Origin of the sequence: Pseudoalteromonas luteoviolacea, from assembly GCF_001696455.1 — a bacterium.
Taxonomy (GTDB): Bacteria; Pseudomonadota; Gammaproteobacteria; order Enterobacterales; family Alteromonadaceae; genus Pseudoalteromonas; species Pseudoalteromonas luteoviolacea_C.
This window is the reverse complement of sequence record NZ_MAUJ01000010.1, coordinates 57,672-115,342: the sequence shown is the minus strand read 5'-3', so window position 1 is coordinate 115,342 and position 57,671 is coordinate 57,672. Positions and strand designations below refer to the sequence as shown.

The window sequence follows — 57,671 nt, the reverse complement described above, 5'->3', positions numbered from 1 at the left end:
GATGATGGCGTCATACTGATATGACTTTGTAGGAGTGTCTGTTGGTTTGTCTTTAGATTTTGTCACGGCCTCGCCTTACTTGCTATTGGGAGGCGTCGGTACAGCATGGGGCTAACTTGCCGCGCCTTTTAACAGCCTCGAGTTAAGTGCTAACCACGCCTGTTTTTGTGTATGCCAAGCTTGTTCTAACTCCAAATACTGTTTGTGCAGAGCTGATTGTTCGCATTGTTCTAACACGGCATGTTTTTTCGCTTCCAGTACTTGCTTTTGTATCGCACAGAAGTGCTGAAGCTTTTTCAGAAGCAAATCATATTCTTGTTGTAACAATGTAAGCTTATCTTGGGCTAAAGGCAATTTTGCGAGCGTAACTTTTGTTTTGTTCAAAAGCGTTTCTGCTTTGGCTTTTTCAATGCGTTCAACAGGTGTACGCTTGAGTTTGCTGGCTAAGCCCAAATAGGCCAGCGCGCGGATCATCCATTTGGTTGGATCGTAATGATACCAGCGAATGCCGTTGCGATAGTCACTGGCAAAAATATGATGGAAGTTGTGGTATCCCTCACCGTAAGTCAGCAATGCCAAGAAGCCGTTGTCTCTTGCTGTATTTTTTTCAGTGTATGGACGACTGCCCCATATGTGCGCCAAAGAGTTAATAAAAAAGGTGAAGTGTTGACTTAATACTAAGCGTAGTACACCGGCCAGCAGTAGCATGCCAAAGATATCGCCAAGGGCCAAACCCAGCAGCAGCGGAATACCAATATTGGTGAGCAGTACCAATTTTAAATAGTGTTTGTGCTGCCACATCACGATTTTGTTACGCTGTAAATCTCGTGCATTACTATAATCACCGTAGCCGTCGCCTTGGTAGTCTCTTAACATCCAACCTATGTGGCTATACCAAAAACCACGGGTTGCGGCATACGGATCTTTAACTGGATCATCAACCTGACCGTGGTGCACTCGATGATCACTGCTCCAATGTAAAATACTATTTTGCAGCGCAAATGCGCCGCCCAAAGCAAAAAATACCTGGATTATTGGGTGGGTTTCATAGGCTTTATGTGCCCAGAGACGGTGGTAACCCGCAGTAATCGACATGCCTGCATAAAACATACAGGCGATAAATGCGACCCAGTGGGTCAGGGTATAACCATACTCATACCCATACCAAGGGACGAGGGTGACGGCGGCTAAAAACGACAGACTAAAAAATATTACATTAGTCCAAATAATCGGCGGTTTTTTCATTTTTTAAAATCTCAGCGTACACTTGTACGCTAAAATAGTATTTCATTCTTGCGCCGTCAAGTATTAGACTGCCCAAAGAGCACAATATAGTGAATTTAGAAGGGGTCATTCATGTCGGGTGTGCGTGCACAACAAAAACAAAAAACGCGACAGGCGCTGATTGAGGCGGCATTTAACCAGTTAAGCGCCGAGCACAGCTTTTCGAACCTGAGCTTACGTGAAGTCGCTCGAGAAGCGGGTATTGCGCCAACTTCTTTTTATCGCCACTTCAAAGATATGAATGAATTAGGCCTTACCTTAGTCGATGAAGCCGGCTTGACGCTGCGCCAATTAATGCGTCAGGCTAGGCGTCGTATTGCGAGTGGAGGCAGCGTGATTAACACCTCTGTACTGACCTTCATGGAATTCATCGAAACGTCTAGCAACCAATTTCGTCTGCTTCTAAGAGAACGCTCAGGTACTTCTCCTGCATTTCGCGCCGCGGTAGCACGCGAAATTAAACACTTTATTCTGGAATTAGCGCATTACTTGGAATCAGAAACTAAAGTCGAAGCACATCATGCTTACATGCAAGCGGAAGCCATGGTGACCATCGTATTCAGTTCTGGTGCTGAAGCGCTCGATCTGGATCCACAACAACGAGAAGAATTAACTGAGCGTTTAATATGGCAACTACGTTATATCGCTAAAGGGGCATCTGGATATCAAAAAGAGCCCGATAAGAGCTTATAGCAGACCCCGCGTTTGAAAAGAAATCCGCCAATTGGCGGTTTTTTTTCGTCCACAATTTTTAACCACATGAAGTGGGTTATTAACCTATTTAAAATCTAAAACTAGGTGAGTATGTGGATGTAAAATCTTAAAATCTTGCACTTTGTGGATTTTTATTTCTTTAATGTCCGCTTTTTCATGTGTTTTGTGAAAAAATTATGCTTGATCTGTTGTTTTTGCACGTGTTAAAACATAGTCAATTCATCAACAGGTACGATTGCTCAAATGAAAAATATCACGCTACTGTCAATTTTGCTTAACCTCTTACTGCTTACTTTAAGTAAGGGCGGGGCTTAGTTGCGTGTCGTGAGCAACCAAATAGCAAACCCCGCCATAGAGCGGGGTTTTTTATTTTGCGCGAGGAAATAGGAATGCAGGACAAGGTCTGGATTTTTGATACAACATTAAGAGATGGCGAGCAGGCTTTAAAAGCCAGCTTAACCGAAGAAGATAAGATTCAATTAGCGCACACCATTAGTCGACTCAATGTAGATGTGATGGAAGTTGGGTTTCCAGTATCAAGCCCTGCGGACTTTAGAGCGGTGCAGCGTATTGCGAATGAGGTTAAAGGCCCTGCTATTTGCGGGCTAGCTCGCGCGATGCCAAAAGATATTGAGGCCTGTGGTCTGGCGTTAAAGGGCGCTCAGCAGCCGCGCATCCATACTTTCATTGCGACCAGCCCGCTGCATTTAAAGCACAAGTTGCGCAAGTCCCTAGATGACGTCATTGAAATGGCTGAACGTTCGATAAAGCAAGCACTTCAATATACCGATGATGTCGAATTTTCATGTGAAGATGCGGGTCGAACTCCCTTTGACGATTTATGCAAAGTGGTTGATCGAGCAATCAGTGCGGGTGCAACAACCATCAATATTCCTGATACTGTGGGTTACACCACCCCCGATGAGTACGCGGCAATTATCCATCATTTGCGCAATAACGTCGCAAACATTGATAAAGCCCGCTTAAGCGTACATTGCCACAATGATTTGGGCTTGGCAGTGGCAAATTCTATTGCGGCAGTGCAAGCCGGTGCAAGACAAATTGAATGTACCATCAATGGCATTGGTGAGCGCGCGGGCAACTGCTCACTAGAAGAAGTGGCGATGATTATGCAAATGCGCCAAGACCACTTGAAGGTGCATACGGATATTCGCAGTGAAGAGATTTACCGGGCATCGCGGCAGGTTGCAACAATATGCAATATGCCAGTACAGCCAAACAAGGCCATCGTTGGGGAAAATGCGTTTGCACACAGCTCGGGCATTCACCAAGACGGTGTTTTAAAAGCGCAAAATACCTATGAAATCATGGCACCCGAAACCGTGGGGGTGCCAAACAATCAACTCAATATGACGTCTCGCTCGGGACGCCATGTTATCGAACATCGTTTGTCTGAATTGGGCTACCAAGCCGAAGATTACGATATGGATCAGCTTTATACCAGTTTCTTAGAATTGGCAGATCAAAAGGGCACCGTTTACGACTATGACCTTGAAGCGATGATCCACTTCAACAAGTTAGCTGAGCAGGATGAGTTTTATCAGCTGCAATTTGTAAACGCATCATCGAACTCTCAATCTATTGCCAGTGCAACAGTGGGCATGAGTCTGGGTGATGACTTGTGTCAAGAAGCTGCGACGGGTAATGGCCCAGTAGAAGCTGCGTTTTTGGCCATTGAGCGCATAACAGGGCAAGCAGTTGAAGTAATCGAATACAACTTAGAAGCAACAGGTCAAGGTGCAAGTTCACTGGGCCAAGTCAATATCATCGCCAAGTTTGATGGCCGCCAATATCACGGTGCGGGCTTGGCAGCAGATGTGGTTGAAGCATCTGTCAGGGCGATGATACGTGTATACAACTTAATTGATAGGGCACGCAAAGTGTCGGATCTAAAGCAACAAAGGAAAGCAGGATGAGTCAGAAAAGTTATCAGGTCGCAGTTCTAGCGGGGGATGGCATTGGCCCTGAAGTAATGGCAGCTGCAGAGCTGGTGTTAAATCGCGTGAGTAAAGAGTTTGCGTTTCACTTAGACTTGGTACCGCAAGCGATTGGCGGTGCTGCCATTGATGAATTTGGTCAGGCGTTACCCGCACAAACATTAGCGGCATGTGAAGCCGCAGATGCGATTCTTTTTGGTTCAGTTGGCGGTCCTAAATGGGCGGATTTACCACCAGAACAACAACCTGAGCGCGCGTCTTTATTGCCGCTACGTAAGCACTTTGGCTTGTTTTGCAACCTGAGACCAGCACAACTGCTGCCTGCACTGAGCGCGGCATCACCACTGCGTGCTGATATTAGTGCGCAGGGCTTTGATATTTTATGTGTTAGAGAGCTGACTGGCGGGATTTACTTCGGTGATAAAGGGCGTGATGGCAGTGGTGAAGAAGAGTATGCGTTTGATACGCAGAAATATAGCCGCAAAGAGATTGAACGCATTGCACGCTTTGCCTTTGAAGCGGCAAGGTTACGCAGTAATCATGTGACATCGGTAGATAAGTCCAATGTATTGGCGTCCAGCGTCTTATGGCGTGAAGTGGTTATAGAGGTGAGTAAAGAGTACCCAGATGTCACGCTAGATCATATCTACATTGATAACGCAGCCATGCAATTGGTGAAGCAACCCAGCCAATTTGATGTGCTGTTGTGCGACAACTTGTTTGGCGACATTTTATCGGATGAGTGCGCCATGATCACGGGCTCGATGGGGCTATTGCCCTCGGCAAGCTTAAACCAGTCAGGGTTTGGTTTATACGAGCCTGCGGGCGGTTCGGCGCCTGATATTGCGGGGCAGGGAATAGCCAATCCAATCGCACAAATCTTAAGTGCAGCACTGATGTTGCGCTATTCATTAGGCGAAGATGAAGCTGCTAGACGTATCGAAAAAGCGGTAGCTGAAGCCGTGGCTCAGGGGATTGGTACCCCAGATATTTACCCACAGGCGGCATACACAACTTTGGATGTTGCTCAAGCGATTGTGAATCGCATCTAGTAATAAACCATGAATGCGTAATTTAGCGTTTAAAGAAAGGATGTAGCAAGTGGCACAAACTTTATACGACAAAATATGGCAAGCCCATGTGGTTGCCAAAATTAATGAGCAAACCGACTTACTTTACGTGGATAGGCACTTAGTCCATGAGGTCACTTCTCCACAGGCATTTGCGGGGCTACGCGAGAAAAACCGTCCAGTACGTTGTCCTGAAAAAACCTTTGCAACGATGGATCACAATGTGTCGACAAAAAGCCGCTCAATTGACGCGGCCAGCGAAGTGAGTAAAAACCAGCTGCAAGCGTTGGCAGAAAACTGCAAAGAGTTTGGTGTTCGACTGTACGATTTAGAGTCTATAAACCAAGGGATTGTACATGTTATGGGGCCTGAGCAAGGCATAACCTTACCGGGCACAACGATTGTATGTGGTGATAGTCACACTTCTACCCATGGCGCTTTTGGGGCATTAGCACATGGTATTGGCACCTCAGAAGTGGAGCATGTACTGGCGACTCAAACACTACAACAGAAAAAAGCGAAATCTCTAAAAATCCAAATTAATGGTCAGTTGCGTCCAACCGTCACCGCAAAAGACTTAATTATGGCTGTGATTGGTGAGTTAGGCACCGCTGGTGGAACAGGTTATGTAGCAGAGTTTTGTGGCAGTGCCATAGAGTCTCTGTCAATGGAATCGCGCATGACGCTGTGTAATATGAGCATTGAGATGGGCGCTAAAGCTGGTTTAATTGCGCCTGATGAAACCACTTATGCCTATTTAGAGGGTCGTCCATTTGCGCCCAAAGGTGATGAGTTTGCACAGGCTGTCGATTACTGGAAAACGCTCCACTCAGATGAGGGGGCGAAGTTCGATCGTGTTGTTGAAATGGCTGCACAAGATATTCAGCCGCAAGTGACATGGGGCACAAGTCCAGAGCAGGTGATAGGCATTGATGAGCCTATCCCAGATCCCGATAAAGAACAGGATTTAATTAAGGCCGATTCAATGCGTTCCGCTTTGAAATATATGGGGCTGGAAGCTGGGCAAAAACTGTCTGACGCAAAAGTGGATACCGTATTTATTGGTTCTTGTACCAATAGTCGTATTGAAGATTTACGTGCGGCAGCAGAGATTGTAAAAGGGCAAACAGTGGCTGATGGCGTAGAAGCGTTAATTGTGCCCGGCTCTGGCTTGGTCAAACAGCAAGCCGAAGAGGAAGGGTTGGCGGATATTTTTGTCGCTGCAGGTTTTGAGTGGCGAGAGCCTGGCTGCTCTATGTGTCTCGCCATGAATGACGATCGACTTGGTTCAGGGAAGCGCTGCGCCTCCACTTCAAATCGAAATTTTGAGGGTCGCCAAGGGCGAGGTGGACGCACCCACCTTGTGAGTCCTGCAATGGCGGCAGCGGCGGCGATTGCCGGGCACTTTACTGATATCCGAGGAGCACAAGCATGAGTATCTATCACACTGGACTAATGGCACCTTTGGATAAAAACAATGTGGATACTGACCAGATTATTCCAAAGCAGTTTTTAACTTCGACGAGTCGAGAGGGTTTTGATAAGGCGCTATTTTATGATTGGCGTTATTTGGACAGCGGTGATGCAGATCCTGAGTTTGTTTTAAATTACCCGCGTTACCAAGGTGCAACGGTATTATTGACCCGTGATAATTTTGGCTGTGGTTCCTCACGTGAACATGCGCCGTGGGCATTAAAGCAGTACGGCTTCACGATTATTTTGGCCGAAAGTTTTGCTGATATATTTTTCAATAACTGTGGCAACAATCAAATGTTGTGCATTGCTCTGGACGCGAAAACACTCGATGATTTGTTTGCTTTGTGCGATCAGCATGAACAGATACATGTAGAGATTGATCTTGAGAATCAGCAAATTATCAGTGAGCAGTTTGCATCTATTCCATTTTCAGTACGTCCAGATATCAAAGCTAGACTGTTAAGCGGATTAGATTTTATTGGTGAAACGGAGCAACTGAACCAACATATCGATGCTTTTGAGCAGCAACTCGCAGCCGTTAGACCTTGGCAGTAATCTTAACCGACACTGCAACCATCGCATTTTTTTGCCATTAAGCCAAAGGCCCTTTAGCCTTTGGCTTTTCATATTTAGGAACACTTCAATGAATAAGTTCTCTGCCTCTCTTATGGTTGCAGCAACCTTAGTTGCGAGTAGCACGGCCATTGCTCGACCAGCACCCTTGGTATCAATCCCGACTCATGATGCGTTTTTTGACAGAATTAAAGCGCACTGTGGTAAAGCTTACGAAGGGAAAGTGACGGTTGATAACCAAGGGCCAAGTTCATTTAGTGAAGCGCGATTGGTGATGCATGTTCGCCGTTGCAATGAGCGTGAACTTCAAGTGCCATTCCACGTTGGTAAAGATGCATCACGTACGTGGATCATCACTAAGACAGGGAGCGGGTTAAGCTTAAAGCACGACCACCGCCATAAAGATGGTAGCGACGATGCGTCAACCATGTACGGCGGCCACACGGTCGATGCGGGCTTTGACACCGTACAATCATTCCCGGCTGATCAGTATTCAAAAGAGTTATTTATCGCCCAAGAGATCCCACAGTCGATAGGTAATACTTGGCAAATGTTCATCTATGACGATAAGTTTACTTATCGTTTAGTACGTGAAGGGCGTGAATTTAGAGTCGACTTTGATTTAACTAAACCGGTAAAAGCGCCAAAAGCGCCTTGGGGTTATAAAGACTAAGATCCCCTTTAGTGTTTAGCGCACTCATCTGAAGTGCGCTCGTCAAATTATTTATTCTTTTTCGCTCGTGACGCAAGTCACTTCAACACTTAAGTCTGGTTCATAGGCACGAGGGGTTGTTGGCAATCGGTCAAATTTTTGTACACCTCCGTGCAATAATAGTTGCGGTTTTCGACCTTGACAGAGAGATTGACTATGACGCAATAAAAACACACTTTGTTGCAAAAAATGATTGTAAGAGTCTGACTTTATCTTCAAATAGTAGTGGTCATCGCTATACTTAGTTTGTTCGTAATGTACTTTATGATCAAAGTCATAGTATTTTTCTGAGACACCAATTTTTCCAGGTGTAAAGTGACAGGCGCTGAGTAACACGGCAGAGATAAAAATCAGCAGAGTGAAAAGACTTTTAAGCATGTATGAAACCTTAAACTGCTTGGGTAATATGAATTAAAACCACTGTTTAGACGATACTTAATTGTATCAAAAGGAGCGACAATTGTTAGAACGAGTCAAAGAGTTTTTAGCAAGCTTAAATAATTCGCAAGAAGAACAAGCCTCTATGAGCTTTGCTACCGCACTGGCCGCGCTGATGGTTGAAGTGATGCGTGCAGACAATGAGATTTTACCGCAAGAGCTGGAGATGGTTGCTAAGCTGCTACAACGTCAATGCCAGCTAAGCGCGCAAAGCAGCGAATTAATACGTTCCGAGGCACAGCAATTAGTAGATACGGCGATTGATCTACACCGCTTTATCAAAGTCGTTAATGAGCATACCGATGAGGATGCCCGTATTGAAGTAATAGAGCTGATGTGGCTAGTCGCATTTTCAGATGGTAAATTAGATCCGCAGGAAGACTATACGGTGCGGAAAATCGCTGGGTTGATGTATGTGGCACACGGTGACTTTATTTCAGCTAAGTTGCGCGCCAAAGACGCGCTAGGCCTAGCTGATTAGCCCGTCATCAGTGGGCGACGGCACCGGCGACGGCACCGGCTTGCAATTCGTTTTGGCAAGACTGAATAGCTTCTTTGATCATGAAATTCACTAAAGTCGGGGAAATATGATACATCTTGGCAATTTCTTTTTGTTTTAAGCGACCATCACGATAGAAGCTGACAACATTTTGATGGCGTTGTGAAAGCTTGCCGATGGTGGTGTTTACCTTATCTGAAAGTTGTGCATCGATGTACTTTTCTTCGATATTGGAGCTTTCATCATCAAATTGCTCTGTTTGAATAGACTCTAAATCGACGAGAGATTCTCTATTTTGTTTGCGGATCATATCAATGGCGATATTCCTTGCGACCTGATAACAGTAACTCTTGGTATTTTTAACTTGGCAATCCTGACATTTAGACATTCCTGATAAACGAATGAATGTGTCCTGTAATGCGTCCTCGGCTAGATAAGGGCAGCGTAAAATATTGTTCAAATAAGCCAGTAATTTAGCTTCATTTTCTGCAATAACTTTTGACCACTTAACACAGAGCTGCTGCACTGTTTTTACTCCTATTTGTCCTGAAAGTTGATCCGTAATAGATAATGAGAATAATTATCACTATTATGTTATTTTGATCTCGCATTATCAGTCAAGTCTTTTATGCACCTTTGCTAATTAAACTGTCATTAACCTGTTATTAATTACAGTTTCTTTTTACTTACTTTTGTTCTGCTTTTAACAACAATGGGTCGTTGAGGGAGTTATATGACTTTCAGTTTTTTTTTTCTGTTTATATGCGTCATGTCTGCACGGGTTTGAATTTTTAACAGCGTAAAAAATTAAGGAAATCTATGAAGTTAAAATCTACGGTAGTACCTGTGTTGGCAGCTTTTGCCATTTCTGGGTGTCATTTCATCGCACAAGCGAGCACGTCCAATCAGTATTTGAGTGAAGACGTGAAAATCACGCGTACCGAGCATGGTATCCCGCATATTCAAGCTAAATCTTTGTATGGGCTTGGCTACGGTAATGCCTATGCGCAAGCGCAAGATCATGCGTGTATCTTGGCGGACGGCTATGTTCGAGTGAGAGGCGAGCGCGCTAAGTATTTGGGACCGCATAAAAATGGTCAGGATAACTTTTTTGTTAGCTTAGACTTAGGTTACAAAATCATCGACCTACATGGCAGAGTTGCCCGAGAATACGCTAATTTGTCGGCGGACACTCGTGCATTGGCTGACGGCTTTGCGGCGGGTTATAACCAATATTTGCTAGATGTACAAGCGGGTAAAGCTGAGCTGGCACCAGCTTGTAGCGGCAAAGCATGGGTAAAACCAATCGAGGGGGTTGATGTAGTTGCATCAGTGTTGGCTTCTGCGACACAAAACAGCATTGGGCGTTTATTAGTCCAGATATTACAAGCAAACCCAGGGACCGGTAACGAGTGGCTGCCGACGATTGCAAAGCAAGCGCAGCAATCTGATAAACCGTGGTTAATGGCCAGCAATACTGATTATCAACCTAAACAGTTAACGCAGGGCTCGAACGGTTGGGCATTAGGCCATGAAGTGACGAGCAATGGCCGTGGTCTACTGCTTGCAAATCCGCACTTTCCTTTCAATGGTAACCTGCGCTTTTGGGCTAATCATGCCAGTGTTGAGGGGGATTTTAGTACCATGGGCGCGTCAGTGGTTGGGGTCCCCGGCATTGTAAATATCGGCTTTAATGAAGACCTTGCTTGGACGCATACTTATTCTGCGTCAAGGCATGAAGTGGTTTATCAGTTGGAGTTGAACCCGCAAAACCCGCTGCAATACAAGTTTGATGGTCAGTGGGTCGATATCGAGAAACAACAAGTTAACGTAGAAGTACTCACCCCGATGGGTGTGCTCACGATGAAAAAAGACTACTTCACGACCCCAATCGGCTACGTTATCGAAGATCAGAAAAACTTCCCATGGGATAGCAAAAATGCCTATGTGGTCCGTGACACGAATCTTGATAACTTAGGCGGTATCGATCATTGGTTGGCAATGAACCGAGCAACCAATTTAGATAGTTTTATTGATACCTTCAAGAATCATGATGGATTGGCTTTCAACAACACCTTAGTTGCTGACAAGTTGGGTGAGGTGTTCTTTATAGATGATTCTAATGTGCCTGATTTACCTGCCATGGGCGAAGAGTTATTGCGCTCACACCCGGTGATTTCACAAGTGTATAAAAACACGCGTATGGCCGTGTTACCGGGCACCAGCAGTGCACTGGTATACCAGCAAGAAGTTCCTTACGAGCGAGCACCTAAGTTACGTCGTCAAGATTATGTGCAAAATGCCAATAACTCATATTGGTTAACCAACCTAAATGAAAAATTGACTGGCTACTCGCCGCTGTATGGCCACACTGATGATAAGCAAACGCGCCGAACTCGCTACAACTTAAATTTATTGCGTTTTGCGCGTGGTGCTGATGGGAAATTTGATCGTCATGAGCTCGAAAGCATTGTAACTGGTACTAGTGCCTCATTTGAGTTGTACAAACCAACGGTGATGGCTGCGTGTGTGATCTATTCAGGCCAGACGCTTAAAGTGACCGACACTTTGAGTATGCCTGTAGACCCAGCATGTCGTGCATTTGCAAAGTGGGATGGCAAATTTAATGCAAACTCTGTGTCGGCGCCGCTCGCAAAAGAATTCTTTAGCTTGCTAGAAGATGACAATCTGCTAGTTCAATTTAACCCTGCATTTCCTGCAGTGACCCCGAGCATTGTAAAAGCAGAGAAAGCAACGTTGGTTAAGTTATTGGCTGCGAGTAAGCAACTTGAAAATGCCGGTTTTGCCATTGATGCGTCATTGGGCGAGCTACAGTACTTACAAAAGGGCAATCGTCGTATCCCTTGGCCTGGTGCGGAGCACAATAGTGGTGGTTTTAACATCTACTCGACAACCAATGCGATGGATTTAACATCATTTGCACCCCAATTAGCACCGCCGCTGAAGGAAGTGTTAAATGAAAATTGGACAGTGAGTACGGGTTTGAGTACAGACGGTTACCCAATTAACTATGGATCTAGCTGGATGATGGTGGTTGGCTTCAATGAGCACGGTCCACAGGCACGTGGCTTATTGACTTATTCACAGAGTAACAACCCTAATTCGCCGCACTTTACCGATGCCAGTGAGCACTATGCCGCAGGTAAAGGCCTGATTGATTTGCCGTATACCGATGCGCAAATTAAACAGGGCAAAATTAGTGAAATGACACTTACTGTGAAAAAAGACTAAAAATCTTAGACTGTCGCGCGTCACAGTGGCGACAGTCTAAATTTTGGAAAAATGTGATGAGTTTCGATAACGAAAACGGCACTTTTAAAGTGATCATGAATCACGAAGAACAGTACTCTTTGTGGCCTAGTTACAAATCAGTACCCGGCGGTTGGCAAGACACGGGTGTGAGTGGTGACAAGGCTACGTGTCTTGAGCATATCAAAACACATTGGACAGATATGCGTCCCTTGAGCCTCAGAAACGCAATGGCTCAATAAAACGTGTACGCGACAATTGAGCGTCTTGCAAGCAAGCCGCTCTTTTTCAACGCCTCACTTCATAAATCCGAATCGTGGGCAGCACCCATTTAATCAAGCGCATCAGCTTGGCGTAATCAGACAAAAAATAGCCAAAATTAAACTCAGCATGCGCAATTGCTAGATAACTTTCATGGAGTAAATCATGACCGCCATCACCATTATGGATCACTTAGCGCGGCACGCTGCGCAGCAGCCGGACAACATCGCGCTAGTCTGTGTGGATAAAAAAGCACAGACGCCATGGAGCTTTGGGGAGCTATATGCTCAGAGCTTGATGGTTGCCAGCCATTTGAAAAATCACGTGGTGGCAGGCGACAGAGCGCTGATCTTAATGGACACCGGTATTGAGTATGTGACGAGCTTTTTAGCATGTCAGTACCTTGGTGTAACGGCCATTCCAAGTTTTCCACCTGAGTCAACCAAAGCACAGCATATTGCGCGTACGGTCGGTATTGCAGAAGATTCAGAAGCCGCTGTGGTGCTCACCACGGCACGATTTACCTCGACCGTGGAAGCGCTGGTTGAGCAAGTTGATGGCAGCAAAATGCTGGTGATTGATGAGTTCTGTGAACAACATGAAACAGTCGAACGCCACTCAGCCAAGTCTGAAGAAATCGCGTTTTTACAATACACGTCAGGGTCAACTGCGAAGCCCAAAGGCGTCATGGTCAGTCATGGTAATTTACTTGGTAATGAAAAAGCCATTGCAGAGGGCATGAATATTACCCAAGATGATGTGCTCGTGAGCTGGCTACCTCTGTTCCATGATATGGGGTTAATTGGTGGGTTGCTGCAGCCGATTTATACGGGTTATAAACTCGTATTGTGCTCGCCTAGGTACTTTATGGAGCGCCCAGCACGCTGGTTGCAACTGATATCTGAATACAAAGCCACCATGAGTGGCGGCCCTGACTTTTCGTATCGTTTGTGTATTGAGCGCGTGAAAGATAAGCAGGTCGCGGATTTGGATTTGAGCAGTTTACGAGTATTTTTCTCTGGTGCTGAGCCTATTCGCCACGATACCTTACTAAGTTTTGCACAAAAATATGCGCCGCAAGGGTTTAAACCAACCGCGCTCTATCCATGTTATGGCCTCGCCGAAGGCACGCTATATGTTACCGGTAGCATACCATCGCAAGGTGCAGTGATTGAGGCGTTTGATACGCGTGAGTTGGCAGCGGGTAAAGCGGTATTGCAGCACGCTAAAGACTTGCGCGATAGTGACGAATATACCCACCAGGTTGGGTGTGGTGTGGTCGCCAGTGAACATCAAGTGCGTATTACTTGCCCAACCAGTTTTGATGAGATGGCACCGGGTCATATTGGTGAGATTTGGGCGAGTGGTCCAAGCATTGCGGTAGGCTACTGGCGCAATGAGCAAGCAACTCAAGAAACCTTTGTGGAACATGATGGGAAACGCTGGTTAAGAACGGGCGATGTGGGCTATATCCACGGTGGCCAGTTGTTTATATCTGGTCGTCAAAAAGACCTGATTATCATGAATGGCCATAACGTCTATCCACAAGACATCGAGCGTGCCATTGAAGGGGCACTGAGTTTTGTGCGTCAGGGTCGTGTGTCTGCTTTTCCTGTCCCAAGTGAGCAAAGCGGTGAGGGCATTGGTGTGGCGATTGAAACCGCCAATGTATATCGCAACGACGTGCCCGCTGAACAAACGGCATTGATTGTCAGAGATTTTATTATTGCGCAATTTGGCAATTGTCCAGAGCTTGTGGTGTTACTGGACCAAGGTGGACTGCCCAAAACCTCCAGTGGTAAATTGCAGCGCAGCGCGTGTATGAAGTTACTGCAAGCCGAGAAGTTGGCAACTTATGGGGTATTTAACCTGACACAATTGCAACGGCTTGCAGTGAGTCATGGCGGTGATGACCAACACACATGGGATGAGGTGGCGCAACGTTTAGCTGCATTGTGGCAAAGCGTGTTGCACTACCCAGTCAATAGCGATAACGCGGACTTCTTTGCCTTGGGTGGCAGCTCGATCAAAGCAGCTCTGCTGTTGGCAAAGGTACAAGCAGCGTTTAACTGTCAGATTGAGCCAACGGCGGTATTTGCCGCCCATAAATTTGGCGACTTTTGCCAGTTGGTGCGCGAAAGTATTGCAACTAACCAAGAACAGACGTTTATCCCCGCGTTAGAGCAAGCAGCTTACCCTTTGAGTGCTCAGCAACAAAGACAGCTATTTTTGTGGCAGTTAGAACCATTGAGTAGTGCTTATCACATCGGTGCCAGCTTGACACTCAAAGGGGAGGTCAATGCAACGTATTTGCACCACGCCGTGGCACATATCCTTGCGCAGCAGGGCATATTACGTCACGCCTATGGCAAAGATGAGTCAGGGCAGTGGCAGCAACAGTTAAGCGCACAAGCACTCAATTGGCAACAGGCCGATTTTAGTGACAGCGCAGATCCAGACGCCGCAGCTAAAGTATGGCTTGAAACCTTCTACAAGCAGCCCTTTGCATTAGAGCGCGGTGATAACTTTAGAGCCGCACTGATTCAGTTGTCAGATAGTCGTACGCAGCTGGTTTTAGTGATGCACCACATCGCCAGTGATGCGTGGAGTTTCGATCTGGTCTTGGCAGATATTAGCCGTTATTACGCGGCATTGGTTGGCACACAGCCCTTACCTAGCACCGACCATACCGTGAATTATGGTGACTTTGCGGCTTGGCAGCAGCAGTGGCTTTCAAGCTCAGAGGCTCAAGCACAATTAACCTATTGGCAGCAACAATTACAGGCCAATGATGACGAAGAGCTGCTTGCGCCTCAGCATCCAAGGCAACCTGATATGCCAGCGCCTATGCAAAGCGAGGTTTTAAAGCTATCTTATCAACAGGTTGAGCAATTACAGGCCTTAGCACATCAGCATGGCGCAAGCTTATTTATGCTATTGCTCAGTAGCCTACAAGTATTCTTCTATCGCTTTTCTGGTAAGCGTACCCCACGAATTGGTGTGCCAGTGGCGAATCGCCGTTTTTCGCAAGTACATTCACTGATGGGCTTTTTCATCAACACGCTGGTACAACGTAACGCGCTGTCAGCGGAGCAAAGCTTTATTGAGGTGTTGTCGTCTACAAAAACACACGCCATTGAGGCGCAAAAAAATCAGGATTTACCGTTCGAAAAACTCGTTGAGGTGATGAACCCAGATCGTAGTCTTGGACAAAACCCGTTATTTCAAGTCATGTTCAATCACCTAGAGCAAGACGTTCAGCAGGCGCTCGAATTACCGGGTGTTGAGGTTGAGCAGGTTGCAGCGCTACAACAGCAAGCGCAGTTTGATTTAAGTATCGACTCTCGGTTATTAAACGATGGCGCCTTATTGCTAGAATTCCAATACAACGCAGCCCTGTACGACGCCGACTATATTGCGCGTGTGGCAAGTGCCTTTAATACTCTGTTGAGTGGCATTGTGAATGCACCAAAGCAAGCCATTGGCAATTTTGCGCTGCACACACAGCAAGTTGAATCTGCTCAGCAAGGGCGTGGCGAAGACATTGATTTGCCTGCGACACCTTGGCTGCACACAATCAGCGAGATTGCAGCGCAAACGCCAGCGCGCACAGCCGTGATTTATAACGACCAACACTATAGCTTTGAATGGTTAGAGCAGACTGCAAATCGTTTGGCTCATGGGCTAATTGCCAATGGTTTTGGCACCGAATCTGTCATCGGCGTGATGCAAAACAGAAAGCCGCTGATGTTGGCAAGTACGTTGGCGTGTTTAAAAGCAGGCGCGGCTTATTTGCCTCTAGATAAACAATTCCCGGCAGACAAATTACAACATATGCTGCAAGACAGCGGGTGTGGCGCAATCTTAAGTGATGAAGCGGTATTGCCTGTGACCTTTGAAGGTGCACTCTTGTCTCCTCAAACTCTGTTGAGTGAGCAGCACCTCAAAACTGCATCGCCAGAGGTGCACTATCACGACAATCAAACCGCGTATTTAAATTACACCTCAGGTTCGACTGGTAAAGCGAAAGGCGTGGCCATCGAGTTAGGCGCATTGTCGCGCTACATTGAGTCAGCTAAACGCTTTATCAACCTACAAGCGGATGATGTTGTGTTGCAGTTTGCTACTGCCAACTTTGATGCGTTTGTTGAGCAACTGTTCCCAACTTGGGCGGTTGGGGCGGCAGTGCTGTTGCGTGGTGATGCGCTGTGGGATGCTGACACACTCTACGCACAGGCACAAAAACACCATGTGGCCGTGATGGATTTAAGCGCCGCTTACTGGCGTAGTATCAGTGCGAGTTGGGCACGAAAAGCACAGCAAGCACCGCTCAACCTCCCTAAATTAAGGCAGGTGCATTCGGGCGGTGAAGCCATGTCTCTCGCTGGGATCCAAGATTGGCAAAACACTGGGCTTGCTCAGGTGAGATTGCTCAACACTTATGGACCAACCGAAATTGTGGTGGAAGCCGCTATCCATCCATGTCAGGACATGAATGTCAGTGATGACGGGCAACAGTCCGTGCCGCTTGGGCACGCATTGGCTGGTCGTCGGCTTTATATTTTAGATGACAACCTTGAGATAGTCCCTCATGGCCATGTGGGCCAACTCTATGTAGGCGGTGACATTCTTGCCCGTGGCTATTGGGCACAGCCTGATATGACCGCGACCCGCTTTATCGCCGACCCGTTTAGCGACACCGGCGCACGTATGTATGCCACGGGTGATTTAGTCAGCTGGCAAGGTGGCGAGTTGATGTATCACGGCCGTAACGATCATCAAGTGAAAGTGCGTGGCTTTAGAGTCGAGCTGGGTGAAATTGAACAGCAGTTCAGTCAGCTACCTGATGTTGACACGGCGGTGGTCGTCACCGAGCAGCAGAGTCATGGCCTCGGTTTAATTGCCTACATACAAAGCCCCAAGTTCAGTGATCCAGCATTTGCCGACAAGTTAAAACGCGCGTTGGGTGAACGTATGCCCGCTTATATGGTGCCAGGTGACATCGTCGTAATGGAAAAACTGCCCATCAATGCCAGTGGCAAATTAGAGCGTCAGCAGCTGCCAAAAGTGGCGCGTGTCGCCCAGCCTGTTTCATTGGCAGAAAATGACACGGAGCGTGCCATTGCTGAAATTTGGCAAAAACACTTAAAGACACAAGAGGTTGACCGTCATGCCAATTTCTTTGATGTGGGCGGTCACTCGCTGTTGTTGATGGCTGTTTATGAAGAGCTAAAAGTGCAATACCCCAATTTACAAATGACAGAGCTGTTTGCGCACCCAAGTATAGCCAGTTTGGCGACTTTACTGGGCAGTGCACAGGCAAACGCAGCACCTGTTACCTCGAATAAACCAAGTGGCGCGAAACAAAAACGCGGCATGGGCGCGATTGCCGCGCGTAAAAGAAAAGCAAGAGAATCATAACAATGTCAGAAAACAAGTATAGCGAATTAGATATTGCCATTGTGGGCATGGCGGGCCGTTTCCCAGATGCCGACAACGTTGATGCGCTGTGGCAAAATGTACGAGATGGCAAGTGCGCCGTGAAAGATTTAACGGATGCAGAGTTGCACGCTGCGGGTGTCAGTGAAGATGACTTGGCCCACCCTGATTATGTAAAACGCGGTGTGCCTTTTACGGGCATGGCGCAGTTTGATGCGGCATTTTTTGGTTACACGCCAAAAGAAGCGGCGCAACTTGACCCACAGCAACGGGTCTTTTTGCAAACCTGTTGGCATGCCCTAGAGCATGCTGGCATCACGACCAATAGCAGTAATTTTACTGGGGTGTTTGCAGGATGTGGCGTCCCCGCTTATTTATTACAAAACCTGCTGACAGATAGTCAGCAAGATATCACCAGTTTGTTGGCACTTACCAATGGTAACGATAAAGACTCATTGGCGACACGTGTCAGCTACGAGCTAGACCTAACGGGGCCTGCTGTCACGGTGCAAACGGCGTGTTCAACCTCGCTCGTGGCTGTGCATATGGCGTGTCGGGCTTTGCAGAATTACGAATGTGACTCGGCGCTTGCCGGTGGTGTTTGGCTCAATCTGAATAATGCACAAGGCTACCATGCACCAGCGGGTGGCAGCTTGTCCCCTTCAGGTCAATTAAGCGCATTTGGTGAGCAAGCCGATGGCATCTTGATTGGCAGTGGCAGCGCCGCGGTGGTACTCAAGCGCGTCGACGAGGCAATTGAAGACGGTGACCACATTCTTGCGGTGATCAAAGGCTCTGCCATCAACAACGATGGTAAAGAAAAAGTCGGGTACACGGCGCCGAGTGTGACAGGTCAGGCGGGCGCGATTGAAGCGGCCCTTGAGTTTGCTGACATTGACCCGAGCTCGTGGGATATATTGAAACGCACGGTACGGGCACCACGCTTGGCGACCCTATTGAAATCGCGGCATTGAGCCGAGCATATGGGGCGTGCGACAACCAGCAAATCGCCATTGGTTCGATTAAGGCCAACATTGGTCACTTGGACTCGGCAGCAGGGGTAACTGGGCTTATCAAAGCCGTCCAAGCCCTGCGCCATAAAACGCTTCCTCCTAGTTTGCACAGCAGCCCGTTGAACAGCAAAATCGACTTTTCCAATAGTCCGTTTTACGTGAATACCGAACTTAAGCCTTGGCAAAGTGACTCGGTGCGCCGTGCAGCGGTCAGCTCATTGGGTATGGGCGGCACAAATGCCCATGTCATTTTAGAAGAGTACGCTGCACCTGAGGTGGCGTTCAATCAGGCTGCACCTTGGCACATTTTACCGCTGTCAGGCAATAGTCAATCCGCGTTGGAAGCACAGCGTCAGGCATTGGCAATTAAGCTCCAACAATCGCCAGAGCAGCTCCCCCTGATTGCTGCACAGTTGCAACATAGTCGCACGGCGCAAGCCATTCGTCATGCGGTTGTGGTGGACAGTGCTGAGCAAGCACAGCAACTCCTTGTTCGCGATATCAGTGGTGACAAGGCAAGCAATCATAAGATTGGCTTGATGTTCTCAGGCCAAGGGTCGCAATACGTGACGATGGCACAACCGCTGTTAAAACACGTACCCGCATTTAAGGCGCATTTTGAGGACGTGACGGCGTTATTCAACACAGAGTTACAGGATGAATTGCGTCGCGTGTTTACCCCAAATGACGATGAGTTATTGGCGGCTAACCAGTTGCTTGGTCAAACGCGAGTGACGCAACCAGCCCTGTTCGTGGTGGCCTACGCTATGGCCAAATGTTACGAGAGTCACGGTGTTCACATCGAGGCGATGTTGGGTCACAGTATTGGTGAATACGTGGCGGCCTGTTTGAGTGGGGTGATGAGTTTAGAGACGGCTGTTAAGCTGGTCACGGCACGTGGTGAGGCGCTACAAAACATGGCTCCGGGCGCGATGCTTTCGGTGATGAGCGATGCGCAAAACCTGACACCTTATTTGAATGAACAGTTAGATATTGCGGCATGCAACAGCCCTAGCAATACGGTGGTTGCGGGCACCAAAGAAGCAATTAAAGCCCTGCAAGGAGAATTGAAAGCCGCCGATATCAGTGTGACGCGTTTACACGTGTCTCATGCATTCCACAGTCATCTGACAGAACCGGTACTCAACGAATTTGCTGAGGTTCTTGCGCAAGTTCAGTTAAATGCGCCTAGCACGCCTTTCGTCTCTAACCTCTCGGGAACTTGGATTACTGCTGAGCAAGCAACGTCAACGCAATATTGGCTGGATCATATCCGCCAAGCCGTTAACTTTGTCGAGGGCGTGAACACGCTAGCACAGCGCTGTGATGTGTTAGTCGAGGCAGGCCCCGGTGATACGTTGCAAAAGCTTGCCAAACAATCGGTATCTGACACCGTGACCGTGCTTAATTCCATTGCACATGCACGCGACCTCAAAGCGCCTATTCCTCCTTTTGTGAAGACCTTGGCAAAGCTTTGGCAGCTGGGTGTGCAAATCGAGTGGTCACAAGTGAGTGAAGTTGCACCGGGCGCTGAAATGGCATTTCCGGCGTATCAATTTGATAAGACCGAGTTTTGGGTGGATGCCAAAACGGTTAAAGCTTCAAACACAGGTGTTAGTGAAGATACTGGCCCTGAGTTACTAGAGCCAATTTGGCAACAACAGCCTAGTACTGCCTTGTCATCTATTGATTTACAGGGTCAAAAGGTGGTGTTGCTTGCCTCGGATGCACCGCTGACAGCAAAATTAAGCTCTGCGCTGGCTGCAAAAGGCGCGACGGTTATCCAAGTTTGGCAAGGCGATGCATTCTCTGCCCTTGACCAAAATCAGTATCGGTTAGATTGCCAAGATGCGGGCCAATTAAGCATGCTTCACGAGCAAATCGACGGATTTACGCGCATTGTTGATTGTCGTCTATTGGATCAGCACCCCTGTGGCTATCAATTGTTGTTACCACTGTCGAAGTGGTTACTAGGGCAAGGTCAAATTCATTGGACTGTGGTGGCAAGTGAGTTGTTTAGCGTCTTGGGTGATGAAACGGTCTCTGCCGAAAAAGCCACCGCCCTTGGTATGACACGTGTTGTCGCTATGGAACAAACGACAATTCACTGTCAGTTGCGTGAAGTATCACACACCCATCGCGATAGCAGCCAATTGCAATTTGCCAATCAATTAGTGGCTGATATGGCAATCGATGTGCAAGAAATCGCCTATCGTGGTCGCCAGCGTTTTGTACTGACGCAGCAAGCTTTACCTGCAATCGCGGCGCAGGAAAATGCAGCATCGTCATCCGCTGTAACCTTTATTACCGGTGGTTTAGGTGGCGTCGGTTTAGTCCTTGCCAAGCTTTTAGCTGCCCAAGGTCATGCCTTGGTATTACAAACCCGAAGCGCGCTGCCTGCAAGCGAACAATGGTCTGCTTTGATTGCGGATGAGGCCAGTGACGCTAAGTTGGTGGGCCAATTAAGCGCACTACAAGCATTGCAAGGTGCTGGTGCACGTATCGCGGTCGTGCAGGCAGATGTATTAGACATTGCGAGCTTAAATGTGGCCATTAGTCACGCTGAGCAATCATTGGGACGAGTTACTCAAGTGATCCATGCGGCGGGCCTGCCAGGTGGGGGGATGTTGGCGCAGGTTAACGCAGAGCAGGCGGCACAAAGTATGGCTGCGAAAACCCGAGGTACTGATAACCTCTTGGCTGCGTTTAAATCTCATCAACTTGAGCGCATGATCCTATGTTCGTCATTGGCTTCGGTACTGGGTGCACTGGGTCAAAGTGATTATTGCGCGGCCAATAGCTATTTAGATGCGGTGGCCATGCAGCCACAGCCTTTCTTGGTACAGTCGGTTAACTGGGATGCATGGGCAAATATTGGTATGGCTGCTGGGCACAGTGTGGGTGAAGAGTTTGGTATTGATGAAGCCGCTGCACGAACTTTGCTTGCGGGTATTGGTCAATCTCAAGCACCGCAGTTGTACGCTGCAAGCTTGTCTTGGCAAGCGCGTGCGGACAAAGTGGCTGAGCTAACTGAGCGCTTGATGCAGGCTAAATCGCCGGCACCAAAAGGCCACAAGCGACCCGATCTAGACACGGAGTTTGAAGCGCCAGAGAGTGAACTCGAATTGCAGTTGGCTGCAATTTGGAGTGAATTCTTGGGCTTTGACGAAATCGGTATTTTCGATAACTTGTTTGAGCTTGGTGGTGACTCACTGATAGCAATTCAAATGCTGGCAAAAGTGAAGCAGCAGTTCGCAGTTGAAGTTGAACCGGCAACTTTCTTTGAAGATCCGAATCTAGATAACCTGACCTTCCTAATTGAAGAGCAGTTACTGAACGAGTAACGCCGCCCTTTCTACCCTATCATTGAATTTTTTGGAGGCCATGGCGGCCTCGGCTTTATTTTTTTCATTTCCCAACGTCTAGCTGGCATCAAGGGCAAATTTACCAACACATCAAAATAATAAACGATGTACAAAACTCAGTCATAAAACTCATTTAAACAAATTAAAACAGCACCTTACTTTCATGTAGGCCGCGTAGTTTTGTGTCTGCCAGTAGGTAGAGAATGCCAAATAATTGCGATGTGGTGGAACGGAGAAACGTTGAACTCCATTTCACTCACTCAACCAGATTAGCAGTGCATAATAATCGAGATCCAGGTGGAATCAGCATGAGCGAGCAAAAGCGCAGAAGAAGACGCGAGCGCGGTGGCGCATTAACTGAAGAACAACAGCTAAAACTTAAAGCCAAATTGGCTGACAGTCAGGCCAGAGCGCAACAAAATCAGTTGGCAGTGCGTCAAGATAGAACGGCCAAAGTGCCTTTAACGCCCGCCCAGCAACGTCTTTGGACTGCGTGGCAATTGGACCCACAAGACAGCGTCTATAACTTGGCGGGCACGCTGACGTTTCAGGGGCAACTGAACAAGGCGTGGGTGCAAGCTGGCTTTGCGCACTTGGTTGCGAAACACGGGATCTTGAATAGCCGTTTCAGTGAAGAAGCAGGCACCACCGTACAGCAATTGCAAAACGACAATGCATTTACCTTTATCGATATACCAATGCAAAGTGATATAGCGCAGCAGGCGTTTGAAATTGCAGACAAACCCTTTGATTTAACGGCTGAGCCTTTGCTACGGGTGGCCTTATTAGAAGCCCAAGGCGAGTGTACCTTGCTGGTGGTGATGCATCATATCGTCACTGATGGCACATCGATGCAGCAGTTATTTAATGAATTTATTCAAGCGTATGCGCTGCTGCAATCTCAGCAAGATTTACCAGCAATTGAATCTAAAGCTGACTATTTAGATTATGCATTATGGTTGGCCAAGCAAGACCATTCAGAGTTATTGGCCAAGCAATTAACGGACTGGCAAGGCGCACTTGGGGATGATTTTGAACCACTGCGCTTGCCTGCGAATAGCTTGGCGAGACAAGGGGGTAACTACCCAATTAGTACGCAGTCCTTGGCGTTGCCAAACGCATTGTGGCAACAAGTGCAAGGGCTGACCAAGCAGCATCAAGTGACACCATATTTGGTGTTACTGAGCGCCTTTCAGTATCTATTACACCGTTATAGTGACCAAAACGATGTCAAAGTAGGGGTCCCAATTGCCAATCGCCACCATGCACAAACCCATGGTCTCATCGGCTTTTTTATTAATACCCAAGTGGTGCGACTAGAGGTTGCGCCAGAGGACTGTTTTGCTTCACTGTTGGAAAAAGCCAAAGCGTTTTCACAATTTGCACAGGCTAATCAAGACTTGCCGTTTGAGCACCTTTTGGATGCCATTAAACCTGAGCGTAGCACTGGCAGTCACCCACTTTTTCAGGTCATGTTTAACTACTTGAAACGTGATAAAGGTGCCATGGATGCTTGCAAGGCGTATCACTCAAAGATACCCAAGCGCTGCGCTTTTCGATGCCGTTTGATTTGCAATTAGATGTGATTGAAGAAGTCACGGGGGATACCACACTACATTTATACTTCGCCAACACACTTTACAGCGAAGCCTTTGCCGAACACTGTTTAGATGAACTCGCAGCTTTATTGTCTGCGGTGGCGAACAACCCTCAGTCGCCGTTGCAATACTTAGATTGGTATCCGCAGCAGCGTCAACAGTGCCTAGAAGCATTTTCCAAAGGTGCGGAGGCATTTCCATGGCAACGGTCCATTGCCGATATCATCAGTGAACAAGCCAAGCAAACACCGCAGCACAGTGCCCTGATATTCGCCGGTGAGCACCTGAGTTATGGAGAGTTTGAACAGCGCACCAATCAGTTGGCAAACTGGTTGATTGCCCAAGGTGTTGGCGCTGAAGACCAAGTAGGCGTGTATTTCGACCGCAGTTTCGAGATGGTGATAGCGTTGATTGGGGTGATGAAAAGTGGCGCGGCGTATGTGCCCCTTGACCCTAATTTACCGGCCGATCGGGTTGAATATATCGCACAAAATAGCACCTTCAAACTGGTACTGGGCAATCGCGAAAACAGTGGGTTTTCGGTACCTTATTATATGTGGGCGGCGCTTGAAGCGGCGCTTGCTGAGCAAAATGATGACTATCCAAATGTAACTATCTTGCCCGCGCAGGCCGCGTATGCGATTTACACGTCGGGCTCAACGGGCAAACCCAAAGGGGTGGTCAATAACCACCATGCTCTTTATAACCGCATTAGCTGGCAGGACCAAGCTTACCCAATTGACGCAACAGATCGTGTCTTGCAAAAAACGCCTTATGGGTTTGATGTGTCTGTTTGGGAGTTTTTCTGGCCATTGATGCGTGGTGCAACCTTGGTTGTGGCGGAACCAGAGATCCACAAAGAGCCGCGTGATTTGGCCGCGCTTATACAAGCACAGCAGGTGACTTTGCTGCACTTTGTCCCTTCGATGTTACAGGCCTTTATCAGTGAGCCTTTGGCGCAGCAATGTGACAGTATTAAACACATTATTTGTAGTGGTGAAGCGCTGCCTGCGGCCCTGCAAGCAGACACTTTGAAGTTGCTACCAGCGCTTGAGATCCACAACTTATATGGCCCGACAGAAGCGGCCATCGACGTCAGCTATTACGAATGTGATGGTCGCACCGATAAGGCTGTCCCCATCGGTAAACCGGTAGCGGGTTGTGAGTTGTGGGTGCTCGATCAACAGTTAAATCTCAGCCCGATTGGTGCCGTGGGTGAGTTATATATTGGTGGAATTGGCCTTGCGCGAGGTTATGCTAATCGTCCAGATCTGAGTGCTGAGCGTTTTGTGGCAAACCCATTTGCCAATGACGGTAGCCGCTTGTATCGCAGTGGAGATCTGGTGCGCTGGAGTGAATTGGGTGAGCTCGAATATTTAGGGCGAACCGACCATCAAGTTAAGATCCGAGGTTTACGCATTGAGTTGGGTGAAATCGAAACCCAGTTATTTGCCCAGCCGGGCGTAAAAGAAGCGGTGGTTGTGGCCATCTCTGGGCCCAATGGTGGCGCGCGTCTAGCCGCCTATGTGAGTGGCGAATCATTAGATGAAAGCCTGTTACATCAAGGACTCAGTGATGCGCTGCCGGATTACATGGTACCGAGTTCGATTAGGGTACTGGATGCTTTACCACTGAGCAGTAACGGTAAAGTGGATCGCAAAGCGCTACCTGAACCTAGTCTGCCAAATCAAACTGCCTATCAAGCACCGCAAGGTGAGCGCGAAGAGTTGCTGTGTCAAGCTTGGCAGCAGGTCCTTGGTCACAGTCAAATCGGTCGTGATGATAACTTTTTTGCCCTAGGCGGTGACTCGATTCTGAGTTTACAAATTGTGGCTGCAATGCGCCAGCATGGATTTGCCTTGAGTGCCAAGCAGGTGTTTGAAGCGCCAACCATTGCGCAATTGGCCAAAGAACTGAGTGAATTAAGTGACGCGGATAAGATCCCGCAGAATGTGAGTGGCGAAGTGCCCTTGTTACCCATTCAGCAAACATATTTTGCAAGGCAGCCCAAACACGTTAATCACTGGAACCAAGCGATCCGCCTAACACCGCCAGCAAGCATAGGATTAGCTGCGCTAACAGAAAGCGTGCAGGCTCTTATTGAACACCATGACGCTTTGCGGTTGCAATATCAGCAGCAGGGCGAATGGCTACAATCTTATCGTGACTATGATGAAGCGGATTACCGTGAAGTGGTGTGGTATCAGTCGACCACCGAGCAAGCGTTTGACAGCTACTGTTTGCAATTGGCGGAGCAAGCACAAGCGAGTTTAAACATCATGCGTGGTGATTCACTGCGCGTTGTCTATGTGCATAGTGAAACCCGCCAGCAGTTGCTGTTAATTGCCCACCATCTGGTCATTGACGGGGTATCTTGGCGTATTTTGGTGGATGATTTATTACAGGGGATTGCGCAGGCAGCAGCTGGTAAAGCGGTGACGTTTGCAGCCAAGAGCCACAGCTATCAATACTGGGCACAGCAATTACAAACATACCCCAGCGCCCACGAAGACGAATTTGCAATTTGGCAATCGCAGCATAGCGATGCGCTAGATTTACCGAATTTTGTTGCTGATGGTGATGACACCATGGACCGTGCACAAACACTCAATATCACACTCAGCGAGTCACAGACACACTCCCTATTAACGCAGGCGCAGCGTCCTTATCGCACACACATTGATGAGCTACTATTGGCGGGGTTAAGTGTGGCCTTGAAGCAATGGACGGGGGCTGATGACGCGCAGGTATTCCTTGAAGGGCATGGTCGTGAGCCGTGGCAGTCACAACTAGATTTAAGTCGCACGTTAGGCTGGTTTACGTCTCTATACCCCGTTAAGTTGGTTAGTTTTACGGATATTGCACAGACCATTATTCATACCAAAGAGCGTTTACGTGCACTGCCGAATAAAGGCATCGGTTACGGTGCTTTTAAATATTTTGGCAACGAGACGCAAAAGCAAGCGCTTTGTAGCACGCGCAAACCACAAATAGAGTTTAATTATTTAGGTCAGCTCGATGCCAATGGCAATGCGCAATTGGCGCAATGGCAAATGAGCACCGAGGGTGTTGGCCGTAGTATCGCCCCTGAAAACCCACTCAGTGCAGACATTGCCATCAATGGTGGTATCCAAAATGGCCAGTTGCAATTGGCCGTGACCTACAGCAGCGCATGCTTGCTACAGGCTGATATGGCCGAGTTTGCCCAATTGCTTGAACGAGCGTTTGGCGATATTATTGCGCATTGTCTCGAAGCCAACGTACGCTTAACGCCTGCTGATGTGCCACTGCTTGCCTTGTCTCAAGCAGAGCTGGATGCATTGCCTATCTCACAGCAGGACGTTACCAGTATTTATCCTCTTTCACCCATGCAGCAGGGTATGATGTTCCACACCATGGTGGAGCAAAGTGCCGCGTATCTCAATCAGCTGAGATTGGATATTAGTGGTCTTGATGTGTCGCGCTTTAAAGCGGCTTGGCAACTGGTTGTTGATCGTCATGAGGCATTGCGCAGTGGCTTTATGTCGGCGGCAATGCAGCCACTTCAGTATGTGGTTGAAGGCCACCAGATTGTATTTACCGAGCTTGATTGGCAAAGTGAACCAGCACAATCGACACATACCCTTGCCAAGTCACTGCTTGATAAAGGGTTTGCAGTTACAGAGCAAGTGGGGCTGATGTCTTTCACCTTAGTTCAGCAAGCGCCAGCACAGCATCACTTTATTTGGACCTATCACCATATGCTGCTAGATGGTTGGAGTAGCACGGCGGTGTTGGCTGAAGTCATGGCCGCTTACCAAGCGCAAACATTACCGGCACCTGGGGGTCAGTTTAAAGATTACTTAGCGTATTTGACGAACCAAGATGACGCCGCGGGAGACAGTTACTGGCAAAGTCGCCTTGAACAACTGGGTGATGCCTCTTATTTAACGCAGTTGCAAGTACGTGAACGCTTGGACGAGTCGCAGGGCTACGCGCAGCATACGTTGCAATTAAGCGAGCAACAAGCCGCGCAATTACAACGCTTTGCACAACAACAACAGCTCACGGTGAATACCGTTTTACAAGGTGCTTGGTCGTTGTTATTAGGGCGTATGCTGAACAAGTCAGCGGTTTGCTTTGGCGCGACGACATCTGGCCGCCCTGCAGACTTGGTTGGTAGCGATCGCACTGTGGGTCTATTTATTAATACCTTGCCGGTGATCAGCACGCTAGACGATGAACTGACAGTGGGGCAATGGCTCAAAGCTCGCCAGCAAGACAGTATGGCAAGTCGAGAGTTTGAACACACGCCTTTGTATCAAATTCAAAAACTGGCTGAAGGGCAAGTGGACTTTAACCAGCAAGGCTTGTTTGACAGTTTACTGATTTTCGAAAACTACCCAATCTCGGATACTTTGGGTGCCTCAGAATTAGGCGGCGCGCGCTTTAATTTAGTTGAAAACCGTGAAGAAACCAATTACCCGCTGACCGTGTTTGTCGAGACAGCACAAGGTTTAACCATTAACTTTGCTTATCAGAGCTGGCAGCTTAGTGCGGAGTTGGTGGCGCAATGTGCCAATAACTTAGCGTTGCTATTAGAGACAGTGCAAACGCAAGTAGATCAACCGCTTGGCCAGATCCAGTTGTTAGATAAACAGGCGCAAGCTGTACTTAACCAGTTGGGTCAGGGGCACAGCGAGGCGCTGCCTGACTTTGATGCATTGGCCCTATTCGAAACGCAGGCACAGCAATCACCACACATGATAGCGGTGCGCAACGAGCAAGGCGAATCACTTAACTATGAAGAGCTGAACCGCCGCGCGAATCAATTGGCGCAGGTGCTCATTCAAGCGGGGGTAGATATCGAAATGCCCGTCGCCATAAGCATGACTCGCGGCCTTGATATGATTGTGGCGATGCTCGCCATAGGCAAGGCGGGCGGCGTGTATGTTCCAATTGCTTTGGAGCTGCCAGAAGCGCGTCGCGATTATATTTGTGAACACAGCGGTGCAACGCTTGTCTTGACCAATACGGCTGCAACGTTTGGCAATTCAGTCAGGTGTTTAAATGTCTCAGAAATTGCACTAGATAATTATTCAGACAGCACGCCAGTCAAAGCACGTCATCATGCACAACTGGTGTATACCCTGTACACCTCAGGCTCTACCGGATTACCCAAAGGTGTGGCGATAAGCCATGGTAACCTACTCAATTTCTTGTTGGGCATGCAGCAACAATTGGGGTTATCTGAGGCGGTCAATGCACTGGCACTGACTTCCTTGTCGTTTGATATTTCCGGACTAGAAATTTACTTGCCGCTGATAAGCGGTGGTGCCGTGACCGTTGCCAATAATGCCACGACACTCACGCCTGAATTATTAGCACAGCAAGACCTACTGCAAGCGACTCCTGCGGGGTGGCGCAGCCTGTTGGCGCTTAATTTACTGACCGACGTGGTTGGCAAATTGGCATTGTGTGGTGGCGAAGCGCTGCCTGCGGAACTTGTGGCTGATTTAACCGCAACGGGTGTTGAACTTTGGAACATGTATGGGCCAACCGAAACAACCATTTGGTCGAGTTGTTATCGGGTTACGCAACCGCCAGTACACCTTGGCGCTGCAACGTTAAATACCCAGTTGTACGTGCTCGATAACCAGCTAAACCTATGCCCACACGGTGTCGCTGGGGAACTTTACATTGCAGGCGCGGGCTTGGCTCGTGGTTATTTAGCGCGACCTGAACTCAGCGCCGAGCGCTTTGTGGCCAACCCGTTTGCAACGGATGGTAGCCGTTTATATCGCACCGGAGACCTCGTGCGTTGGAATGAACACGGTCAGCTTGAGTATTTAGGTCGTTCCGACCATCAGGTGAAGATCCGTGGTTACCGTATCGAGCTCGGTGACATTGAAGCGCAGCTCTATCGCTGTGATGGCGTCGTTGAAGCCGTGGTGGTGGATGACAACAGCACTAGCAGCACACAATTGGTTGGCTATGTGTCGGGCGCAGCGCTAAATGGTGACGAACTAAAAAACCACATTGCGCAGTGGTTACCGGATTACATGGTGCCAGCACTGGTTATTGCACTGGACGATATGCCACATAACAGCAATGGCAAGATTGACCGCAAAGCGCTGCCAAAACCGCAGTGGCAAGCTGACCAAGCATTTGAAGCGCCACAAACCGAGACGGAGTTACGCCTTGCAGCCATTTGGCAGTCTGTATTAGGTGCAGAAAAAGTTGGCCGTGGTGATAATTTCTTTGCCCTTGGGGGAGATTCAATCAAGGCATTGAGTGTTGCCAGTCAAAGCCAGAGCAATGGGTTAAACTTTGAAATTGCGCAGCTATTTAGCACTGAAGATCTCGCGCAATTGGCTTCACTGATTGATGGCAACAGCGCAACTAATCGCGTAGCGCTGGCACGTGATGCTGACACTTACACTGGGTTATCGTTTGCCGAACAACGTCAGTGGTTCTTATGGAAGCTCTCGCCTCAGAGTAGTGCATATCATATTAAGGGCGCGTTGATGTTGGATGGAGAGCTCAACACCCACGCATTGCAGCAGGCATTGGATTACGTCAAAAACAGTCATGATGCGCTGCGCACTGTGTATGTGGAAGACCGAGATGCGCAGGTATCTCAGTATATTGCCACTGAAAGTGCGTGTATTTATCAAGAGTTTGATGCATCCGAGGGCGCAGAGAGTCGCACGTGGCGAGCAAACTTTGTCGCTCAGCCGTTTGTATTGACTGAGGGCAACCTGTTTAGAGTCGGGCTTATCAAGCACAGTGACACGCGCCATGAGCTGGTGGTCGTTATGCACCATATTATCTCCGATGCGTGGTCACTACAGATCATTATTAATGATTTTGCCAAGGCGTATGGTCAAGCACAGGCGAGCGCATTGCTCTTGGCTGACACCGCAAAAATACGTTACAGCGATTACGCCAAGTGGCAACGCGCATGGTTGAATGACGAGGTGAAAGCCCAGCAGTTAGCTTATTGGCATGGCGTCATCGGGGATGACTTATCCGCACTGCGCCTGCCCAGTGATTTAAATTCTGAGCAAAGTACTTATCAAGCCATAACGGAGCAAGTGCAGCTTGATGCGCAATTAAAAGCGGCTTTAGTGGACTTTGCTAAAGCGAATAATACGAGCTTATTTAATGTCTTGATGGCTGCGCTCAAGGTGTTACTGCATCGCTACAGTGGCCAGTCTACGATCCGCGTTGGGATGCCAATCGCCAATCGCCATACCGCAGGTACTGAATCTTTAGTGGGCTTTTTCGTTAATACCCAAGTGATCACCACGCAAATAAGCGGTGATACGTTATTGAGTGAAGTGCTCGCGCAGGTCAAAACCCATATGTTAGGCGCACAAGCGCACCAAGATTTACCCTTTGAGCAGCTGTTAGACAGCTTAGATCTAGACCGAGATCTCGCACAACCGTTATTTCAAGTGATGATTAACCACCAGCGTGTGGACGGCGATGCTCTGCTTAAATTACCCGATCTGGATGTGAGCCCAGTGACCATTGATGCCAGCGAAGCGCAGTTTGAACTCGTACTAAACTGTTATGAAGACAGCCATGGCCTGACGAATATTGAATTTGAATTTGCCAAAGAACGCTTCAGTAAAGCGCGTCGTGTAGAGCTGGCAAGCGCGCTTGGCACACTATTAACCGCTTTAGTGAACGCACAGGCTCAGCGCGTTGCAGACTTGCAATTACTTCCTGATGCAACGCAAGCGCAATTACATGTGCTTGGTCAAGGTCAAGCGCATCCACCAGCCCCATTAGTGACAGCGCAACTGGGCGAAATTGCGACGCAGTATCCGCACCATATCGCGTTGAAATTTGCGGACACTGAGCTCAATTACCAGCAATTGACTGTGCAGAGCAACCGTGTGGCACATTATCTTTGCGCACAGCAACATACAGTGGTAGCGGTACGCTTCGCGCGTGGCACGGACATGGTCGTTGCTGCGCTGGCAGTACTAAAATCAGGTGCGACCTATGTGCCAGTTGATCCGAGCCTACCCATCGAACGTCAGCACTTTATTATCCAACAAAGTGGCGCAAGTCTGGTGCTCAGTGATGACACGAATACCCAGTTGCAAGGTACTCAGATTCAGCGCCTAGAGGACGGCTTAGTGGCTGACTATCCTGCTACTCCACTAAATCAAGTGATTCAACCTCTGCAGCTGGCGTATATGATCTTTACTTCCGGTTCGACGGGGCTACCAAAAGGAGTGGGCGTGTCTCATCAAGCCTTGGCAGATCATTGCCACGCGATGCAGCAGACCTACCAGTATCAGCATCATGATCATGCGTTATTATTTGCTTCGATGGGCTTTGACGCCGCGCTAGAACAGTTACTTATGCCGCTTTTGAGCGGTGCGCAACTGAGTGTGGTGGACCCCAAGGCACTCAGTCCCGATGCATTGGTTGAATACGCCGCCACATCGGGTGTTACTGTTGTGGACCTGCCGCCAGCGTATTTACGTCATGTATCAACATTGAACTCGGTGCGTTTGTGTATCGTTGGCGGCGAAGGCTGGCACCAGGGGGACTTTAAGTTAGCACAGCAAAGCCTGCCTCAGGCACAGTTTGTCAATGCTTATGGTCCAACCGAAGCAGTCGTAACCCCAACGTTGTGGATAGGCGATGCACAGTCACAAGTGGCTGGTCGCTACGTTCCGATCGGGTTGCCTGTGGGTAACCGCCAAGTTTACGTGTTGGACGAGGCTCTTAATCTGCTGCCAAAAGGCGCAACTGGTGAGCTGTATATCGGTGGCAGTTGTCTTGCCGAGGGTTACGTTGGCCAGCCAGAATTAACGGCCGAGCGCTTTGTGGCCAACCCATTTGGCGACCAAGGCGGACGTTTGTACCGTACGGGTGATTTGGTGCGTTGGAACGAAGACGACCAATTAGAATATCTTGGTCGTGTGGATGATCAGATCAAAATACGTGGTCATCGTATTGAGTTGGGTGAAATCGAAGCGCAATTCAGTGCACTCGCTGGTGTAGAGCAAGCCATTGTTGCGGTTCAAAACACCAAGGCACAGCCTGTTTTAGTGGCGTATGCGGTCACTAAACTCAGTGCGCATGACGTGCAGGCGCAACTGCGTGAAATCTTGCCCGAGTACATGATACCGCAAGCCATTGAAATCATGGCACAGCTGCCACTTAACCAAAATGGTAAGGTGGACCGTAAACGCTTGCCTGAGGTGGACTTGGCGGATAACGCCAGCGACTATGTTGCGCCACAAGGCGAACTCGAGCTGCAAATTGCGCAAGTTTGGCAGTCGTTATTGCAGGTTGAACAGGTGGGACGTCACGACAACTTCTTTGCCCTTGGGGGAGATTCGATAACGGCACTGCGCTTGGTACCACGTATCAATGAACTCGGCGAGTACGGTATCGCAGTGAAAGATATCTTCAGCGCACCAGATTTGGCGGCTTTGGCCCAGTTAACTTCGCAGTCTGAGCAGGGGCCTACCCGTTTAGCACTGGTGCCAGTCGCACGCACGGAGTTGATGCCAGTGTCAGCGGCGCAGCAAAGTTTGTGGCTAACAGACCGAATGAGTGATGCTGCGGATAAAGCGGCGTATAACATCGCGGGGGGCGTATCTCTACGTGGTAAATTAGAGATTCAGGCTCTTGAGCTGGCATTTAACCAGCTACTTGTTCGCCATGAGGTGCTGCGTACTCGCTTTGTGAATGTTGAGGGCGAGCCGCGCAGTGAAGTGCTTGAAAATGTACATGTTGACATTGCGATTGAGCAGGTAGAATGTGCGCAAGCGGCCATGCAAATGCGCCGCGACTTTGAGCAGCTGGGTTTTGATTTAAATACCGCACCACTAATGCGCGCTAAAGTGCTGCAACTGGGCGCTGATAGTTATCAATTATTGGTGAGTATGCATCACATCGTCAGTGATGGCTGGTCGATTGCCAACTTGGTACACGAACTCGGTGTCTTTTATGCTGAGCAGCGCGGTGACCACAGTTTGGTTGAAGCGATGGTACCGTTAGATGTGCAGTATACGGACTATGCGCACTGGCAAAACGCGCGCTTAGCATCCGAAGAGGGGCCCCAAAACTCCTCATTCTGGCAGCAACAGCTTGAGTCGGCACCGCAGGTCACCACGTTACCACTGCACTTCCCACGCCCTGAGAAACCGAGCAGCCAAGGCGAGCAGATGCACTTTGACATCCATGCCGACACGGCAACGCAGTTGCAAGCATTGAGCGAGGCGCATCAGGTTTCCTTATTTGCATTGTTAAAAGCCAGTTATATGGCATTTTTGAGCCAGCAAACGGGGCAGCAAGACTTAGTGGTTGGCACACCCATGGCAGGTAGAGAAACGCTTTCGCTGGAGCCATTAATTGGCTATTTCATCAAGGTGATGCCACTGCGTATTAAAGTCAGTGCAGATGATTGCCTTATCAGTTTGGCAAAGCAGGTTCAACAGCAATTTTTGGCGGTGCAAGATCACCAGCTGCTAACGCTGGAGCGCATCATGCAATTGGTGGATACGCCGCGCCAAGCGGGTACCTCGCCAATCTTCCAGCAGTTGTTTGTGATGCAAAATACACCGCAACCACGCTGGCCTGTTGAAGGTATGGAAATCACAGAGCTGCCAAGTGGTGAAGTGAGCAGTAAGTTTGACTCAGGCATATTCATTGAGCCAAGTGAGTCTGGACTCAGTGGCAATCTGGTATTTAAAACAGATCTCTACCTGAAAGATAAAATGACGACTTTGGTCACTCAGTGGTTGAGCCTGTTGGATACCTTGGCAGCCCATCCTGAGCAAGCCTTGCCAAAACCCAAGCGCAGTAGTGGCGCTAAAAAACGCAAGTCTGCCAAGTTTGGTAAATTAAAAAAGTAAGCTGATTTTTAATGTTAACCCAAAGCCAAGGTCGCTATGTGATCTTGGCTTTTTCATTTTCTTGCCAGCAGCTTGGCGGGTAAAGCTACATTCTTGCGTGTTTTCCTTAAAAAAAAACCTACCTTGCTCGTCATTAAAAGACATCCCTAGATTGTGGGCAAACAACGCCCAATGCATGGTGCTGTGAAACGCACTGCTTATGCCAATGTGATTGGCTGCAAACGCCTAGGGGAAGCACATTATTGGTTAATTCATAATGGGCTGTTTGGATGCAACCCTGTGTGCCAAATGGCTCCAACTTTACTGCAAGAGACATTTGGCATGATGCAAAAGTATATTGATGCATATCCGCAGGGCCTTGGCCTGAGTGTTCAACAAAAACAACACGTATCAACACATGAGCACAGTACACTCGCGGTACATAGTGTATTGGTGCCGATAGCATCAGATTTAAGCAAGTCAGTGATAAGTCAGCGAGCAACAGCGATTGCTCAGCAGCAGCTGATATTGCAGTTTGCGTTTGTGCAAATCGAGGGGCAAGACGACATTCATCAGATGCCTGTCGAATCGGCGACACCTGTTTGTGAAGCACTAGACAGTACTGCGGATTTAACGGCGGTAGAACGCGCAAAGTTAATCCCCATATCTTTAAATGCGGCGCAGGGACACAATATTCAATTAACTCACTTTGAGGCACAGCAACACACCTACTTATTGGTCCACGCCAATGCGCTGGCCTTAGATATTGCCAGTGTTTATGACTATATTAATGGATTAGTGCATGGCACTGAGTGTGATGACGATGTGGTTCAATACCCTGACTTTTTAGCCTGGGTGAAAGAGACCAATTCTGTGCCAGAAGCGGCCCAAGGGGCGGCTTACTGGCAGCAAGTGGGCAATCAATTACAACAGCTTGATAAGCACTTTCACTTACCTTATCGCAAAGCGCCGGAGGTTAGTGATAGGCAAGCTCAGCAAAGTCAGGTGAGCACCTTGGACTCATCGTTATTGCAGCGCATTGATAATCTTGCCGAGCAACTTGAACTAGACAGTGATGTTATATTACAGGCGGCGTGGTGGTTATTGCTTGCCAGGATCAGCCAAAATAAGGGCTTTGTTGGTGGTCTTGGCTACGATGCCAGACAAATCAGCGAAGAGCTTGAAGGGGCACTGGGTGTGTATCAATTACATTTACCACTGGCCATTGAAGTGAGCCCCACACAAACGCTCAGTGCTTGGTTAAATCACTTTGATTTTCAAAATGAGCAGCATGTTGAATGGGCTGAGTCCTTTGCAGGTAATGGCCAGTATGGATTAAACACCGCACCGCGCTGTCTGATGCAGGTATGGCATGGTGAAGCGCAGGGGCAGCTACTGCGTTTAGATGATAGCAGTGAGCTGCATTTGATGTGTGTGTTGCAAGAAGATGAGGCGGTACTCACACTGCATTATGATAGCCAAGCCTACAGTGCGGATGCCGTACAGGCACTGCTTGCGCAATATCAACACCTGTTGATGCAATTAGATAACCAGCTTCATACGCCAATTGGTGCATTGCCCATTGCCACTGAGCAAGAGCAACAGCGCCACTTGGGACTCAACCGCCCAGCCACTGATGTGCCTTTGCTGTTTGATAAAATGACGCAGTTTGCACAGCAAAATGATGTATTGGCACTGACCGATGGCCAGCAAAGCCTTGATTACGCAGCACTGAACAATCGTTTGCTGCGCATTGCTCAGGTACTGAAAAATAAGGGGGTGGTGAGTAATGACATCGTCACTGTGGCTTTACCGCGTAGCTTTGAGCAAGTCTTGGTGATTTTAGCCATTCAACGTTTGGGCGCGGCATACTGTCCTGTTGATCCGGTGTGGCCTGAAGCGCGCCAAGCGCAAATCATCTCTGCGGCGAGCGCTTCGTGTCATATTGGCGAGCAAAGTTATGACCATGTATTGGGCTTAGCGGCGCTACTCAGTGAGGCTGAACAACTCACTACAGTGGAAACCATTGCGCTACCTAATGCGCAGCAAGCGGCGTATGTGTTGTTTACTTCAGGCTCGACGGGCACCCCCAAAGGCGTGGTGATTGAACATGGCCAATTGGCGCATTATTGTTTTGGTTCTAGTGAGGCACTTAATTTGGGGGCTGAGCGCTATGGTTTGACTTCAACCGTGGCGGCGGACATTGGTAACACCTGTTTGTTTAACGCTTTTTATAATGGTGGCAGCCTCATCGTTGCGCCTGAACAAGCAGTTAGAGAAGGGCAGGCCTTTGCGCAATTTATCACGGCACATCAGATTGAGGTGGTGAAAATTGTGCCTTCACATCTGCAAGCATTATTGGAAGCTGAGCCCAAAGCGCTGCCGCACAAATTAATTTTGGGTGGAGAGGCGAGTGCGCCGACTTTGCTACAAAAAATTCATCAGCTTAGCCCAAGCACACAAGTTTTTAATCACTATGGTCCAACCGAGGCGACCGTCGGAGTGCTGTCTCACCAATATCATGACTTAACCAGTTATGCAGGCACCGTTGCCAAGTTGAGCAAAGCGTTTGCAGGTACCTCGATTTATATTCTGAACGAGCAAGGGGTGCTCTGTGCGATGGGGGAACAAGGTGAGCTACATATTGCTGGCACACAGCTGGCTCGTGGTTACCTTGGTAAAGGTGAGCATGAAGGCTTTATTACTGACAGTCCGTGGGCACCGCGCTTATATCCTACAGGCGACGTTGCCAGATATATGCCCGATGGCAGTATAAGCTTATCTGGCCGTAAGGATGATCAGGTGCAGATTCGCGGTTTCCGTGTTGAGCCCAATGATGTTGCCGCTGCCGTGAGCCGCTGCCTTACTTCGGTAGGCTGTTATGTCACGGCGCATAAAGTGGCTGGTCAAACCGCGCTAGTGGCTTATTTAACAGGATTCAGTTATCAAGGTGACGCCACTGTCGGCCTATTGACAGGGGATGTGAACCAATACCTTCAAACCAGTTTACGTGCACAGTTACCTGAAGCCATGGTGCCACAGTTTTTTGTGGCGCTTGAACAGTTGCCTCTGCTGGCGAATGGTAAGGTTGATCGCAGCCAGTTGCCTGACGTTACAAAGTTACAAATTCACCATTATGTTGCGCCTAGCACGCAATTAGAGACATGGTTGGCGGATGCGCTGGCAAATATTCTTGAGCTGGACAAAGTCAGTTGTGATGCGAGCTTCTTTGACCTTGGCGGTCATTCTTTAGCCGCCATTAAACTGGTGACGCGCATTAAGCAGCAGCTGCTCATGGATGTTGAGCCAACCCTCGTGTTTGACAACGCCACCATAGTGAAATTTGCAGCGGCTTTGAGCACACAGCATAGCAATCCGCAAAAATTAGAAAAAATCGCCATGACGCAATTAAAACTGGCAACACTGTCGCCCGAGCAGCGCAAAGCGCTGCAGCAAAAGCTCGGCTTGGGCAGCTAATACACGTAATCCATTCAACTTTGTATATGGGAGTCGGCGACTCCCTTTTCCTTTTTTCGAGATACACATGAACAACGACGATATTCTTGATGTGCTTGCAGATGAACTGGACCTTGAATTACTTGGTGAGCTGCTCGCTGAGCACCCAGAGACTGACAATCAGATCCCGAAACACCCAGACACTTTTGGCAACTTGTCTTTTCAACAGCAAAGGTTGTGGTTACAACAGCAATTAACGCCAGAGTCGATTTCATACAATGTCCCTCGTGCATTTTACATCGAGACGCCTTTGGACATCGACAAACTGCAAGCGGCGCTAAATACCTTGGTAAATACCCATCAGGCGCTGGCGACGCGCTTTAGCAATGACAATGCACCGCAACAGTATTTGGTTGAGAATACGCAAGTGCCATTGTCAATATTGACGTTAGATACATCGTTGCAAGCATGTTCTGCGGCCGATGTCTTGGGTTCGAATACCGTGACGACGTGGTTTGCCCAGCCGTTTGACTTGCGCTGTGCGCCGTTAATGCGCGCCGCTTGGATGGTTTACGGCAAAGGCGGGATTTTACTGTTAGACAACCATCATATTGCCAGTGACGGGTGGTCTTTGAATTTGATTTTAAGAGACTTAGTGCGGGCCTATTTTGGTGAGCCACTGTTACCTACAGGGTTGCGATATTTAGATTACGCCCAGTGGCAGCGTGATGCCCTTGAGTCTGAAATGGGACAACAAGCGTGTTTGTATTGGCAAAGCTATGTGAATTTTGAGCCTCAACATCTTGCGCTACCAAAAGCAGAAAAAATGGGTGATGAGCGTTATGCCGTGGTGGCAAAATCGCCGTTATCTGCCCAGCAAACCCGCGCATTGAGACAGCTCAGTCAGCAACATAACCTGACGGTTTCATCGTTAACCATGGCGCTGTATCAGATAGTTTTATCTCGCTTTAGTGACGCACAGCAGTTTTTATTGGGTGTGCCGACAGCCGCTAGAAATCATCCGGATATTAGCGAGATTGTTGGCTTTTTTGTCAACACGCAGCTGTATAAAAATGAGGCATTGCCCGAGCGCACCTTGGTGGAGGTTGCCAAAGCTGTACAGCAGCATACGCTGACGGTGATTGAGCATCAGCTTATCCCTTATGAGTGGTTGGCCAGAGAGCTTGGCTGGCAGCAAATGGGTGAGCAAAGTCATTTCCAAGCCATGTACAACTTTTCAGAGTACAAGCCCAGCAGTGATGGACCTATGCCACTGCCACTGACGCCCATTGTGGTCGACATGTTTGAAGCCAAGTTCCCGCTTTCATTAGAAGTGATTGAGCAAGCTGATACCTTATTGATCCAATTTGAAGGCGATCCAAAATACTATGACCTGCCAGTGTTAGAGCGCTTATTGGCATCCTTTGTTGCATTTGCCTCCAAGTTAACCAGCGCGCCAGATGTGGCACTTGGGAATGTGTCTGTAAACGCTATACCAGAAAAGGCAGAGCAAGTTGCGCCAGCCGTGGATTATTTGTCTTTATTGGCGCAGAACTTTGTCACACATCAGGAACACATTGCCGCATCTGATTTGCAAGGCACTTCATTGACATATGCACAGCTTGATATGCGTAGCGCGCAATTGGCCAATTACCTGTTGGCTGAGGGCTTGCAAAGCGAGCAAAAAGTGGCGCTGATGTATGAGCGTGATGTGGATATGCTGGTGGCCATGTTGGCAGTACTGCGCGCAGGTGGTGCTTATGTCCCTGTAGATCCCAAGTTACCGCAATCACGCATTGAGTATATCCTCTCGCACAGTGGCTCACAGTTGGTGCTGCATAACCTCGCAGCACCGGTGAAAACAGAGATCAATCAATGCAATACCGCGACGTTATCTTTGCAAGGTTATGAGAATGCGGCCCCGAGTGTCACTATCCACCCTGCGCAATTGGCGTATGTGATTTATACCTCGGGCTCAACTGGCAAGCCAAAAGGGGTGGCCATTAGCCACCAAAACCTCAGTAACTTTTTAGCAGCCATGCAGAACAAATTTGCTCTGCAACGTGAAGATACGGTGCTGGCGCTGACGTCTTTGTCGTTTGATATTTCTGGTCTTGAATTACATTTGCCCTTGTATGTAGGCGCGAAGGTACTGATTGCTCAGCAGCAAAGCCAGCTTAGTACTGCTCTTTTGACGGATGTCTCTGTGATTCAAGCCACGCCAGCGGGATGGCGTGCCTTGCTGGCGCAGAACTTAATTGAAAAACCAATACTGGGCCTGTGTGGGGGGGAAGCACTCCCTGCTGAATTGGCTGCCGAGTTACTCGATAAGCAAGTCACCCTTTGGAACATGTACGGACCGACGGAAACCACCATTTGGTCTTCTTGTCAGCAGGTTGTGACGCCCCATATTCACCTTGGTGAAACCGTACGTGCGAATCAATTTTATGTTTTGGACGGCGCGTTAAATTCAGTGCCAAATGGCGTTGCAGGTGAGTTATATATTGCGGGTGATGGTCTCGCCCGTGGTTATTTAAATCGTCCTGAACTCAGTGCTGAGCGCTTTATTGCCAACCCCTTTTGTCACGCGGGCAGCCGCTTGTATCGCACCGGGGATTTAGTGAAGTACAACCACGCAGGTCAGTTGGAATATTTGGGACGTACCGACCATCAGGTGAAAATTCGTGGCTTTAGAATCGAGCTAGGTGAAATTGAAGCACACTTTTACCAACAGTCAGATGTGGCTGAAGCCGTGGTAATCGCGGAAGAGTTACCAACCGGCACGCGTTTGGTGGCTTATGTGGCTGGGCATGGACTGGAAAGCAGTACACTACAAGCACAACTAGCAGCGCAATTGCCACATTACATGGTGCCAAGTGTGATCATGGTATTGGATAAGTTGCCACTGAATAACTCAGGCAAAATCGATAGACATGCTTTGCCAAAAGCACAAGATGGCCAAAGTGAAGACTATGTTGAGCCTGCAAATGAGCAAGAGCAGCAATTGGCCGAGATTTGGCAAACCGTCCTTAAGACCTCACCGATTGGCCGTGAAGATGATTTCTTTACCTTGGGTGGCGACTCCATTAGCGCACTGCAATTGGCCAGTCGCATCAGTGAGACACTCGAGTGCAACTGCACAGTAAAAGATGTGTTTGATGCACCCAATGTCGCCGCTTTAGCCACGTTATTAAGCAAAGCAGACAGTACTCAGCGACCTCAGCTGGTCAAAGTCGCAGCTCAGCCGAGTTATGAATTAGCACCAGCACAGCTGAGCTTGTGGTTATCGGATCAACTGGTAAAAGCGCAAGACAAGCACGCGTTTAATATCTCAGGTGCGGTCACCTTGCGTGGCGCGCTGGATGTTGACCTGCTACAGCAAGCGTTTGACTTAGTGATTGCACGCCATGCCTCGTTGCGCATGCGCTTTGTTGAGCACTTGGGTGAAGCCAGTATGCAAGTCAGTGAGCAGCTTGATTTTAAACTGGCGGTGGAGGTACTGACGGATTTAAATGAAGGCGAGCGCACAGCGCAAAGCCAGCAACTGCAGCGCGACTTTGAAAATCAGCCATTTGATTTGACAAAAGCGCCGTTGCTGCGCGCCATGCTCATTCAGCTTGGACAAAGCGAGTATCAATTGTCGGTCAGTACGCATCATATAATTTCCGATGGCTGGTCGATGAGTGTATTGATTGGCGACTTGGCGACGGCATATCAGGCGCTTGCGAGTCAGCAGCCACCAAGTTGGTCGCCATTACAGTTTGACTATGTGGATTATGCCAGCTGGCAGCAAACGCTACTCAGTGGTGAGTCCGGGGACGCGCTGAGAGCTTATTGGCGCGACCATTTAGCCGCGGCACCGGCAAACAGTGCATTGCCAAATCACTACCCACGCCCTGCGCAATTGAGTAATGAAGGGGGGTTAGTGGTTGGCGCATTTGACGCAGATCAAACCAAGCGCTTAAAAGCCTTTGCCAGTGAACAACAAATATCACTCAATGCCTTGCTTTTATCTGGTTATTTCTTGTTCTTACATGCCATCAACGATAAGCCTGATGTGGTGGTTGGCAGTGACTTTGCAGGACGTGATAACCCTGCGCTGGAAGCCTTGATTGGCTTTTTTGTGCGGGTATTACCACAGCGTAGTCAGCTTGATGAAAATTCTTTAATTATTGATTTTATTAAACAAACACAGGATTTGTCACTGCAGGTGATGGCCCATCAAGCGCTGGGCTTGGAGTCATTGACTGAATTAGTGGATGCCCCAAGGTTGAACAATATTCAACCATTAGTACAGCAGTTGTTTGTCATGCAAAACACCCCGCAGCAGCAGTGGATGATGGATGACATTAGTCTTGAACCTGCCGATAGCCTCAGTGCGATTAGCAGTAAATTTGACAGTGCGCTTTTCGTCATTGAGGCGGATGAGTTGCAATGCCAATGGGTGTTTAGAAAACAACTTTACAACCCAGAGAGTATGCAGCAATGGTTGGGGCGTTGGCAGCAATGCGTATTGCAACTCATGGAGATGAGCGAACAGCCTGTTCGCAATGTAATTTCGCCAATGATTCAGGAATTTAAAACTATGCAAAAAGCCGCCCGCGGAAATTCATTTTCAGGATTGAAGAAAGGTCTTAAAAAACGTGCGAAGGCACCTGCCACGCCGATTAAAACGTATTTTTTACCAGACACTGAGCAGTTTCCCATTCTCGTAGAGCCGACGTCCCCTGATCTTGACCCAATTAACTGGGCAAGCAATAACCGTGATGTGATCGACGGTTATTTAAAACAGTACGGTGGCATTATTTTTAGAAACTTTGCACTGCAATCACCTCAGGAATTTGAGTCATTTGCAGATGCAATTCAGCCTGGTTTATATGGCCAATATGGCGACTTGCCGAAAAAAGAAGGTGGTAAGAAAACCTATAAGTCGACGCCTTACCCTGAGCGTCAGATGATCTTGTATCACAACGAGAGCTCTCACCTAGACAAGTGGCCGCGCAAGCAATGGTTCTTCTGTGAGTTGCCATCTGTGGTTGGCGGTGCGACGCCGATTGTGGATTGTCGCCGTATGCTCAAAGAGTTACCACAAGAGCTGGTGGAAAAAATTAAAGAAAAAGAGCTGCTCTATGTGCGTAACTTTATTCCAAATCTTGATGTTGCTTGGCAGGACTTTTACAAAACCGACGATAAAGCGGAAGTAGAAGCAAGGCTGACAGCCAGCAATACCGAGTTCCGTTGGCTAGATAATGGTGGCTTGCAAACCCGCACTAAAACCCATGGCGTGATTAAGCACCATTTAACGGGCGAAGCGTCTTTCTTTAATCAGGTACAGCTGCACCACGAGTCTTGTTTAGAAGAGAGCGTGCGCAAAGACTTAATCGAAATGGTTGGCCACGAGTACTTACCTCGCAATGTGTTCTTTGGTGATGGTACGCCGATAAGCTATGAAGAAATGACCCTGATTGGTGAAGCTTATGAGCGTTGTGCGGTGCGATTTGCTTGGCAAAAGGGCGACGTGGTGATGCTCGATAACATGTTGGCAGCCCATGCGCGTGACCCTTATGAAGAACCGAGAAAAATCGTCGTTGCGATGGGCGATATGGTATCTCAACAACAATTGGCTGAGGCCAATACAGCACAAGCAGAGCAGGAGTGCCTAGCATGATCACAGAGTACATCGAAGAATATCAGCAAGGTGTTGTACTGACCGCAAACCAGCAGCGCTTTGTGAAGGGGGATGAAAATACCTCAACGTTAGTGCAGCTATTGGTACCTTGTTCAACGAGTTTACAAGAGATCCAGCGCTATGGAGATGAACTGGTGCAATCTCATTTAAGTTTGGCTTCAAACTATCAACAAGTTGAGGGCTATAAAGGGTTGCGTGCCGTGCCCAGCTTTGATGCCAAAATAAAGGTGGATAGCATTGAATGGACAAAAGTTGGCGTGCCAAGTCTGGCACAGCTGGCGGTGGTTTCGCCTGTTGAGATTGCACCTAATGTGGGTTGCAATTTACAGCTGACACTAGTTCAAACACCAGAACAAAGTTATTTAGCACTTCGTGGTTTTGCAGGTGCTGTGGACTTACCATCACTGGAAATCATCGCGGCCATCATTGGTGGCCAACCGGATGATGAAGAAGCACTGCAATTTCCGGATTTTGTCGCTTGGCAGCAAGAAATGTTGCAAGACGAGGATGGTTTAGCTGGCCAAGTGTACTGGCAAAACTATTTAACAGGGGATATCCCTGCGCCATTGCAACTGCCATACAATATGGGCACGGTCAGTGAAGGTGAGCGAAGCTATACGCAAGTGCAAAATGAGATTGATGCTGCGCTATGGCAAGGCGTTACGCAGTTTGCAGAAACATTGGAGACATCGCCGCAGAACATTGCACAATATGCATGGTGGTGGTTGATGGCGCGTTTGGCAACGACACCGCGCTTTTTGACCGCACTGCATTACGATCCCCGCCTTGAAGACGAAGCGTTTGAAGGCGCATTGGGTCGATACGCGAAAAGCTTACCGCTTATCGTTGAATATCAACCTGCACAGAGCTTGCACGGTTGGTTAGGTGCGCTAAACGAGCAGTGTGAAAATCATCGTCAGGTAGCGCAAAGTATTTCTTTGGCGCAGCTCAATACTGCACTCAATACGACGGATGCAGTAGTGCCGCTGCACAGCGCGCAGCCTGATTGGCAGGTGAGTCAGCATCAGGCGCTCAACTTAGCGGTATCTCAGCAGGGCACATTGACATTAAATTACTGTCAAAACAGTTTTTCTGCTGCCGCGGTAAGTAGTTTGTTGGCGCAACTGGCTCAGGTACTGCGCGTTATTCAATCTGCAGAGGTGCATACTCAATCTTCAGATATCAGCATATTAAGTGACGTACATAAATCACAGCTTTTGGCCATCAGTGGTGCTCAATTGGCCACCCCAGCTGAAACGGTGATCAAACGTGTTGCAGGTTTTGCCAGCTCAGGTGCCGATACTGTGGCACTCTCAGATGCAAACAGCACGCTCACTTATGGCCAGTTATGGCAACAAGTTGAACGCACAGCGCAGGGATTAAGGGCCAGACAACCAGACTCAACACAGCCAGTATTACTCCTGTTACCACGAAGCACAGATTTAATCGTGGCGATGCTTGCCAGTATGCGCGCGGGATTTGGCTTTGTGCCATTAGATCCAAGCTGGCCGCAGACACGTGTCGACAAGGTCGTTGCTCAATTTGATAATGCCATCATGATAGCGCAGTCAGTGCAAACGGGTGTGACATTATCAGCATTGCAGGCCGAGAGTGATGTGGCGTTGCCAACACTTGCATCATTAGAAACTAGCCTAGCCTATAGCATTTTTACTTCGGGCTCGACGGGCACACCAAAGGGCGTACGTATCGGCCAGCAGCAGTTGAGTGCGTATTGTGCAGCTTCTTGTGAAGCACTGGGTTTGTCTGAGCAGAATAACTTTGCACTGACAGCGACCGTGGCGGCAGACTTGGGGTATACCTGCTTATTTAATGCTTTGTATCTTGGTAAACGACTATGTATTGCCAGTGAAAAGCAAAGTATGGACAGCACAGAGTTTGGGGCGTTTTTATCTGAGTATCAGATTGACTGCATTAAAATCGTGCCTTCTCACCTGCAGGCGCTTTGCGACCTTAAAGCACTGCCTTATTTCCCGCAAAAAATTGTGCTTGGTGGTGAAGCGTGTCCAAACACCTTCTTGCGTTCACTGCAGCAGTGGGCACCGCACAGCGAAATTTATAATCATTATGGACCTAGTGAAGCCACCATCGGGGTGATGTGTCATCGCTATGAGACAGGCGACGGCGGTGTGGCTAAGCTCAGTCAGGTCTTTGCCGGTACATCTACTTATGTGCTTAACCAAGCAGGAGAACTGTGTAGCTATGGTGAAGTAGGCGAGTTATTTATCGCTGGTGCGCAGTTGAGCGACGGCTATTTGGGTCAGCCAGAGCACGCTGCTTTTATGGTACATAGTGCATTGAATCAACGTGTATACGCCACAGGTGATCTGGCGCGTTATATGCCGGACAACTCGGTGATGATTTTAGGGCGCAAAGACGATCAAGTGAAAGTACGTGGCTTTAGGATTGAGCTAGGAGAAGTCGCGGCGTGTATTGAGCAAATAGACAGTATTGAACATGCACTCGTGGTTGCAGACCAAGTGGATGGACAAGTGCGCTTAAATGCCTATTTGATTGCCAATCAGTATGAAGATGGGACATTAGACAGTGAGGCGACCCAAGCGCTGCAAAGTGCTTTGTCGCTTAGTTTACCTGAGGCGATGATCCCCTCTGCGTTTATGGCGGTGGCACAGTGGCCACGATTGGGTAATGGTAAAGTTGATCGCAAGGCACTGCCTGTATTTACGAGTCAGACACAGGCTTATGAAGCGCCGCAAGGGGAGCTAGAAAACAAACTCGCGGCGGTATTTGCACAAGTACTGGAGCTGGATAAAGTTAGCCGTAGCGCGTCATTTTTCCAATTAGGTGGGCACTCCATTGCGGCGATCAAGTTGGTTAAGCGCTGGGCTGATAGAGAAGCATCGGATCTACACTTTGATTTAGGTGTTTTGTTCCAAGCGCCGAGTGTCGCGAAATTGGCCAGTGTACTCAGCACTGAGACCGTGGAGCAGATCACGCCAATGAACAGCCACAAAGCGGGTAATCGCCAGGTTATTTGTTTCCATGATGGCTTAGGGTTGACCTTGAGTTATCGTGCACTGGCAGAGCATTTGAATGAGCAGGTCAACTTATTTGCCCTTGAACCGAATGAGGCCGATCTTGCTGTGCATGACTTTGATGCGTTGGCGAAAAGATACGCGGACAAAATTATCGCGCAATTTGATGGGCAACCTATTGAGTTGTTAGGTTGGTCTATGGGCGGCTTATTGGCTGCAAAAGTGGCAACCTTGTTGGATATTGCAGGGCAACGTGTTACACAGTTGTACTTGGCTGATTCGTGGATCCCAACCGCACAAGCGGGCAACGTTACGCAGTTAGATGCGGTCAACGAATTTTTAACGCTGGTGGTTGATAATGGCGGTGAATCGTGGACACAACGTGTCAACAGTTACTTTGCACCACTGTTGGGTGACAAGGAGCTTGATAGCGAGGCGTTAAGTGCGCATTTACACGCGTTTTGGCAATCTGTTGCGGAATCTTTACCGCTACCCTACAGCGCGATTGCCGCGCAGCAATTGGCTGAGACGTTTATCAAGAGTGAACGCTTAAAAGCATTGCGCGCCGTGAAGTGCACCTTACCAACTTTGCCAACAGCATTGCCAACACATGTCTTGTGGTCAAAGGAACGCCTTGCTAGCGATATTGATGCTTACAGTAAACAACTGGCGAGTAATGGTACGCCATTGTTAGCTGAGCAACTTGATGTTGGACACCAAGAGGTGGTGCGTCATTTGCAGTTAATTAATGTCATTGCTGTTCAAAACAGTTAAACGACGCAATCTACAAAATAGCTTTTTAGGGGTGTTTGGGTAACAAACGCCCCTTTTTACGCTGTTTATCTAATTTTTCTAAATTTTCCTCAATACTTCTCGTCCTGCCAAATGGTGTCGTTTTGGCTGTCAAAAACTGATTGTAATTAGACAGTCTGAAATAAACAGGAGGGAGTTTATGGATAAAAAAACACTGACCAGATTAACCAAACAGCATTCCGTTTTAGGCGCGATAAGCGCCTGTATTCTTACGATTGTTTTTATCTGTGGGAGCCTGCTTTTTTTCCGAGGGCAGCTATTAAACTGGCAGTTTGCATGGTATCAAGACCAGCACGTTGAGCGTGAGATGTCTTGGCAAAGCGCAGTGACAGACATGGTGGAAAAAATCCCTCATTTTGCTGAGCAGCGCATTACTTTAACAACAGACCCCCAGCACAATCATTTATTTCAAATTTACGTCGGCCACGACGATCGCTTGCTCTATAACAATCAAACGCAACAGCTTTTTGGCCAAGACAGTGCGCAGCAGCAAGCAGCTGCCGATTTCCTGTACTTCTGGCATATTAATTTTATGACACATATCGGTACCGATATCATAGCGTTAGCCTGTATTTTCTTGATTATGGTCACCGTTAGTGGCATTTGGATCCGTTGGCGTGACTTGGTGAAGAAGTTTCACCAATATCGCGCCAATGGCAAATCTCGGGATGTGTTTAAAGATAGTCACGTGTTATTGGGCTTGGGTGTGCTGTTATTTATGTTGATGTATGGATGGAGCAGTGCTTATTTCAATGTAGGCTATGAGATAAATGCGCCGATATATCATAAATATGCTGAGAAAAGTGGTGAAAATTACTGGGATGAGTTGGGTTTTCCTCGCAAGCCGGACAATTATGATATGGATGCTAAGCTCAGCGCGGAGCGTATCAATCAAGTGATCTCTGATTATCAACAGGCGTATCCTGACATGCGGATTGCACGCTTTGATATTTACCCGGGGCCTTGGATACGTTTGCGCGTGAGTGGCGAGTCTGATCGCAGTTTTGAGTTTGTCACCGCTTTTTATGATGTGCATGGTAACTTGCTTTATGAGCCACAGCGCACGCCTGTGAATGATGTTTATAACATCATGATCCAGCTACATGAAGGGCATTTACTCGGCAAGTCTTCACATCTATTGTATTTCATCCTGTCTCTGATGGCGATTGCAGCCATGTTAATAGGCAATTTGTACTGGTTGGCCATTAGAGAACCCAAACGCGCTGGGCAAGTCTTATTTCGATTACAGCGCGCATGCCTAGAAGCGGGCACTTGCGGTGCATTATTAGCAATTGCATTACTCTTGGTTTGTACTCGACTATTTAGTCAGGGAGTGCCATTAACTGTGTTGGCAAATCAACTGATTGTGATTGTCAGCTTGCTCGGTTGTGGTTTATTGACGTGTTACTTTAAGCAAGCAAAAGAGTCTGCCCATATGGTATTACAGATTGCGGGTGTGTTGTTTTTAATTTTGCCTTGTACTGATGTGATACACCTGCTCTTAGGGCATGAGATTTATAGCTTTGTTGGTAAAGATCTGCTCACTGCGAATATCGCATTTATCGCTTTGTCTGGGTTGAGTTTTGGATTAGCAACCATTGTCGTGCGCGTCACAGACAAAGTAAAAAAGCGCACTATTGACTTGGAGCCAGCTAATGATCGCCTTGCTTAGTTTTTTGTTAGTTGGGCTAGTGCTATTTGCGTGTTCAAAATACTGGCCTCATCGCAAACTTGCCGGCATAGTGCTGCTTTCTGAATATATGACGCCATCGCGCATGTTGGCAGTGAGCGTCTTTGCACTAAGTGTTTTTTATTACATTCAATTAGGCTTGGTAGCTGCTCTATTTTTGGTGTTATTCGCGCTGAGTATCGGCTTACCATTGGTCGTGATGATGGGCCATCACCGCGGAACGACCCCAATACTGATATTGCTGATTTTAGCGGCTTTTGGTGGAGTACTGTGATGCGGGTATTAAATGTTGGGGTCATACTCGGGCTGTTTGTTGGTTGGCTACTCGTGCGCGGTGGGATATGGCTGAGCTTAGATTTATTTGGCTGGAACTTTCACGCCGTGATCACAGTCACTGAACTGATGAGTATTGCTGTGATTGCAGGCGTGGCATTTCACTTCTCGATACAGGCCAATTATCGAGCTTTATGTATACTCGCGGCAAAGTATTTAACCCCGATGGCCGGGTTATTTATTTTGTTATTCTGTATAAGCATCGTGCGCTAAATTATGAGAAATATCAGCTGTATAAATATAATCATAAATATTTTTTAACTGTAAATAATTGATATTTATGCACCTATTATTTGATTTTTATTTTTGTCACAACAAATGATACAAACTCGCTAAATTTTTAATGTATTGCTTCGTCTGCCCTTGAGTAAATCAGCATTTTTTATCTCGACTAGGATAAGGGAGTCAAACGGCGTATGAAGCAATATTCTATGATTGCAAAAGCGGTGTGTATTGGACTACTAGCAGGTAGTTCTTCAGTAGTATTAGCAGACGATGCTAAATTAGATATGGAACGAATTGAGGTGGTTGGCAAACACCACCGCGATGTAGGGGCAACGGGACTGCCACTTGCAATCGGCGATACGCCGCAATCGATCTCTGTAATTGATCGTGAGTTCATGGATTTTCATGATATTAATTCTATTGGTGACGCGCTGACTCACAGTGCTGGTGTGTACTCAGAAACATCATTAGACAGTCGCGAGCGTTTTGTCTTTGCACGTGGTTTCGAAATGAACCGCTTCTTGATCGATGGTATGGGCACGGCTGCGCGTCCACTGCAAGCTACTTTGTTAGATACAAGCATATTCGAAACAGTGGAAGTGATCCGTGGTTCAACGGGCATGCTACAAGAAGTTGGCCAGCCTTCTGGTACTGTTAACCTAGTTCAAAAACGTGCATATAATGGCACTGGTGGTTATGTCACCGCAGAGTATGGTTCATGGAACAAGATGCGTGGTGAGGCCGACTTCAATACCACATTAACTGACTCTGGCTCAGTGCGAGCGCGTACTGTTATGGTGCTAGAGAGCTCAGATTCATTTGTCGATCGCTACAATACCGATCGTAAAATGTTTTATACAACGCTAAGTGCAGACATCACAAATGCTTTACAGGTTTCTGTTTTTGCAAGTTACCAAGATGATGGTCAAGGTGCTAAATCTGATGGTCTACCACTGCACTTCTCTAATAATGAACCGATTGATATTGGAATTGAAGCCAATATTTACCCAGATTGGGGCACTCAAGACTCAGCTCAAGAGAACTTAACGGGTGAAATGCGCTATGAGGTAAATGAAGATTGGTCTGTGGTGGCTAAGTTACACTATTCTAATCTTGATGAAGAAAAAGTATATGCGGGTCTTGACTGGCACCCTGCGCCGAACGGCGATTATGCCTTGTTTACTTACGAAACGGATTCTGACTTTAAAACGAATCGTGGAGAGCTTGGCGTAAATGGTCAGTTTGAATTGTTAGGTCAAACGCACACAGTTAATGTCACCCTAGCGGATACTAAATTTGAAGAATTGGGTAATACGTATAGACCGCTTTCAAGAGTGACTGGTAATTTAGCCGCTGAACACAGAACTGGATCGCCAGCGTCAAAACCAGAAAAGCCCAAATATAATTATAAACAGCCGCAAGCACGCAGTGCAGAGATTGGCTCGCAAAGCGCACGTTTTGCACTTAATCTTCAATTGTTAGATAACTTTAACGTGCTGTTGGGTGCAAACCGCAAAGACATTGACTCATATAGTGTTAATAACGGTACAATTACTGACGAAACATTCTCAGATACAAGTTTGTACTATGGCGGTGTATATAAGATCAACGAACAAGCCGTTGTTTACGCGAGCTATACCGATATTTTTGACCAACCTCAGCAATATAATAAAGCGGGTGGGTTATTAGATCCGCTCAGAGGCGAAAACCAAGAAATCGGTTTCAGATATTCTAACCGTGAAAATACTTTAAGCTTGGACTTAGCCTATTTCAACATTACCCAAGAAAACTATGGCGTAGTTGCAGGTAAGCACTCTGATGGCAATGTGTACTACATTGGTCAAAGTGGTATTGAATCCAAAGGCTATGAAGTTGAGGTATCAGGTTATTTCACTGAACAGTGGTTTGCGTCACTGTCATTCTCTGATACTGAGGTGACCAATCCGAATGAAATTGCAGGCAGGGTGTCACGTGTCGTACCTGACAAAATAGCTAGCTTTAGTACTTTCTATGAGTTTGATAAGCTGAGAGTCGGTGGTTACATTAACTACGCAGGTGAGCGTGAGGGCTTTATTGGTTTAGGTCCTTATGAATACGTCCCTGTAGATTCACATGTTCTAGCTGGCTTCTCTGCATATTATGAGTTCAATGATTCATTGAGTGCTAAATTCAATGTACATAACCTATTTGACAAAGAATACGATGCGAAAATTGCCTTTATTTCGGTTCGTCCAGGTGACCCACGCAACTATTCACTTCAGTTGACATACTCATTCTAAATACGCGATATAAGTGCCTCGTTTAAGATTGGGCGCTTAGTAGTGTATATTCGCAGCACAAAGCCTCACGCAAGTGGGGCTTTTTTGTGGGCACGGTAAGATGCATTTTAAGAGCGCATCAGTCAGTTATTTGGGGTCATTTCTATATGAAGTGAGCATGATAAAAGCCACCCGCTAAGGAGAGGTGGCTTTGGTGTGTGGTCAAATTGGTTCACCATCACCGGTGATTAAAACGTGGCGCCACCATCAATGGTTAACACTTGCATGGTGGTATGGGAAGAAAGGTTAGATGCAATGAATACCGCGCTGTTGGCTATTTCTTCAGGCGTTGCGATTTTTTGCAAAGGAATACCCAGTTTATACTGCTCAGCAAACCCATTGATGACACGCTGAGCCCCTTGATCGTCCTGCCACATGCCGGTTTGCATTGGTGTCAGCGTCGACCCCGGCGCAATCACGTTACAGCGCACGCCAAAGTTGGCCCACTCAATACCAGCGGTCAGCGTAAGCTGCGTTGCTGCGGCTTTAGAGGCGCAGTAGGCCGCCATTTGTTGCCTTGGCGTATCTGCGGCATTGGAGCCAATGGTCACTAGACTACCAACACGCTGTTGCTTGAAATGTGTGCCACAATGTTTGATAAAGGTGAATAGGCTGGCTGCATTGACATTGTGACAGTGTTGCCATTGTGCGAGGTCCAACTCTTCGAGCGCGCCCATTTCGAGCACGCCAGCAACATAGATTAAATTATAAGGTGCCAGTTGTTGGTCAATGAGCTCTGCCACTAATTGCTCTACTTGCTGTGGTTGTGAAAGATCGCACACTACCGGTTTATACAGCACGTCGGGCTCGCTAAATTGGCGGTCAAAACCAATGACTTTTGCGCCAAGGGCTGTAAAGTGTTTTGCAACGGCAAGGCCGATACCTTGGCCTACACCGGTGACCCAGACAATTTTGTCTTGATATTCTTGTTTTAAAGTTTGTTCAAGCTGCATCAATTTACTCCTTAGAGAAACTTTTGTCGAAGTAATGTTGAGACTTGACTGAGTGTCAGTTTAGGCTGCGTGGCCCAAATTTCTGCCGCAGCAAATATGCGCGTTTGAATCGATAATGTGTCCGCGTCTGAATATCGCGCCGTGTTGCTGTCAAAATCGATCGTGGCTGGCGTATCTGCCAAGAGATGAATTTGCAACATGATGTCGTCGGTAGTGCCGGCACTGAGAATGTGGCTGTTTGTTTCTACCCCTGCGTATTTTGGGGCACTGGCGAAAGGCAGCAAATTCACTGTCGGACCAAGGATGCTCAGTGATCTTCCCTGTTTTTGTCTGTCTCTTTTGAGTGACTCAACACGGTAACTCTGTACTTTTTTTAGTGCTTTAATCTGTTGATTTATCAGCGCAGCAGCGGCACTCAAATTGATGTTTTCATCGAAGTTCAAAGGCAGAGGTAACACGTTGCTCTGCACACAGGGGCAGCTCAGCTCAGGTATGGCTTGACGATTCATCATCACCAGCCCTAATGTCACGTGGTATTGCTCGTGCTGGGCCACCAAAGAAGCCGCAATCGCAGCCAGTAGGATTTCACTGCTGGTGGTATTGGCAACTTGTGCTGCGGATTGAATGGTATGCCAAACCGATTGCTCAAAGGTTGTAGTCAGACGCTTATTGGGTTCTGACACATCGGCTTTAGAGTCGCTAAAAGTATTGACCGTGGGAGTCGCATCAAGCCACTGGTTAAGTACTTTTTTAGCTTGCTGTTGCTGTGCCAAATAGGTTTCACTGTTGTGCAAGTCAAGCAACTGTTGCTGTTGAGTAAAACGCAGCTTCGGCAAGGGCTTTCCTTTGCTGAGCGCGTTGTAACAGCGATTGAGCGACTGCGAAAATAAGCCAAAGCCATACCCATCAAGGAGCAGGTGGTGCGCTACTATGACTAAGTAGTCTTGCTCAGGGGCGCGCAGCAAAAACAATTTCATCAACGCTTCTTGGTTAAGGTCAAAAGGCGTTGCTAAATATGGCTTGGCAAAGTTTTGTGCGAAGGCCAAAATATCTTCTGGATCGCTATCTAGATCCTGACTGATGATTTCTGGCACAGTGTCATTGGGGAGCAATTTTGGCGTGTAGTCTTCACTGCGTATAAAGCGACAAGCAAGCGTGTCGCTTGCCTGCCAAACATGATGCAATGACTGCTGTAGCCAATTAGCCGAGATCTTACCTTTAAACTCTAGGCACTCTGCGACATTGAATAACTCACCTCGACCACTGATGGTATCGAGCAGCCACATAGCATGCTGCGAATCAGTAAGCGATAGAGGGTGATCCATTAGTCTTCCTTACGCTCTTCTAACAGTTCTACCCAAGCAGCTAACGTTGGGATCTGTGCTAATTCAATAAAGTTGGTTTCGATCCCTTGCTGTTGCCACAACGAAATTAAATTCATCACTTGCACTGAATCTAAGCCGTAATCGATCAGACTTTCGTGCTCGTCAAACTCATCTTCTTCACAATCGATCAAAGTGAGAATATGTGCTTTAAGCCCATCAAGAGACGTGAGATCCTGACTTTGAGTGCCTAAGATTTCAGACATAGACACCACTTTACCGCAGCGCTTTGCGACAAAGTTAAGCGCCATCATATGTTCTTCTTTGCTAAAATCGGCGATCGCGTCGGCCACTAAAAATGGTTCTATGTCACGCATGAATGCATCAACGGCTGTGGTCATGACACCGATATGGCCATAGATCCCAACAATTAACAACTGATCGCGTTGTTTATCTCGCAATTGTTGCTCAAAATCACATTTTTGAAAGGCGCTATAACGCCATTTTGTCAGCACCACATCTTTGTCGGTTGGCGCAAGTGCGTCGACAATCGGTTGCTGTGTCGGATCTTGCAGGCCAGGTCCCCACATATCCGATAGTAAACCGCGCTCGTGTTTACCCTGTTTGATTGGCTGAGCCGTGTAATACACCGGAATATTGTGCTCATAACAGTATGCTTTGAGTCCTTGAATATTCTGGATCATGGTCTCTATCAACGGATTGTCTTCGCCATAGAAGCCAACAAAGTAGTGTTGTACATCATGGATCAACAGTGCTGCGCGCGAGGGATCTAAATCCCAATCAACACGGTTTTGTGGCAATTCAGCGTCACGTGGCAGCGGGTAATGGTTTAACTTTGGAATGCTCATGTTGTTCTCTATTGTTCGAAAGTGGCACGCAGGGCTTTTTTATTCACTTTACCCACGGCTGTTAACGGTAGTTGGTCTACAAATTTGAATTTGTCAGGCACTTTGTAGTCGGCGATACCGAGTTGTCTAAGGTATTTACGTAAGATCAGTGTGGTGAGCTTAACGTCTTGATCAGCGACGACAAAAGCACAGCTTTTTTCTCCAAGCGCCTCGTCTGGCATGGATACAATCGCAACTTGCTGAATGTGATCGTGGCCTAGTAAGTGGTTTTCTACCTCTTCAGCAGCGATCTTTTCGCCGCCACGATTAATTTGATCTTTATCGCGGCCTTCCACGATTAAATGGCCTGATGGCAGCTGCTTGACGATGTCTCCAGAGCTGTAAAAGCCTTCCTCGTCAAACGCACTGGCATTGTGCGTAGGGGATTTGTAGTAGCCTCTGAATGTGTATGGACCACGCGTCATCAAGCGGCCTGACTCGCCCTGTGGCACTGGCTGTCCGTTCTCATCCACGATCTTTATCTCGTCAAGGTCACTGATCGGGCGACCTTGGGTCGTGAGGATCAACTCCTGATCGTCATCATATCGGGTGTAGTTGACCAGACCTTCGGCCATTCCAAATACCTGTTGCAGTTGGCAGCCAAGCACAGGTGTAACTTGCTCGGCAACACTGCGGCTAAGTTTCGCGCCACCCACTTGGATCACTTGTAAACTGGTGAGATCGGTATCAGAAGCACTGGCATGCTGAAGCCACAGTTGTAAAGCAGGTGGGACCAAAGCCGTGTGTGTAATCGCAAATCGTTCAATCAGGGGGAAACACACTGTGGGGCTCGGATCATTGGCTAAGATCACCGTGCCTCCAGCGATGAACACACCTAGCGCGCCTGGAGAACTTAGCGGGAAGTTATGGGGGGCAGGCAGTGCACAAAGGTAGCGTGTATCACCATTAAGCTCGCAGATCTCTTTACTTGCCACAACGGAATAGAGGTAATCATTATGCGTGCGAGGGATCAGTTTAGGTGTGCCTGTGCTGCCGCCCGATAACTGGAAAAAAGCCACATCTTCGGGATTGAGATCAGCGCTACAGAAAGCATGTTTGTGCAGGTAACCTTGTTTGAGTTCGCTATTGCCTTTGCTGTGATCGGTGATGATCTTGCTTAGACACGAAAAACGATTGAACAACTCATTCGTAAATTGCTCATCATTGAACAATGCGTGAGCCGAAGAAACGATCATCGCTTTGGGCTGCAAGATCTCGCAGTAACTTTGCAACTCTGTACGCTGATGATTAAACAGCGCGCATACAGGAGCAACCCCTAATTTAATCAGGGCAAAATAGGTAATGTAAAATTCAATGCTGTTAGGTAGTTGAACAATGGCTGTATCGCCAGATTGTAAGCCTTGTACTTGTAAATAACCTGCGAGGTTATCACTGTAGCTATTGAGCTCTGCATAGGTTATTTGACGTTGGCCATCCGCAACGGCAATACCCTGACTATTATTGCCTAATTGATCAGACAGGATAGTGGTTAGCGGTTTATCTTGCCAATAACCTTTGGCGCGGTATTGTGTGGCCAGCTCGGCTGGCCAAGGTGTGTATTCGATGCTCATATATTTTACTTGTTAAAACTGGAATAGGCTTGCTGTACCGAGAGGGCATTCAGCATCGTTTTAAGTTTGGCTTCGGTTTCTAGCCATTCAGAACTTGGATCAGACGCGGCGACGATACCTGCACCTGCAAACAGGCGTGCGACTTGTGCTTTTAATTCGCCACAGCGGATCACCACGACCCACTCTCCGTTACCATGCTGATCGCACCAGCCGATGATCCCTGAAAACAACCCGCGATCATGGCCCTCTAAATCGAGAATATGTTGATAGGCTGGTTTTGTAGGTTTACCGCACAGTGCAGGTGTCGGGTGTAATTGATTGGCCAATCCTAAGATATGTGTTTCAGGATCTTTTAAATGCCCTGAGATCACAGTGGATAAATGCCACATCGTAGCGGTACTGAGCAGATCTGGCTCTGCGGGGATCTCTAAGTTATCGCACACGGGCTCAAGCAGTTGACGCATATCGTCGATCACCACGGCATGCTCGTAACGATCTTTTTTCGAACTGAATAGAACCGAGCGGCGCTGAGCCTCGACTTTTTCGCATGGATCGCGCGGGATCGAGCCAGCTAATGGATTGCTAATCACAGTTTGATCTTGTTTTCTTAGCAATAACTCAGGGCTTACCCCCATCAATACCGACTCGCTTTGGGTTGGAAATGCAAAGTGATATCCAGACTGGCTTTGCTGTAAAAGCTGATTCAGCACATGCTTGCGGTTGAGCGGTTTTGAAAACTCTAAATCGACTTGTTTGCTCAGCACGATTTTTTCAAGTTGTTCATTGCTAAATAGTGACTTTGCGTCCTTAACTGTTTGTTCGAAGTGCGCTCTATCCTGCAGGTAAGTCACCCCCTGTA

General features: G+C 47.9%; 29 protein-coding genes and 1 pseudogene (2 of these 30 cut by a window edge). 21 read left to right on the top strand and 9 right to left on the bottom strand.

Features of this window, described 5'->3' with window-relative positions; genetic code table 11:
• Positions 1-66, bottom strand: the 5' end (the start) of a protein-coding gene (gene sthA / locus A7985_RS21755) for a Si-specific NAD(P)(+) transhydrogenase (RefSeq protein ID WP_065792550.1). 1,371 nt of this gene lie to the left of the window's left edge; the window shows 66 of its 1,437 coding nt (coding positions 1-66); its start codon is at positions 64-66; the stop codon falls past the left edge of the window.
• Between the two features lie 45 nt (positions 67-111).
• Positions 112-1,245 carry an acyl-CoA desaturase gene (locus A7985_RS21750; RefSeq protein ID WP_065792549.1) on the bottom strand — a complete coding sequence of 378 codons (1,134 nt, stop codon included), beginning with the start codon at positions 1,243-1,245 and terminating at the stop codon, positions 112-114.
• A gap of 111 nt (positions 1,246-1,356) precedes the next feature.
• Here A7985_RS21750 and fabR point away from each other — a divergent pair, with 111 nt between their 5' ends.
• The 6 genes from fabR (at position 1,357) to A7985_RS21720 (ending at position 7,748) form a co-directional block, all read left to right on the top strand.
• Positions 1,357-1,977, top strand: a complete 621-nt coding sequence (gene fabR / locus A7985_RS21745; protein ID WP_065792548.1) for an HTH-type transcriptional repressor FabR — start codon at positions 1,357-1,359, stop codon at positions 1,975-1,977.
• Between the two features lie 410 nt (positions 1,978-2,387).
• Positions 2,388-3,935 (top strand): 2-isopropylmalate synthase, encoded by a 1,548-nt coding sequence (leuA, locus tag A7985_RS21740; protein ID WP_065792547.1) that lies wholly within the window; start codon positions 2,388-2,390, stop codon positions 3,933-3,935.
• The gene (gene leuB / locus A7985_RS21735; protein WP_065792546.1) at positions 3,932-5,008 is read left to right on the top strand and encodes a 3-isopropylmalate dehydrogenase; all 1,077 of its coding nucleotides are present in this window, start codon (positions 3,932-3,934) and stop codon (positions 5,006-5,008) included. Before leuA ends, leuB begins: the two co-directional genes overlap by 4 nt.
• A gap of 49 nt (positions 5,009-5,057) precedes the next feature.
• On the top strand, positions 5,058-6,461 hold the full coding sequence (leuC, locus tag A7985_RS21730; protein WP_065792545.1) for a 3-isopropylmalate dehydratase large subunit: 1,404 nt from the start codon (positions 5,058-5,060) through the stop codon (positions 6,459-6,461).
• On the top strand, positions 6,458-7,057 hold the full coding sequence (gene leuD, locus A7985_RS21725) for a 3-isopropylmalate dehydratase small subunit (protein ID WP_065792544.1): 600 nt from the start codon (positions 6,458-6,460) through the stop codon (positions 7,055-7,057). The genes leuC and leuD overlap by 4 nt, the downstream gene beginning before the upstream one ends.
• 88 nt (positions 7,058-7,145) lie before the next feature.
• On the top strand, positions 7,146-7,748 hold the full coding sequence (locus A7985_RS21720) for a hypothetical protein (protein ID WP_065792543.1): 603 nt from the start codon (positions 7,146-7,148) through the stop codon (positions 7,746-7,748).
• Between the two features lie 51 nt (positions 7,749-7,799).
• Here the strand turns inward: A7985_RS21720 and A7985_RS21715 are convergent, their stop codons facing one another.
• On the bottom strand, positions 7,800-8,165 hold the full coding sequence (locus tag A7985_RS21715; RefSeq protein ID WP_065792542.1) for a hypothetical protein: 366 nt from the start codon (positions 8,163-8,165) through the stop codon (positions 7,800-7,802).
• Positions 8,166-8,247: 82 nt separating this feature from the next.
• Here A7985_RS21715 and A7985_RS21710 point away from each other — a divergent pair, with 82 nt between their 5' ends.
• A complete protein-coding gene (locus A7985_RS21710) occupies positions 8,248-8,706 on the top strand; it encodes a TerB family tellurite resistance protein (RefSeq protein WP_065792541.1) in 459 nt (152 codons plus the stop codon).
• Positions 8,707-8,713: 7 nt separating this feature from the next.
• On the opposite strand, the gene A7985_RS21705 is transcribed toward A7985_RS21710, so the two are convergent.
• On the bottom strand, positions 8,714-9,250 hold the full coding sequence (locus A7985_RS21705) for an RNA polymerase sigma factor (RefSeq protein WP_065792540.1): 537 nt from the start codon (positions 9,248-9,250) through the stop codon (positions 8,714-8,716).
• Positions 9,251-9,543: 293 nt separating this feature from the next.
• Here A7985_RS21705 and A7985_RS21700 point away from each other — a divergent pair, with 293 nt between their 5' ends.
• The 14 genes and pseudogenes from A7985_RS21700 (at position 9,544) to A7985_RS21635 (ending at position 52,019) form a co-directional block, all read left to right on the top strand.
• Positions 9,544-11,976 carry a penicillin acylase family protein gene (locus tag A7985_RS21700; protein WP_065792539.1) on the top strand — a complete coding sequence of 811 codons (2,433 nt, stop codon included), beginning with the start codon at positions 9,544-9,546 and terminating at the stop codon, positions 11,974-11,976.
• A gap of 56 nt (positions 11,977-12,032) precedes the next feature.
• The gene (locus tag A7985_RS21695; protein WP_063372442.1) at positions 12,033-12,236 is read left to right on the top strand and encodes an MbtH family protein; all 204 of its coding nucleotides are present in this window, start codon (positions 12,033-12,035) and stop codon (positions 12,234-12,236) included.
• A 184-nt stretch (positions 12,237-12,420) separates the two neighbouring features.
• Positions 12,421-17,676 carry a non-ribosomal peptide synthetase gene (locus A7985_RS21690; RefSeq protein WP_065792538.1) on the top strand — a complete coding sequence of 1,752 codons (5,256 nt, stop codon included), beginning with the start codon at positions 12,421-12,423 and terminating at the stop codon, positions 17,674-17,676.
• Positions 17,677-17,678: 2 nt separating this feature from the next.
• Positions 17,679-19,244 (top strand): annotated as a pseudogene (locus A7985_RS27005) (ketoacyl-synthetase C-terminal extension domain-containing protein); the annotation flags it as partial.
• A 35-nt stretch (positions 19,245-19,279) separates the two neighbouring features.
• Positions 19,280-22,051 (top strand): SDR family NAD(P)-dependent oxidoreductase, encoded by a 2,772-nt coding sequence (locus tag A7985_RS21685; protein ID WP_441844655.1) that lies wholly within the window; start codon positions 19,280-19,282, stop codon positions 22,049-22,051.
• Between the two features lie 329 nt (positions 22,052-22,380).
• Positions 22,381-23,652: a condensation domain-containing protein gene (locus A7985_RS21680; RefSeq protein WP_065792537.1), complete on the top strand. Its 1,272-nt coding sequence runs from the start codon at positions 22,381-22,383 to the stop codon at positions 23,650-23,652.
• Complete coding sequence (locus tag A7985_RS21675; RefSeq protein ID WP_141685411.1) at positions 23,586-34,541, top strand: amino acid adenylation domain-containing protein; 10,956 nt, start codon at positions 23,586-23,588, stop codon at positions 34,539-34,541. Before A7985_RS21680 ends, A7985_RS21675 begins: the two co-directional genes overlap by 67 nt.
• 153 nt (positions 34,542-34,694) lie before the next feature.
• Positions 34,695-37,997 carry a non-ribosomal peptide synthetase gene (locus A7985_RS21665; protein WP_141685410.1) on the top strand — a complete coding sequence of 1,101 codons (3,303 nt, stop codon included), beginning with the start codon at positions 34,695-34,697 and terminating at the stop codon, positions 37,995-37,997.
• A gap of 67 nt (positions 37,998-38,064) precedes the next feature.
• Positions 38,065-43,644 (top strand): non-ribosomal peptide synthetase, encoded by a 5,580-nt coding sequence (locus A7985_RS21660; RefSeq protein ID WP_065792534.1) that lies wholly within the window; start codon positions 38,065-38,067, stop codon positions 43,642-43,644.
• Entirely contained in the window at positions 43,641-47,453 is a 3,813-nt protein-coding gene (locus A7985_RS21655; protein WP_065792533.1) for a non-ribosomal peptide synthetase, read from the top strand. The genes A7985_RS21660 and A7985_RS21655 overlap by 4 nt, the downstream gene beginning before the upstream one ends.
• Positions 47,454-47,631: 178 nt before the next feature.
• A complete protein-coding gene (locus A7985_RS21650) occupies positions 47,632-49,164 on the top strand; it encodes a PepSY-associated TM helix domain-containing protein (protein ID WP_065792532.1) in 1,533 nt (510 codons plus the stop codon).
• Positions 49,148-49,456 (top strand): hypothetical protein, encoded by a 309-nt coding sequence (locus A7985_RS21645; protein WP_065792531.1) that lies wholly within the window; start codon positions 49,148-49,150, stop codon positions 49,454-49,456. The genes A7985_RS21650 and A7985_RS21645 overlap by 17 nt, the downstream gene beginning before the upstream one ends.
• Complete coding sequence (locus tag A7985_RS21640) at positions 49,456-49,728, top strand: hypothetical protein (protein ID WP_065792530.1); 273 nt, start codon at positions 49,456-49,458, stop codon at positions 49,726-49,728. Before A7985_RS21645 ends, A7985_RS21640 begins: the two co-directional genes overlap by 1 nt.
• Positions 49,729-49,931: 203 nt before the next feature.
• Positions 49,932-52,019: a TonB-dependent siderophore receptor gene (locus A7985_RS21635; protein WP_065792529.1), complete on the top strand. Its 2,088-nt coding sequence runs from the start codon at positions 49,932-49,934 to the stop codon at positions 52,017-52,019.
• A 227-nt stretch (positions 52,020-52,246) separates the two neighbouring features.
• On the opposite strand, the gene dhbA is transcribed toward A7985_RS21635, so the two are convergent.
• The 5 genes in view from dhbA to A7985_RS21610 are tightly spaced (at most 11 nt apart) and all read right to left on the bottom strand, a layout consistent with a single transcriptional unit that may run on beyond the window.
• Positions 52,247-53,011, bottom strand: a complete 765-nt coding sequence (gene dhbA, locus A7985_RS21630; RefSeq protein ID WP_065792528.1) for a 2,3-dihydro-2,3-dihydroxybenzoate dehydrogenase — start codon at positions 53,009-53,011, stop codon at positions 52,247-52,249.
• An 11-nt stretch (positions 53,012-53,022) separates the two neighbouring features.
• Complete coding sequence (locus A7985_RS21625) at positions 53,023-54,336, bottom strand: condensation domain-containing protein (RefSeq protein WP_065792527.1); 1,314 nt, start codon at positions 54,334-54,336, stop codon at positions 53,023-53,025.
• Positions 54,336-55,202, bottom strand: coding sequence for an isochorismatase family protein (locus A7985_RS21620; RefSeq protein WP_065792526.1), 867 nt, complete (start codon positions 55,200-55,202; stop codon positions 54,336-54,338). The genes A7985_RS21625 and A7985_RS21620 overlap by 1 nt, the downstream gene beginning before the upstream one ends.
• 8 nt (positions 55,203-55,210) lie before the next feature.
• Positions 55,211-56,812, bottom strand: a complete 1,602-nt coding sequence (locus A7985_RS21615; protein ID WP_065792525.1) for a (2,3-dihydroxybenzoyl)adenylate synthase — start codon at positions 56,810-56,812, stop codon at positions 55,211-55,213.
• A 5-nt stretch (positions 56,813-56,817) separates the two neighbouring features.
• On the bottom strand, positions 56,818-57,671 hold the 3' portion of the coding sequence (locus tag A7985_RS21610) for an isochorismate synthase (protein ID WP_247684831.1). It continues 376 nt past the right edge of the window; only the last 854 of its 1,230 coding nucleotides appear in the window; the start codon falls outside the window, past its right edge; the stop codon is at positions 56,818-56,820.

What these genes read in the sequence shown, in the direction of transcription:
- A7985_RS21645 (WP_065792531.1), top strand. Translation starts at nt 49,148, where the DNA reads ATGATCGCCTTGCTTAGTTTTTTGTTAGTTGGGCTAGTGCTATTTGCG.
- A7985_RS21690 (WP_065792538.1), top strand. Translation starts at nt 12,421, where the DNA reads ATGACCGCCATCACCATTATGGATCACTTAGCGCGGCACGCTGCGCAG.
- leuA (WP_065792547.1), top strand. Translation starts at nt 2,388, where the DNA reads ATGCAGGACAAGGTCTGGATTTTTGATACAACATTAAGAGATGGCGAG.
- A7985_RS21620 (WP_065792526.1), bottom strand. Translation starts at nt 55,202, where the DNA reads ATGAGCATTCCAAAGTTAAACCATTACCCGCTGCCACGTGACGCTGAA.
- A7985_RS21615 (WP_065792525.1), bottom strand. Translation starts at nt 56,812, where the DNA reads ATGAGCATCGAATACACACCTTGGCCAGCCGAGCTGGCCACACAATAC.
- A7985_RS21655 (WP_065792533.1), top strand. Translation starts at nt 43,641, where the DNA reads ATGATCACAGAGTACATCGAAGAATATCAGCAAGGTGTTGTACTGACC.
- A7985_RS21635 (WP_065792529.1), top strand. Translation starts at nt 49,932, where the DNA reads ATGAAGCAATATTCTATGATTGCAAAAGCGGTGTGTATTGGACTACTA.
- A7985_RS21695 (WP_063372442.1), top strand. Translation starts at nt 12,033, where the DNA reads ATGAGTTTCGATAACGAAAACGGCACTTTTAAAGTGATCATGAATCAC.
- A7985_RS21685 (WP_441844655.1), top strand. Translation starts at nt 19,280, where the DNA reads ATGGCACAACCGCTGTTAAAACACGTACCCGCATTTAAGGCGCATTTT.
- A7985_RS21660 (WP_065792534.1), top strand. Translation starts at nt 38,065, where the DNA reads ATGAACAACGACGATATTCTTGATGTGCTTGCAGATGAACTGGACCTT.
- leuB (WP_065792546.1), top strand. Translation starts at nt 3,932, where the DNA reads ATGAGTCAGAAAAGTTATCAGGTCGCAGTTCTAGCGGGGGATGGCATT.
- A7985_RS21750 (WP_065792549.1), bottom strand. Translation starts at nt 1,245, where the DNA reads ATGAAAAAACCGCCGATTATTTGGACTAATGTAATATTTTTTAGTCTG.
- A7985_RS21700 (WP_065792539.1), top strand. Translation starts at nt 9,544, where the DNA reads ATGAAGTTAAAATCTACGGTAGTACCTGTGTTGGCAGCTTTTGCCATT.
- A7985_RS21680 (WP_065792537.1), top strand. Translation starts at nt 22,381, where the DNA reads ATGAGCGAGCAAAAGCGCAGAAGAAGACGCGAGCGCGGTGGCGCATTA.
- dhbA (WP_065792528.1), bottom strand. Translation starts at nt 53,011, where the DNA reads ATGCAGCTTGAACAAACTTTAAAACAAGAATATCAAGACAAAATTGTC.
- fabR (WP_065792548.1), top strand. Translation starts at nt 1,357, where the DNA reads ATGTCGGGTGTGCGTGCACAACAAAAACAAAAAACGCGACAGGCGCTG.
- leuD (WP_065792544.1), top strand. Translation starts at nt 6,458, where the DNA reads ATGAGTATCTATCACACTGGACTAATGGCACCTTTGGATAAAAACAAT.
- A7985_RS21720 (WP_065792543.1), top strand. Translation starts at nt 7,146, where the DNA reads ATGAATAAGTTCTCTGCCTCTCTTATGGTTGCAGCAACCTTAGTTGCG.
- A7985_RS21640 (WP_065792530.1), top strand. Translation starts at nt 49,456, where the DNA reads ATGCGGGTATTAAATGTTGGGGTCATACTCGGGCTGTTTGTTGGTTGG.
- A7985_RS21715 (WP_065792542.1), bottom strand. Translation starts at nt 8,165, where the DNA reads ATGCTTAAAAGTCTTTTCACTCTGCTGATTTTTATCTCTGCCGTGTTA.
- A7985_RS21625 (WP_065792527.1), bottom strand. Translation starts at nt 54,336, where the DNA reads ATGGATCACCCTCTATCGCTTACTGATTCGCAGCATGCTATGTGGCTG.
- A7985_RS21650 (WP_065792532.1), top strand. Translation starts at nt 47,632, where the DNA reads ATGGATAAAAAAACACTGACCAGATTAACCAAACAGCATTCCGTTTTA.